A 57,671-nucleotide genomic window follows, 5' to 3' on the forward strand; every position below is an offset into this window, starting at 1 on the left:
GGTATGACAAACTCGCTGTCCGCTACCTGGCAACCGTCCGCGTCGCCGCGATCAACCTGTGGTTATCCGGCCGCAGCTTATGAAACAGACTCTAGGGGGACGGTTTGTTCGCCGTGGGCGCAGCGATGCCGACCGCCGCCCGCCTGAGAGCCGACTCGGCGAGGAGCGGCCGGCAGTAGTGCATACTGCCGAGCGACCGTGTTCCGGCATTACTTTCCGAAACCATGCAATTCGATATTGTCTCGAATTCCCTGACACATTCGACAAATCGGGCATATCGACCGAATTGCGCTCCCACCGATACCGGACGCTCCGGCTCATAATCGGTCCGGAACCTCGTCGCCGCATGCCGTCTCCGATCTCGACCCGACGGGCGGTTGGGCATTTCTGCTGGAATGCCTCACCACCGGGTCGGCAAATTCCGGCGAAGAGGGATGGTGCCCCGGCGGTGAACTGCCGAAGGGCGGTATCTGAACCCGAACCGCGGCGTGACCGGTCGCGCTGGGATCAACCGCGTACCGCAGCCATCAGCGTATCGAGCGATTCGGCCGTGGTGAGCGCGAGCGCATACCCGGCGACCACACGAGCGGCGTCCGGCGCCAACCGTTCTTCGACATTGAGATCGAACTTCAGCGTGAGTTCATCATCGGAGAGCGGGTTCGCCGGACCGCCGCGATTGTGCTCCACGCGCGCCTGGTGCCATGAACCGTCCCGGGTGCGTACTCGTAGCACTGCCGGGAACTGGTGCGGGTAGATCTCGTCGCAGCGGTCATCGCCGAAACTGGTGACCAGCCGCGCCAGTTCGAGCGTGCGCGGATCCTGCGCCGCCGCATCGGTGAAATCGGCGTGACCCACACCGAGACCCGATCCGCCGAGTAGTGCGCGAGCCACAGTGAACGGGCCCGAGAAGGCCGCATGATAACCGGATTCGGGCGCGGCCTTTGCCGCGGGCGGTTCGGCGATGGTGCGCAGTACCGGCTTCGGGACGCCGAGTTCTATTTCCACGATATCGGCGGGGTCGACATCGCGGCGCAGAATGCGGGCCGCATCGATACCGGCGTGGGTGAAATGGTTGCAGGGGTACGGCTTGAAGAAGATGCCGGGTAATTCCCAATGCTCGCCGAGCCGGTCGAGAACCTTCGCGGTATCCGCCCGGTCGCCACAGAAAGCGTGCAGGAAACCGAAACGGCCCTCGATCACGGTGGGCGGGCCGGTGAGGCCGTGCCGGGCGAATTCCGCGGCCGTTACGCCGGAATGGGCCGCCCAGCCGCAGTGCGCGCGTTTGACCGTGCCGCCGGTGCGGTTGGCTTCCAGCAGCCCGGCACCGAAACTGGCGGCGATACCCATCGCGTCCGCGATACCTTCGACGTCCAGGCCGTACAGTATGGCCGCGGCGGCGGCCGAGCCGACAGCGCCGCAGATAGAAGTCGCGTGCTGACCGCGTTCGAAGAACTCCGAGTTGCCGAGTTCCTCGTCGTAGCCGCCCATTCCGAGACGGACCGCGATTTCGATACCCACGCCCGCCGCGTCGAGTACGGCGGGGCCCGCGGCCCCGGTCGCTTCGCCGACCGCGAGCGCGGCGGGAACCACCGACGCCGACGGGTGCAGAACCGACGGCAGGTGGGTGTCGTCGGAATCCATCGAATGGGCGAGGGTGCCGTTGATCAGAGCTGCGGTGGCGGCCGGGAATTGTTCCCCGGTGCCGATACCGGTGGCGCGGGGTGCGCCGGCCCAGTCGCGGGCCACCGCAGTTACAGCACGGGCCGACGGCTGGTCCTGCGCGGCGAGAGAGTTACCGAGAACGTCGAGAACGCGGCGCGCGACATCTTTGCGCAGTTCCGCGGACAGCCCGTCGGTGCGGGTCCGGTCGGCCAACGCTGCCAAGCGGCCGACTACCGTGCCCTCGAGGTCGTGGCGAGCGGTTGTGCTCATCGGGACACCACCGCGACCGGACGTACGGGCGATCCGGTGCCGCCGGTGATCCGCAGCGGCGCCATGACAAAAGTGAACTCGGTGAGCCCGCGGGCGCTCGCGGCCTCGAGGTCGAGGTGTTCGATGATGTGGATACCGTTCTCCACCAGCAGGATCCGGTGCACCGGCAGTACGCTGTGCCCCTTACCCGGCGGAATGTGTTCGAATGCGGTGGTATCCGCGCCCGCCGCCACGATTCCCGCGTCCGCCAGCCACTGTGCGGCGCCGACCTCGGCGCCCGGCACACCGTCCTGCTGGCCGAGATAGCGCTGGGCGTCGTCGAAGTGGCGGGCCCAGCCGGTGCGGATGAGCACGACATCGCCGCGGCGCGGGGTCACGCCGGCAGCGTCGGCGGCATCGCGCAGGTCCTGTTCCGTGACGGCCTGGCCGGCTTCGAGGGCATCGACGCCGCGTACCCGCGGAATATCGAGCAGCACACCGCGGCGGAGCATGAACGGGATGTTCTCCGCGCCGTGCTTCGAGTGGCGACCGCCGCGCTGCGCTTCCTCGGCGTCGATATCGCCGTGCAGTTTGCCGCAGTGGCTGACGTGTGAGAGAGCGTCCACATGGGTGCCGACGTGGCCGCCGGTCACGATGATCTCGTTGGAGGCCGAACCGCCGTCGGGACGGACCATATCGCCGTGCCGGCGGATCAGGGTCATCCGGAAACCGGGATGGTTGGGGGAACACGGCATACCCGTTGTGTAGGGATGCCCGAGCTCGACCACGTCGAGTTCGCTGTCCACCACGGCACTCAACAGTGCGTCGGCGGTAACGGCTTGTCCGGTCATACTCTCACTCCTCGTGCTGCGGTGGCCTGTGCTCGGTCGAGGACCACGCGGGCGTTCGCGACCACGGCAGGGTCGATGAATCGGCCGTTCTCGTCGAGAACCGCGGATTCGCCCGCCGCCATGGATTCGGCCGCGCGGTCGACGATGCGGCGGGCCCGGTCCTGTTCCTCCGCGGTCGGCGTATAGGCGGTATTGACGATGTCGATCTGGTTGGGATGGATAACGGATCGGCCGAAGAATCCTTGGGCGCGACCCACCCGCGACGTTTCGGCCAGGCCTGCCGGATCATCCACAGCCGTCCACACGCTCTGGACCGGCGACGACAGTCCGGCGGCCCGCGCGGCGGTGACGATCCAGCCGCGCGCCCAGGCCAGGCCTTCGGGCTCGGCGCGCATATCGGCGGCGAGATCCGCTTCGCCCAAGGCGATTCCGGTGACCCGCGGGTGGCAGCGGGCGATCTGCGGGGCCGCGAGCAGGCCGGCGGCGGATTCGATGCTGGCGTGTACGGGGCAGCGGAGGCGTTCCGCGGTCGCGGCGACCGATTCGGGGTCGTCGGATTTCGGCAACCTGACCCCGGCGGGCTCGGGGCCATCGGCGAGTGCGGCCAGCTCGCGGTCGAGCCACTCCGATCCGATCGCGTTGAGCCGCAACCAGACCTGCCGTTCCGGCGGAACTGCCCGCAGGGCTTCGAGTGCGTTGGTGAGCGCCTGGTCCTTCGCCCCGACCGGAACCGCGTCCTCGAGGTCGATCACCACGGCATCGGCGGCGCTGTCGATGGCCTTGCCGATCCGCTCCGCGCGGTGTCCCGGCACGTAGAGCCAGCTGCGCGGGGTCATTTCGCCGTCACCGCCGGCCGGTGGCCGAGGGCGCGGGATACCCGCTGGGCCGCTTCGCGCAGCGCGTCTTCGTGCCGGTCGCAGGCTTCCTCGGTCATCCGGTAGCTCGGTCCGCAGACAGAAACGGAGCCGATCACCGCGCCGTCGGCGCCGAATACCGGTGCCGCGATCGAGCCGGCGCCTTCCTGCCGTTCACCGGTCGACCGGCACACCCCCTGTTCCCGGGCTTCGCGCAGGGCCGCACGCAGAGCGCCGGGGTCGGTGATGGTGGTGGCGGTGAGTCGCGGCAGCGGCCGGGACAGCAGGTCTTCCTGCTCCTCCTCCGAGAGATGGGCCAGGATGATCCGCCCCGACGAGCCGCTGTGCAGTTCGAAGCGGCGGCCGAGTTCCACGGTCATCTTGATTTCCTGCGTGCTCTCGACCTGGTCGAGGTATACCCGCCCGCCCGGCAGGCGTCCGGTCACGGTGGCGGTCTCGCCGGTGGCGCGCTGGAGCTCGACGAGCGCATCCCGGGCCATCCGCCGTAGCGGGGAGACGTCCAGGGCCCGCGCACCCAGGGTCGCGGCGGCCGGGCCCAGCAGGTAGCGACGGGTGTCGGGCTCGTAGAGCAGCAGGCCGCATTCTACGAATGTCGTGAGGATGCGGTGCGCGACGGCCTTGGAGATACCGGTCGAGCGGGCGATCTCCGAGACGCCGAGCGCGCTGGATCGCCGGCCGAACTCGAGCAGTACTTCCGCTGCCCGTGCGGCGGATGTGGTGCCGCCACTCGAGGGCTCCATCGTGGCTCCGTTCTCCGGGGTGGATTCGTGTTCCGCCGGCTCCGCCGCATGGGACGAGACCGACCAAGCGCTGAACAAGTTGTACCGCTTAGCGAAACGATTGTCTAGCCGCCTTCTGCAACCGCGCACCGAGTTTCCGCCGAGTAAATCCTTCCAACAGGCACTTGTGCACGGATTGCCGAACGTGCATAGTGCAGGGGACCACATTCTTGCGTTCCGCTAGCCGGAACATGATAGGAGGAAGCGTGGACGGTCCGGATTTCGATCTCGTCGTCGCCGGTGCGGGCGGCGGGCTGGTCGCTGCGCTGCGCGCCGCCGAACTCGGCGCGAATGTCCTGGTGATCGACGCCGACGAGCATTTCCAGCGCGGCAACAACACCTCGATGTGCACCGCGATGATCCCGGCCGCCGGAACCCGCTGGCAGGATGCGGCCGGAGTACAGGACAGCCCGGCCCGTTTCCTCGACGATATCGCCCGTAAGACCGAGGGCACGGCCGACCGCCGCGTGGCCCGCGCGCTCGCCGAGACCAGCGCACAACTGGTCACCTGGCTGGCCGACAACCAGGAACTCGAACTCGAACTGGTCACCGATTTCCGCTACCCCGGCCACACCGCCGACCGCTGCCACAGCATCCCCGGACGGCACGGCTCCCGGCTGCTACGGCACCTGGTGCAGCGCGCACAGGCACATCCCCGGATCGAGCTCATCGCCCCCATGAGCCTGCGTAACGTGCACACCAGCGGCGGGCGGGTCACGGGGGTCGAGATCGCCACCCCCGACGGCAACACCGAAAACCTGACCGCACGAGCCGTCCTGCTGGCGACGAACGGGTTCGGCGCCGATCGCGACCTCGTGCGCCACCACCTGCCCGAAATCGCCGGCGCCCACTACCACGGCGGCCAGTTCAGCCGCGGCGACGCGCTGCGCATCGGCGGCGAACTGGGTGCCGACAGCGCCTTCCTCGACGCCTATCAGGGCCATGCCGCGCTGTCGTCGCGCAGCCAGACGCTCATCGGCTGGGCGACCGTCGTGCACGGCGGCATCATCGTCGACTGCACCGGCCGCCGCTTCGCGCCGGAAACCACCGGCTACTCCGAGTTCGCCGCCATTCTCGCCGGTCGGCCCGGCGGTACCGGCTGGATCGTCATCGACGAGCACATCGAGGAACTGTGCTCGGCATTCGACGATTTCCGCACCGTAGCCGAGAGCGGGTCACTGATCCGATCCGCCACCGCGACCGGGCTGGCCGAGAGTATCGGAGTGCCCGCAGCGGCACTCGGCGACGAACTCGCCGCGGCCCACCGCGCCGCCGCCGGAGAAGAACCCGACCGGCAGGGTCGCACCGACACCCGCCATCCGCTGACCGCGCCCTATATCGCGATCGCCATCACCCCCGCCCTCTTCCACACCCAGGGCGGTCTCGTCGTCGACGAACACGCACGAGTACTCGCCGGCGGCGCCCCGATACCCGGCCTGTATGCCTCCGGCGGCGCCGCCATCGGTATCTCCGGCCACGGCGCCGGCGGTTACCTCGCGGGCAACGGCCTCATCACCGCACTCGGTCTGGCCTTCCTCGCCGCCGAGCACGTGAGCAGCGCCGTCGCCGTCTGACCACGCCGCCCACACAACAGAACAACTGTCCAGATATTCGCCAGGAGAAGAAATGACCACCTACCTGATCAAGAACGGCACCGTCGTACGCACCGAGGACACCGCTCCCGCCGAGGGCGAGACCGCGGATATCCTCGTCGTCGACGGCAAGATCGCGGCCATCGGCCCCGATCTTGATGCCGAAGGCGCCGAGATCGTCGACGCGACAGGCAAACTGGTCTTTCCCGGCGTTGTCGACGCACACCAGCACTGGGGTATCTACAACCCGCTGTCCGAGGACACGCAGACCGAATCGCGCGCCAGCGCGCAGGGCGGCGTGACCACCGCACTCACCTATATGCGCACCGGCCAGTACTACCTCAACAAGGGCGGCGCCTACGCCGACTTCTTCCCCGAGGTACTGGACGCCTCCGCGGGCCGCAGCTATATCGACTACGCATTCCACCTGGCGCCGATGTCGAAACAGCATATCGGCGAGATCCCCGAGCTGGCCTCGGGCCAGGGCGTCACCTCGTTCAAGATCTTCATGTTCTACGGCAGCCACGGCCTGCACGGCCGTTCCGCCTCGCAGAGCGATTTCCTGATGATTCCCGAGGACGAGCGCTACGACATCGCGCATTTCGAGTTCGTGATGCGCGGCGTGCAGAAGGCCCGCGAGCAGTTCCCCGAACTCGCCCCGCATATCTCGCTGTCGCTGCACTGTGAGACCGCCGAGATCATGAGCGCCTATACCAAGCTCGTCGAAGAAGAAGGCAAACTGACCGGGCTCGCCGCCTACAGCGCCTCCCGCCCGCAGCATTCCGAGGGCCTCGCGGTAACCATCGCGTCCTTCCTCGCCGACGAGACCGGCCTGCCGAATATCAACCTGCTGCACCTGAGTTCGGCCAAGGCGCTGAAGGCCGCCATGAAGATGGCCGAAGCCTTCCCGCACGTGAACTTCCGCCGCGAGGTCACCATCGGCCACCTGCTCACCGATATCGACAACGCGAACGGCCTGGGCGCCAAGGTGAACCCGCCGATCCGCCCGCGCGAGGACGTCGAGGCGCTGTGGGAGCATCTGCTCGCCGGGAACATCGACTGGGTCGTCTCCGATCACGCCTGCTGCAAGGACGAGGTGAAATTCGGCGAGGACCGCGACGACGTGTTCGCCGCGAAGTCCGGGTTCGGCGGTACCGAATACCTGCTGCCCGGCCTGATCACCGAGGGTCGCAAGCGCGGTCTTTCGCTGCGCCGTATCGCCCAGCTCACCGCCTCGAACCCGGCCGACCGCTACGGCCTGCCCGGTAAGGGCCGGCTCACCGAAGGCGTCGACGCCGATATCGCGATCGTCGACCCCCACCGCACCTGGACCGTGCGCGCCGCGGACTCCGAATCCACCCAGGAATACACGCCGTTCGAAGGTTTCGAGCTCGGCGCCGCCGTCACCGACACCTTCGTGCGCGGAAACCGGGTCCTGGCCGACGGTGTGGTCACCGGCGAACCCAGCGGCCGCTACATCTCGCGGCCGTACTGAGAGGTGTGCAGTTGACCTCCGAGAAACAGCCGACCGGCCCGCTGCACGGGATCAAGGTCCTGGATGCCTCCACCATCCTGGCGGGACCACTCACCGCGCAGATCCTGGGCGATTTCGGTGCCGAAGTCATCAAGATCGAACATCCGCAGAAACCCGACGGGATGCGCGGGCACGGCCTCGACAAGGACGGGATTCCGCTGTGGTGGAAGATGGTCAGCCGCAACAAGCAGACCGTCACCCTCAACCTCAGCACACCCGACGGGCAGGCGATCTTCCGGGACCTGGCCGCCGAAGCCGATGTGGTGGTCGAGAACTTCCGGCCGGGCACGTTCGAACGCTGGGGTCTTTCCTACGCGGAGCTGTCCGAACGTAATCCGGGCCTGATCATGTTGCGGGTCACCGGATTCGGCCAGCACGGCCCGTACGCGAAACGTCCCGCGTTCGGCACACTGGTGGAATCGATGAGCGGTTTCGCCCATCTCACCGGCCAGCCCGACGGACCACCCACCCTGCCCGCCTTCGGGCTCGCCGATTCCATTGCCGGCGTGGCCGGTTCGTCGGCAGTCTCGATGGCACTGTTCGAACGCGAACGCAACGGTGGCACCGGCCAGGAGGTCGACCTCGACCTGCTCAGGCCGATCATGACCGCCGTCGGGCCCGGGATCATCTACGCCGACCAGCTCGGAATCGACCAGCAGCGCACCGGTAACCGGTCGCAGAACAACGCCCCACGCAACCTGTACCGCACCGCCGACGACCACTGGCTGGCGATCTCCACCAGCGCACAGGCCATCGCCGAACGGGTGATGCGGCTGGTCGGGCATCCCGAAGTGATCGACGAGGAATGGTTCGCCACCGGCCGCACCCGCGCCGAACACGCCGACCTCCTCGACGAATACGTCGGTGGCTGGATCGCCGAACGCACCCGCGACGAGGTCACCAGCATTTTCGAAGAAGCCGGCGCCGCCGTGGCGCCGGTCTACCGGCCGAGCGATCTGCTGAAAGATCCCCAGGTCGTCGCCACCGACATGGTCACCACTGTCGACGACGACGAACTCGGCCCCATGCGCATGCAGAACGTCATGTGGCGCATGACCCGATCCCCCGGTGCGATCCGTCACACCGGCCGACCCGCCGGTGCCGATACCGACAAGGTCCTCACCCACCTCGGGCGCACCCCCGAGGACATCGACGACCTGCGGGCCCGCGGGGTCATCTGACCCCGCGACTGCTTCATCCGAGGAGTTCGCTATGAAATCGCGTTGGTGGACAATAGCCATCATTCTGGGCCTGGTGGTGGTGAATTACGTCGATCGCAGCGCCATCTCGTTCGCAGCCACCGATCTGCGTGACGAATTCGGGATCACGTCCGGCCAGTACGGCGTGATCAGTTCCGCATTCTCGATCGGCTATATGCTGTTCGCCCTGCTCTCCGGGCCGCTGGTCGACCGGTTCGGGTCCCGGAAAGTGCTCATGGTGGGCATGTTCATCTGGGCCGCGGCCACGGCACTGACCCCGTTCGCCGGTGGCTTCATCGGCCTCATCCTGCTGCGCATCCTCCTCGGTGCCGGTGAAGCCCCCTGCTTCCCGGCGGCGACCCGGCTGGCCAGCCGCTGGCTGCCCGCCCACGAACGGGGTAAAGCACTCGCCCTCATCGGCGGTGTCGCCGTCTCCGGCAGCCTGCTCATCGGCGGCCCGATCCTCACCCAACTGATCGCGCTCACCGGCTGGAAGGGCATGTTCTGGGTGCTCGCGGTCGCCGGCATCGTGTGGGTTGTCGTCGCCTACCCGTTCCTGAAGAACTCGCCCAGCGAGGCGTCGTTCGTCTCGAAGGAAGAACTGGACTACATCCGGTCCGGGCAGGCCGACGGCGAGGACAGCGGGCACGAATCCAGCACCGACTGGGGCGAGATCCTGCGCAACCGCAATCTGTGGCTGGTCGGTCTCGGCTACTTCGCCTGGGGATTCATGTTCTGGGCGTTCATGTACTGGCTTCCGCAATACCTGGAACACGAATTCGGGCTGTCCATCAAGGAAGTCGGCGCGTTCTCGGTGGCGCCGTGGGCGGCCGGTGTGGTCGGCGCACTGCTCGGCGGCATCCTCGTCGACCGCGTCTACAAACGCACCCAGAGCATCCGCTCGCGGTTCGTGATCATCGGTGTGGCGCTGCTGCTCGCCGGTATCTCGATCGTGCCGATCCTGTTCTTCGGCAGCAACCTCACCATCGCCCTGATCTGCATCTCGGCCGGTGTCGGCTTCGGATTCGTCACCGGCGGCATCTGGTGGGTCGCCTCGATCGACGCGGCACCCTCGCAGCCCGGCACGGCCGCCGGTTTCGCGGACGCCTGCTTCGCCCTCTCCGGCATCATCGCCCCCGCGGTGATGGGCTTCATCGTCGGCAGCACCGGAACCTACAACGGCGGATTCATCGTCATGACGGCTCTGTGCCTGATCGGTGCGGCGGCGATGCTCTTCTTCACCAAGGAGCCGGAGCGCACACCTCTCGACACCGACTCGGACGGTGAGCTCGCCCCCGCGAAATAACCCACATCCGGTGTGTCCATCGCATACCGGCTCGGATGGCACCGCGTGATCGATGAGGGTTCACGCGGTGCCGTCACACCGAACTCCGGCGCCGCTCTCATCTCCCTGCAGAGAGCGGCGCCGGACCCGTACCGAGCTCGGTAACGGAAACCGCATCCGCGAGAACTCACTTCATCCCGATGCCACAGCTGGTCCGGTGTGGTTCGATTGCGGCGTGGACGAACAAGGGGGACGCCCGGTGTGGCGGGCGATGCTGGTTACCGTACTGATCCGCGGAGTCATGGGGTGTGTGGGGCTCGCGCTGACACTCGGCGCGTTGTTCTTCCTCACCCACCCGATCAACGTCGTCGCCTACTACCTGGGCTACGGCAAGGAGATGCAGGTCGAGGTCATCGACGCCAGCACCGGCGACTCCTCCCTCGGCCGCGGAGCCGAACCAGGGCAGGCCCGTGTGCTCGGCGAAGACCGAACCGTCGGCGTGTTCGAGACTTCGGTCGGCGATGTGGTGACCGCCCGGCCACGGCTTCTCGACCTGGGCGCCACGGAAATGCGATACGCCTACACCGGCCATGCCTCGGTACTGCCCGGGTCGGCATCGATATTCGGCGTCCTCGTACTGGGATTTCCCGGACTACTGCTCCTGATCGGCGGTTTCGGCCCGAACTTCGTTCTCGTGAGATTCACCCCGCTGCTGAACAAATTCAATGCCTGGGCGGCGAAGAAGAACGGGGCACGAGTTCCACCGCATACTCGGCAGCCGTGAACGCGATGCTCCGATCACGGGGCGCACGTGCCGGCAACCGCTTCGACTTCCGGCATGTGCACCCACCGGACCGTCGCGCCTCGGATATCGCGAATCAGGCCCAGGCATCGAGCAGTTCGGCCGGCGTCAGTACCTGCACGCCTTCCGCCGAACCCCCAGAGCGGGCGACCGCCAGCATCGGGGTATCGATATCCGCGCCCGGCAATTGCGATCTATGGGCGATGAGGGCTGCGAGATCGCGCTGGTCGAAAGGCTTCCGCTCGAGCCACTTCACGGATCCGACACAGGCGATCCGCTTGGCTACAGGTCCCCGATCCGCGGCGACGATATCGATTTCGGGGTTGTTCGTCCGCGTCCAGTAGCCGCCGACCGCCCCGGTCCCCTCGGGAAAATACCTGTCCGCCGCGCGCCACAGCGCCTCCCGGATCACTGGCTCCACAGCCCGCCCACGCCACGATGTCCAGCCTGCCCGAATCGTTTCGAGTACCCGGTCCCCGCGTCCGCGTTCGATGGCGGGCATACCGGGTCCGAGGAAGAACAGCCAGAACCGCAGGTACGGATCTTCGATCCGATATCGGGTTTCCCGGCTCGCCCGCACCGACAGCGGTCGCTCGGCCGCGACCATGCGCCGCTCCGTCAGGAGCCCCAGTGAGCGGGTGAGCGAGGTCGGAGGTAGCTCTCCGGCCGCCCGGCCGATGAGGCTGAAGGTGCGCTCGCCGTGACCGATGGCGCCGAGAACGATCCGCGCCTGCGCCTCGGTCGGAAACTCCGCAGCCAGTGCCCGCTCGGCGCTCACCAGCAGGGCCGAGGTGGGGCGGCGTAGCGCATATTCGAGGTAGTCCCACAGTCCCGCACCGCGCGGCCATTCCTCGAGAATGAGGGGTAGGCCGCCGCTGACGAGGTATGCGTCGACCGCATCGGCCGGCGCCAGGCCCAACATTGCCGCGACATCGCGCGGATTCATCGGCGGCACAACCATTTCGGTACCGCGCTGATAGAACGGCCGACCGTAGGTGTTGAGCTTCTCCATCATCGCGATATCGGATCCGATGAGCACCAGCAGAACCGGAAGCTTCGACAGTGTCCGATCGAACACCTTCTGCAGTGTGCCCTCGAACGCGCGATCCTCCCGCACCAGATAGGGCATTTCGTCCAGGACGACAACACTCGGCCCATCCGTTGGCAACACACTCGCGAGCAGGTCGAATGCGGCCCGCCACGTCTTCGGTTCCGCGAACTCGGCGACGCGTTCGGCGCCGGGGAGATCCGAGCACGAGATTTCCGAAACAAATCCCGCGAGATCCTCGTCCCGCGAGCCACCCACCGCCGTGAAGAATATGTGCGGCACCCGCGCGCGCTCCAGGAACTCCTCCACGAGCCGCGACTTTCCCACACGCCGACGGCCCCGGATCAGTACGGCTCGACCGGGGCGGCCCGTCCGGCTACCTCTGGTCAGCGGCTCGAGTAGTTCGCCGAGCAGCGCGAGCTCGGTGCGACGACCGATAAATCCGTCCATACGCCCTCCGATGAGACTATCTTCAATGATACTATCATCAAGGATAGTATCCGGCGGCAGTTGTCGGATCACACGCAGCTGGGGATCGGGCGGTACATCCTCGGCCCGGACGCGACAGGCCGACGCGAAGCCCCACCGGTTGGCCCCAGCGCGCCCCGCACTGCCGTAACGAACTCCTGTGCAGTACTCGCCATCGCTCCGCAGCGGGCAGGACCGGCCCTATACCCGCCACGAAGTAGTACAGAGCAAATGGGAGCTTCGGTACCGTTGGCGGTTGTGTCGACCACGCAGCCGAAACTACCGTTCCCCGATAGCGTTCCCTATGCGTTCGGGCTGCTCGACGTCGGCGACGACAACCAGATGTACTGGGAAACGGGCGGGCACCCGCACGGGCGACCCGCTCTCGTTGTGCACGGCGGCCCCGGCGCCGGCGGCAGCCGCGGAGCGCGCCGGACATTCGACCCGGCCATGTTCCGGATAGTGCTGTTCGACCAGCGCGGCTGCGGTGAGAGCCGGCCGCACGCCTCGCTCCCGTCGACCGATATGGCGCACAACACCACCGGCCATCTGATCGCCGATATGGAGCGGCTGCGGGAACATCTCGGTATCGAACGCTGGCTGCTCTACGGCGGTTCGTGGGGTTCCACGCTGATCCTCGCCTACGCCCAGCGTCACCCGGAGCGGGTCAGCGGGATCGTGCTGGTCGGCGTGACGATGACCCGCCCGCAGGAAGTCGACTGGCTCTACCACGGCCTCCGATTACTGCTACCGGTCGAATGGGAGCGGTTTCGCGACGGCGTCGCCGCCGAGGACCGGGACGGAAACCTGGTCGAGGCGTACCGGCAGCTGATGGAACACCACGATCCGACAGTCCGGGAGACGGCCGCCCGCAACTGGTGCGCCTGGGAGGACGCGGTCATTGCCCACGAAACCCTTGGCGCGCCCGGCCAGTACACCGCGCAACCGGATGCCGCACTGCTGGCGTTCGTCCGGATCTGCACCCATTACTTCGCACACACAGCATGGCTCGACGACGACCAGTTACTACGCGACGCGCACCGGCTCGCCGGAATACCGGGCATCCTCATACACGGCCGCCTCGACCTCTCCGCACCACTGCGCACAGCCTGGGAACTCGCACGCGCGTGGCCGGACGCCGAACTCCAGATCATCGACGACTCCGGTCACACCGGCAGTCCGGCCATGCGCACCGCCGTCTTCGACGCGGTCGCCCGATTCGCCCACTGACCTCGATCCTTACCTGCCGAGGCAGGCTCAGACAGGGGCGGCTCGTCGCGACTCACGACCCGCCACTCCACCCGGATTCGGAGCGGAGTCGTATTGCGCGGGCACACCGCCGCTGCGGTATTCGGACAGCGGCACCCCGGATGAGATCCTGCAGCGGTATTTCGCCTCAGTTCACCAGTAGCACTGCGCATAACGGTGCACGATTATCGGACGAGCGCGGCTGCGAAATCCGGGTGAGCGCGGACAGTCATCGCCGCCGCACTCGCCAGGGGCCTGACTCGGGCGGGACGGTTGCCGCGCGCGTACAGGGTCAGTGCCAAGGCCAGTGCGCAGGGCATCCAACCGGGAAAGAACCCCAGCACCATGGGCAGCGTTACCGACCGAACCACACCGGCTTGGGCCGCCATGAACAACACTGCCAGGGCCGCGGGGCCCGCAAGCCCGAGGCAATAGGCGATGAATTCTAGAGTCCGGCGGTGCCGGATGCACGTCCGGCACATCGGCCATCGGCCGCTGACCTCCACTGTTGTCGACGGCACCACGCGGTAGCGCACCAATCCCCAGCGGAACGACGACCACCAGGTGGTCTCCACCTGTCCACGCGCACCCTGATGCAGCCGCAACTCGGAGTCGCGGTATTCCACAGCTCTCCGACCGTGCCGAGCGCAACAGTCGGGGAAATCCTCGTCGACTTCGAGAACGAGCGTGCGCTTCGCTTCCAACTCGCCAGTGCGCCAACTGTATTCACGAAACGTCATCCCGCCACGAGGCCGCCGCAACGCGATGGTTGTATCTACTTTCCGTTTCATGCCGAACCGATCGGAGAATTCCGCGACAGCTACTCCCGGCGCGCGTACCTGATCGACGCGGTGATCTCCGCCAACTCACCGGCTCGGGTCTCGTCACCGCCGAGCACTTCACGGAATTCGAGAATCGAATCCCGCACGGATCCGCGGCGGAGGTATCCGGCCAGTTCGTTGCGCACGTACTCATCCGCCGGTAGACCGGCCGCGAGGGCCCGATCGGTCAGCACATCCCGCACATCCACTGGCAACTCGTATTCCCCGACCGCCGACGGGTCTCCGGAACCTGCCCATCCCGGACGCTGCTCACGCAGGAAATCCACCACGTCATCGATCGGCGCCCGCCGCCGCGCCAGCGCGATCAACTCCCGGCGAATCTGCGTCCACATCGACACCGCGGCCGCTTCGGCCCGCCGCCGCAGCACATCGGTGGTCGCCGCGGGGAGTTCGTCGATCAGCGTCATACCGCCAACGTACACAGGACGGCATACCAGCGCCGAGACCTGTTCGACCGGGATCGGCCGCGCACCGGAGCGCCCGGCGTACGCGTCCACGCCCGCCTCGAGATTTTCCGCATCGCCGCGCGGAGCCGGCGGCTGACATAGGCTCGGCCGATGGGGACACCTGGAAGGATCCGGGTGCTCTTCGCGGCAGTCGCGGTCATGGTGGCGTCGGCTTCCGCGGGGCCGGCATCCGGTTCGCCACCGATCGGGTGCACGGGCTGGCAGGTCGAAACCCTCGCCTCGGGGCTGGAGCAGGTGGAGAACCTCGAATCCGATGGACAGGGCGGCTTCTATCTCTCGGGGGATACGAAGGTCTATCACGTCGGCAGGTCCGGGCAGGTCCGGACGATCCTGGACAACCTGGCCGCGCCGGGTGGCCTGCAGCTCGACGGGACAAATCTGTATGTACTCACCCGGCAGGATGGAAAGCTGTGGCGCCTGAACACCGCAACGGGTGAGTTCACTTGGCTGGCCGACTTCCCGGGGAATGGTTTACTGCAACTGCCCGATGGCGATTTCCTCACGACGTGGGTGGGCACCGAGGGTGGGGAGTCTCGCGGTGTCTCGCGCTACGACGTCGAAAGTGGCGTGGTCACACCGAATTGGGCGTCCGTACCGCGCAGTGAGGGCCTGGCGTCGAGCCCCGATGGCCGAACGGTCTACACCGACGATCTGTTCACCGGTCAGGTCTACCGGATCCCGTTGGACGCACCGGATCGGTGGTCCGTTGTGACCACAGTTCCGGGGCTGATTCCGGGTCTCGACGATCTGACCGTATCCGGCGACGGCCATCTCTATGCCGCTGCCCATCTCACCGGTGTCATCCACCGTGTCGATCCGGATTCGGGGGCGTCCTGCGCCGTCACCACGGCCCTGCCGGTCGGGTGGGCCGGGCCGAGTTCGGTCCGGATCGCGGCCGACGGTGATCGGTTCGCGCTGTATGTCACCGCGTTCGACGGCACCCTGCGACGTGTGCGGCCGCCCGCGAATGTGGAGCTCACTCCGGTTCAGCGGGCCTGACTGCGAAAATACCGGGTTACCATAATCCGGTGAATGGGTCCGGCGAAGTAGACGCCGCGGCGAGGATTCTCGATGCCGTCGTCGAGATCATCGAGTCCGACGGCTACGACGCGGTGCAGTTGCGGGCGGTTGCCAAACGGGCCCGGGTATCGCTGACGACCATCTACGGCCTGCACGGCAACCGGGACGAGCTCATCTTGGCGGCGGTCGAGGCGTGGATGGCGACCCACTCCTACGTCGAACTGTCGCCACCGCCGCGCGATGAGCCGCTGGCCGACGGACTGATGCGCTTGGTGCGGCGGGTATTCCAGCCATGGGAAGACAGCCCGCGGATGGCGCACGCCTTCTACCGGGCCCGCACCACACCCGGTGGCGACCGGCTCGACCGGCAGGGTTTCGAAGTTGTCCTGCCGGCCGCTGCGCATCTGCTCGAAGGACTGGATCGCGACTACGTCGCCGATATCGCGGTGGTCCTGATCAATCTCTGTTACACGATGGTGGGCCGGTTGGTCGACGGCACGGCCGACGTCCCGACCATCCTGTCCACACTCGAGCGTGTTGTATATAGGCTGACCAGCGATAATTCCAAGCTCGCGGCGCAGCAGCCGAACCCGGGAACGGGAACGACCGGCCCAGCGCTGGATTTCTCGCTGTTCTCGCTGTACGGGCCCGGTATCGAACGGCCCGGCCCGGTACCGGAAAATCAGGACCACCCCACCGCTCGCACAGATCGGTCCTGACGTGATCCCGGACGGCGGTGCGGACGCCTAGCGTGATCCGGGCTCGGACCAGAGCAGTTCGGCGGCCGATTGCCGGTCCACGGGAAGTCCGGCCGCTGCCAGAGCTTGCCGTTTGAATGCCTGACCGGCCAGGCTGACCTGATGGGGTGTGATCACCGCGAACTCCCGGCCGGATCCGGCCCCGGGCCGTTCACCCCACAGATAGGTACGGTTCGTGCCGTCGCTGCGGCGGGCGTCGACCGCCTCGCCGGCCAACTGGTCGGCCTCGTACATCGCGGCGGAAACGGCCAGCACCCCGAAGCTGTCACACCATCCCGGAACGACCGGGATATCGCCGTAGTCCGCGGTTTTCGCTCCGAGGATCGCCAATGCCCGGGTATCGCCCGGCGTCGGTGTGAAAACGATTGTTTCGCAGCCGGCGAGTGTCCGGTCGAAGATCCAGCCGCCCAGGCAATCCACGACCTCGGCCACCGAGGAGGCCAATACGACTCCGGTATGCCGCGGTATCCGCCGGGGTCTGGTAGCGGCGCCCGATCGTGCGGGGGCGCGGGTTTCGGAACTGTCGAAATCATCGGCAACGGCCAACTGCACTGCCATCTTGCTATCCCGTTCTATCGAACTACTACGCCACCTCGATGCGGCCCGCGAGCACGCTGCGGTCCGGGCGGTGAACTCCCGGCCACCGGCGCCCACGCTGCTGAGAACCTCCGATCCAGCAGCGCGAGCAGGGTGACAGTAACACGGTTATCGCCTGTTCATCGGCAGTTCGGAACAACTGAAAGCAGCTGATTCCTCCTACGATTCACAGCAAGCCGAAACACCACGAAAAGCGGCCTGGTCGCGGGCTGTACACCGTCGGGGCCCAGAGCGGATCGTCCGAGCCGGCGTACCCGAACCTCGCCGGTCTACCCGAACCACCCCCGCCGGCCTACCCGATCCACCCGCGTCGACCCTCCCGCCCCGCAGGCGCCCGCCAACCGAACTGCGCGATGCGGGCGCCCCGTCAGACCGCACGGGAGCGCGCCGAACGGGTGGACAGCGGGGGTGTTCGCTGGCACGATTTGCTCCGAAAACCTACAGACCATGCGGAGCATGAGAACGCCAGCGGTAGCCTCTGACGCCATGACCACGCACATGTTGCGAATTCGCTCCACTTCGCGTGTTCCACTCGGTGAAGGGAAGTGAACAGCCGTGGCCACGGTGACCTTTGATCGCGCCACCCGGCAGTATCCGGGTGCGAAGACGCCCGCTGTCGATCAACTGCAGCTCGAGATCGCCGACGGCGAGTTCCTGGTGCTGGTGGGCCCGTCGGGCTGCGGGAAGTCGACCTCGCTGCGGATGCTGGCCGGGCTCGAGGACGTGACCGGCGGGCGCATCCTCATCGGGGATCGCGATGTCACCGACACCGACCCCAAGGACCGCGATATCGCGATGGTCTTCCAGAACTATGCGCTGTACCCGCATATGACCGTCGCCGAGAACATGGGTTTCGCGCTCAAACTGGCGAAGGTCGACAAGGACGAGAAGAAGCGCCGGGTGCTGGAGGCGGCCCGTCTGCTCGACCTGGAACCGTTCCTGGACCGGCTGCCGAAGGCGCTGTCGGGTGGTCAGCGGCAGCGGGTCGCGATGGGGCGGGCGATCGTGCGCGATCCGCAGGTGTTCCTGATGGACGAACCGCTGTCCAACCTGGACGCGAAACTGCGGGTGCAGACCCGCACCCAGATCGCGCAACTGCAGCGCCGGCTGGCGACCACCACCGTCTACGTCACCCACGACCAGGTCGAGGCCATGACCATGGGCGACCGAGTTGCGGTCATGCGCGACGGCCTGCTGCAGCAGTGCGCGTCCCCACGCGACCTCTATCGCGACCCGGCGAATGTCTTTGTCGCCGGCTTCATGGGTTCGCCGGCCATGAACCTGTTCACGCTCCCCGTGTCCGACGGCGAGGTCCGGGTCGGCGGTTACACCTTGCAGCTGCCGAGGTCGGTGGCCGGCGAGGCGGGGGCCTCGGTGACGATCGGAATCCGTCCCGAACATCTGGACACCGGCGAATCAGGTATCGAAATCGAGGTCGATGTGGTCGAGGAACTCGGTTCCGACGCCTTCATCTACGGCCGCCCCGCCGACCACACCGCCGGTGTCGAGACGATCGTGGCGCGCACCGATTGGCGTAACCCGCCGGCCAAGGGCAGCCGCGTCCACCTCACCCCGGGCCCCGATCACATCTACTTCTTCGCTCCCGACGACGGCCGCCGCCTGAACTGATTGCGGCCCTACCTGCGCCGTCGAGCCGCTCGCCATTCCTCGTTGAGGCGCACACCCAGCTCGTCGACCCCGATTTCCCGGCCGGATTCGCTGCGGACCTGCACCCGGACCGGGTCACCGGTGGCAGCTTCGACCAGGTCCAGCGGTGGGGGACCGGGCTGGAGGTAGGTGTTGCCCCACTGCATGAGAGCGAGCACAACCGGCAGTAGGTCGCGACCCTTGCGGGTGAGGATGTACTCGTGGCGGGTGCGTTTACCTTCCTCCTGGTACGGCTGTTTGGTGAACAGCCCCGCCTCGGTGAGTTTGCGTAGCTGACCGGAGGCCGCCGCGTCGGTGATACCTACCCGGGCGGCGAATCCGTCGAAGCGAGTGGTGCCGTAGTAGGCCTCGCGCAGGATGAGGACGGCCGAGCGGGTGCCGACCACATCCATTGCCAGCGCGATCGAGCACCGGTCCGGTTTCCACGAGTTCAGATCGGCCAGGGGGCCTTCCATCACGGCTGCCATGTGCTCATTCTATCGACCCTGGCTTGCCTCGAGTAATGTCAGCACCTACCCTGGCTTTAGATAACTTTAGCCAGAGTGAAGTCTCTGGTGACGGAAGGAATCACCATGCGAGACGCAGTCATCGTCGATGCGGTCCGAACCCCGATCGGGCGGGGCAAATCCAGCGGAGCCCTGCACTCGGTCCACCCGGTGGACCTCATGGCACACAGCCTGCGCACGCTGGTCGAACGCACCGGAATCGATCCCGCACTGGTCGACGACGTGATCGGCGGGGTCGTCAGCCAAGTCGGAGAACAGGGGGTGAACATGACCCGCCGGGCCGCCCTCGCAGCCGGTTTCCCGGAATCGGTACCCGCCACCACGGTCGACCGGCAGTGCGGCAGCAGCCAGCAGGCCGTGCATTTCGCGGCACAGGGAGTGATCGCCGGCGCTTACGACATGGTGATCGCCACCGGCGTCGAATCCATGAGCCGGGTCCCGATGGGCTCGAGCGCACGGGGCGCCGACGATATATCGGGCGTGGGCTTCGCGCAGCGTTATCCGGAAGGCCTGGTCCCCCAGGGAATCAGCGCCGAACTCATCGCCGCGAAATGGAGTATCTCGCGCACCGAACTAGACGAATTCGCGCTCCGCAGCCACGAGAAAGCAGCTCACGCAACCAAAAACGGCCGATTCGCCGCCGAACTCGCGCCCATCGCCGGACTGGAAACCGACGAAGGCATCCGCACCGGATCCACCCTGGACACTCTTGCCGCCCTCCGCCCGGCCTATTACGACGAGACCATGGCCGAGCGTTTCCCACGGATCGGCTGGAATATCACCGCCGCCTCCGCCAGCCAGATCAGCGACGGGAGCGCCGCAGTCCTGATCACTACCGGCGAACGAGCGCGCGAACTCGGTTTGCGTCCCCTGGCCCGGCTGCACAGTTTCGCGGTGGCGGGCGACGATCCCCTGCTCATGCTCACCGCAGTCATTCCGGCGACCCGCAAAGTACTCGACCGCGCCGGCCTCACCATCGACGATATCGACCTGATCGAGATCAACGAGGCCTTCGCCTCCGTGGTCTCGGCGTGGACCCGCGATACCGGCGCCGATCCGGAGCGGGTGAATGTCAACGGCGGCGCGATCGCGCTCGGCCATCCCCTCGGCGCCTCCGGGGCACGGCTGCTCACAACCCTGGTCCACACCATGCAGGACCGCGGTGCCCGCTACGGGTTACAAACCATGTGCGAAGCCGGCGGTCTCGCCAACGCCACCATCCTCGAACGCCTCTGATATCCGCCCTCACCGCGCCGACAACCGCAGATCGCTTCAGCGGCGGAGGGCCCCGGCTGTCTCGAGTCGAGGCAGCCGGGGCCCTTTGCAATCACGAACTGTTCGACATATCGGCTTTCGGTCCCCGTCTTAATCGGATGCCCCGGTCAGAACGCCCGCGGCGGCAGCGGCCATCGCCGAATACCCTGCGGGGCCTGGGTGCAGGTGGTCTCCGCTGTCGAACCGCGCGGCCAGTACATCCGGGTTCGCCGGGTCGGCGAGCACGCGTTCGAAGTCGACGACGGCGTCGAACTCACCGGAACCGCGGATCCAGGCGTTGACCGCGTCCCGGACTCGTTCGCCGCGCTCGCTGTAATAGGGAGCTCCCTGATAGGGCGGTAGGGTGCCACCGACGATGCGCAAGCCGTCGGCGCGCGCCATCCGGATCAGCCGGCGGTATTCGGCGATCAACTGGCCGGCGCCGATCTCGGGATTCGGGCGCATCCATGGTTCGTGCACTTCACTTGCGCCGATATCGTTGATGCCCGAGAGCAGGATCACGGTGCCGATCCCCTCCTTGTCGAGCACATCGCGGCGGAACCGGGTTGCGGCGCGCTGGCCCACGTACGCGGAATCCGATACGACGCGGTTCCCGCCGATCCCGGTGTTGAGCACGGCGCGTGGCCGGCCGGCCACGGCGAGCCGGTCGGCCAGCACGTCCGGGTAGCGATTGTCCATATCGGGCCACGCCCCGGCGCCGTCGGTGAGGGAATCGCCGAAAACGACCACACCGTCGCGGTTCGGCCTGCCGACGACCTCGACGCCGGTCAGGTAGTACCACGACCCGCTTGATTCGTTGAATGCCCCACCGTCGATATCGGCGCTGTGATCGCCGATCGCCCGATACGTGGTGCTGTTGGCGAGGTAGTGGAAGGTGGCGGGCCCGGTAGGCCGGCCGAGATACAGGGTCACGGTGAGCGGTTGCCGCGCGTTGACCGGGTAATCGATGGCATCGCCGGTGAGTTCGGCGCCCGGCGGTATCACCGCGCCCGGTGCACCACCGAAGGAGAGCGGGCGCACCGTGCCGGAACGTACCGCTGCCCCTTCGGCTGCCTGCGCGATCGTCGCCGCCGTGATCGGCAACGGTCGATCGCCGAAGAGATTGGACAGGGTGATCCGTACGGATTCGCCGGCGAGGGTGGGGCGCACGGTCTGGCGGATGGTGTGACCGGCGAAGCCGGCGGTCGACCAATTCGGCCCGAGCACATCACCGGCGGGTATCTGCGCCGCGGACCAGCTGTCGAGCCAGGTTTCGTGTGGCCCGCTCGAGCCGGCGGCGCTGACGTACAACGCGGTACCGGAGACAGTGAGCAGCACGCCCAGCAGTGCCGAGAGCACGACAGTCGGCAGCCTCCGGACACTCATCACCGCACCGGATCCTCGATGCGCCAGGTGATTCCGTGCGGCGCCAGCGCGTCGAGGAATTCCCTCGGCGCGAACGCCTCGGCGGCCGCCAGCACCCCGGGACGCACGGATTCGGTATCGACGAGAGCTGTGGCCGCGGCCACCGCCATGAGTGCGGAGTCGCGGTAGGAGTCGACGCCGCTCAGCACCGCACGCACGGTCACGCCGTCCGCACCGATCGCGTCCACCACGAGGTCATATCGCATATCGGCGGTCGCCGACGGCCCTTCCGGCAACGTATCGACGAGGTCGGGGGTCACCCCGCCCACGGCAGCGTGGATGCTCGCGTCCAGGACTCCGCTCACGAAGCGGACCGGGGTGTGCCGGGGAATCGTCAGCACCGGCGGCTGCGGGAATTTCGTCACCGCGGTCTCCTCGGTGTCGCCGGGGAACAGCATCGTGGTGTACCTGTCGAGGCGGCCGCGCCGCAGCCCCTCGTCCTGATAGTGCCAGCCACCGCTGCGGAACCAGTCCAGGCTCGCCAGCAGGGTCCGGGCGCTTCCTCGCGACCCCTCGCCGCCGCTTCTGGTGCGGTGGCTGATCACGATATCGGCCGGCCCGTCGACCTGCCGGGCGGCGAGGTTGGCAAGCAGATCGCCGGGCAGATTGCTGTCGGTGATCCCGGGGATGGCTGCTACACCCGCTAGGCGGGCCGCCGTGCCGAATTCGTCGAATGCCCGCTTCAACCACAGTTGTTCGCCCGAAAGGTCCACATAGTGTGCTCCGGCGGCGATCGCGGCCCTCAGCACCGGTGCGCCGTGTTCGACATAGGCCGGCAGGCTGCTGATCACCGCGTCGGCTCCAGTGAACGCCGCGACAAGAGCTTCGTGATCATCGAGTGTGGCAATCCGCCTTTCGGAGCAGGTATCTCGGGCAATCGCACGAAGCCGGTCACTGTCGCGGCCTACCAGGATCCGGTCGGCACCCTGCCGTACCAGCTCTGCGGTGAGGTGGCCCCCGGTGTGGCCGGTGGCGCCGTATACAGCGATCTTCATCTCGAACTCCCGTTCCTGGGTCGATACCGTCGAGGATGAATCTACGGATCATCGCTGAGTGCGAGAATGGGTAGAAATCTCGAATACATATCCAAAACACTCAAATCTATGGCGATATAGTTCAGCTGTGGACATCCTCTCCGATGCGATCTCCGCGATTCGCACCAGCAGTCCGAGCTCCGGCTTGTTCGTCCGGCACGCCCCGTGGGGCCGCCATTACCCGGTGGTGCCCGGCGCGGGCTTCCATGTCGTGTTGCAAGGGTCGTGCTGGCTGTGCGTGCCCGGCGGCGACGCGATCGCGCTCGGTATCGGTGATGTGGTGTTCATGCCGCGCGGCGCAGACCATGTCCTGGCCGACGATCCCGCCACCCACGTCACCGAGACCGCCCGGCCCGGTGAACCGCGGGAAATCATCGGCCCCGGCCCGCGCAGCATGCTGCTGTGCGGCGCGTACGCACTCGATCGGCGCCATCCGCACCCGATGCTGGACGGACTGCCGGAATTCGTGCATCTGCCTGCCCAGCTGGGCAGGCACGCCGGATTGCGTGGCGCGGTCGACCTGCTGGCCGCCGAACTGGCCGGGCCCCGCGCCGGAACAGACGCCCTCGTACCCTCGCTGCTGGATACGCTGCTGCTGTACATCCTGCGGGCATGGCTGGAGGACAACGCCGATACTCGACCGTCCAGGTGGGCCGCGGCATTCGGCGACCCGGCCGTCGCGACGGCGTTACGTGCCGTGCACGCCGATCCGGCACGCCCGTGGACGGTGGACGACCTGGCCGCGGCGGCCGGGGTTTCCCGAGCAACGCTGGCCCGCCGGTTCGTCGCCACGATAGGCGAAGGACCGTTGTCGTACGTGGCGAGCTGGCGGATGATCCTCGCGGCGAAACGGTTACGCGAGAGCACCGACGCCCTGTCCACGGTGGCCCGCGCGGTCGGCTACAGCTCGGAGTTCGCATTCGCCAAAGCATTCAAACGCCGATTCGGCATCGCCCCAGGGCAGTATCGCAAGGAGGCGGAGGGCGCCGAGCCCATCGCAGTCTGACGCCACAGCATGGGCCAGGGCGTATCTCTCGGCAGGCCGGCGGACAGCGGGCGCCCACCCTACTAACGTGAGGACGGTGACCGAGCTGCCCGAAATCGACACCATCACCGTCTACGCGATGCCGATGCGGTCGAAGTTCCGGGGGATCACCGTGCGCGAGGGCATTGTCCTGCACGGACCGCGGGGGTGGGGCGAGTTCTGTCCGTTCCCCGAATACGACGATCACGAAGCCGCCAACTGGCTGGCGACCACCGTCGAGCAGATCGGCGCGGGCTGGCCGGAGCCCGTGCGTGATCGCATTCCGATCAACTGCACGGTCCCCGCGGTTGCGCCGGACCGGGCACATGATCTCGTCGCCGGTTCGGGTTGCCGGACTGCGAAGGTCAAGGTCGCCGATCACCCCGGCGCACTGCCCGAGGATCTGGCCCGGGTGGAAGCGGTGCGGTCGGCGCTCGGATCCGGCGGCACGATCCGGGTGGACGCGAACGCGGTATGGGATGTGGACACCGCCGTCCGAAGTATTCGCGAGCTCGACCGTGCCGCAGGTGGTTTGGAATACGTCGAACAACCCTGCCGAACGATCGCAGAACTCGCCGATGTCCGCCGCAACGTGGATGTTCCGATCGCCGCCGATGAATCCATCCGGCGCGCGGAGGATCCGTTGCGGGTAGCCGTCGCCGGCGCCGCGGATATCGCGGTGATCAAGTGCACACCGCTCGGCGGGGTCCGGCGGGCCCTGGAAGTGGCCGAGGCGGCAGGGCTGCCCTGCGTGATCTCCTCGGCACTCGAGACCAGCATCGGATTGTCGGCCCAACTGGCTCTGGCAGGCGCGCTCCCGGAGCTGGAACACGCCTGCGGGCTGGGCACGGTGACTCTTTTCGAAGGTGATCTGGTGACCGATTCGCTGCGACCGGTGGGCGGTTACCTACCCGTCCCGCGCACTGGCCCGCAACCGAACCCGGCTCTACTGGAGAAGTACCGGCATCCGGACCCGGAACGCACCGCCTGGTGGACCGATCGGCTCGTCCGCGTATGGGAGGTACTGGGGCGTAGACGCGGTGAGTGAACCCACCCGCGTCAGCATCCGAATGCGGGCCGGCGCCCGTACGCCGCGCCGCCGAGCACAGGCTCATACGAGCGAAACGCCGCTGTCGTACAAGGTGATACGCAGGAGGAATCCTGCTTCGGGGCCGAGAATGCCCTCGACCAATTCGACATATCTGCCACAGAACTCCGGGCCGTGCGCGGCGACCGCTTCCGGGCGTGGCTCCAGGTGGTGTGCGATTTCATGCAATACCACCAGCTCCCGCAATGCCCACGGGCCACCGCCGCGTCGGGGTCCATCAGTGTGGACGGGTACGGCGAGCACACCGCTACCGGGTTCGTAATGGGCCGCAACGGTTCCCGCCCGGGCACGCACCCGGATCGGCGCCGCGGCCCGCTCCCATTTCGCCACAACCCAATTCAGGGCGAGAACGCGGACGCAATACTCCTGCACCGATTCCACCGAGGCGAATTTCCGTTCCACCGGCAGCGTCAGGCGCGAACCGTGTACCTCGACGGTGCGGCGCCCGAATTCGCCGGCCCGGTCGAATACCGCGCGCACCAGCTGTTCGGCGTCATACACCTTGGCGCGCTGCGAATCCCGCCTGCCGGTCATATCTCGCGCCGGATGAATTCGGCAGCGGCCCCGGCGATTGCAGTGCGCTCCCGGATGCCGGTGGCGGGTACTCGATTTACTCGGCCCCGCGGCGGGCGGGCCATACTCACCGGAACCCAGTTCCGCAACACCACTACCCGCCCGAGCCTTCGAGCCGCCCACGCGCCGCGTCCAGTTCCGGCGAAAATCCCAGCCGCGCCACTCGGCCCGCACGGTCTCCGGCCTGCCGGGCATCCGGCGCGTAGCCGGTGGAGGTCTGCGGACCGCGCCAGGTGCCGCGGGCTTCGGAGTTGCGACTGTAGAAATCGGCCAGTTCGAGTTCCTTGCCGCGCAGCGCGAGCGCGGTCCCGGCGGCCTGTTCTTCGGATATCGGTTCGGCGGCGCGGGTATCGCGCGTGGTGGCGGCCCGTTCGACCTCTTTCTTGGTGTCGGCCAGCCGCGCCCCGACCCGCGCCGCGAACGCCATCTGGAAGTTGAGCCGCGCGGTGACCCCGGCCACCGGAACCCGGACCACCCGCCGCACCCGGCGCCCGCGGCGCCGTTCGACCACCACCTTCTCCATCGTCGCCGACCGGTGGGCCCCGGATTTGATGTACCGGTCCGATGCCTGCACCATCTGCACCAGCAGGCTGGAGTACAAGGCCTCACAGACGTCGATATCGGCGGCGTACCCGTAGGCGTACACCTGGGTGGAGGTGCGGGCGACATCGCAGCGCACATCGTTGGCGTCGGCGATGGCCACGAACAACTGGACGTAGGTGCGCAGACCTTTGCGACCGGGTTCGCCGATCGGGATCATCCGCTGGATGAGCGTCGCGCCGCGTTCCCGGTCCCGGGTGTGGGTCCGCGCCACGGCCAGGTCGATCGAGGAGCGGGTGGCCAGGCGCTGGGCGGCGGCGAGGAACGCCTCGGCCTCGTGTTCGTTGTCGGTGGACTCGGCTTGGCGCAGCAATCCGCCGATCCTGGTGAGCAGGCGTTCGGAAACTGCGTTCGCGGCGGACATCGCGCCCCAGCCTAATCACGCCGCCGGCTGTGACGACCAAGGGGCGCGACGTGGAGACGAAGCCCACCGGCTCCGGCGCGACCCCTCCTACCTGTGGTTTATGCGAATTCCGGGATCGCCGGCCGCCGACCGGGCCGTGAGCGGGAGCTCCTTCGCCACAGGAGTACCCCACACGCGACGTTCACACCATGTATGTTGCCTTGTGCTGCCGCTCACGTGTCGACCCTGGAGTTCCGCGATGGCTTTCAAGAAGGTGCCGTCTCTACGTGCCGCGCTCGTGCTTTGGCCGATCGCGTTGCTGACTGTGACCTTTGCCGCCGCCTGCAACACCAGCGATACCGATGAGCAGCTCAGCAGGAACCAGGACGGTCGCGGCCCGATCACCTACGTCGAGGGTAAGGACACCACCGAAACCGGCGCGGTGAAACAGCTGATCGATCGCTGGAACGCCACCCACCCCGACGAGCAGGTCACCTACAAGGAGCAGTCCAACGACGCCTCCGCCCAGTACGACGATCTGGTCGAACATATGCGGGCGAAATCGCCGGACTACGATGTGGTGGCCCTGGATGTCCCGTGGACCGCGGAGTTCGCCGCCAAGGGCTGGATCCAGCCGCTGGAGGGGCAGTTCGCGATCGATACCGCGCCACTGCTGTCCCCGCCGGTCGCCAGCGCCACCTACAACGGCACTCTCTACGCCGCACCCCGCAATACCAACGGTGGTCTGCTGTTCTACCGTAAAGACCTGGTTCCCACCCCGCCTCGCACCTGGTCGGAGATGCTGGCCAGCTGCCCGATCGCGCGGGAGCAGCAGATCGGCTGCTATGCGGGCCAGTTCGCGCCGTACGAGGGTTTGACGGTGAATACCGCCGAGGTGATCAACGCATTCGGCGGCACCTTCGTCGGTACCGACGGCCGCACCCCGACGGTGAACAGTGCCGAATCACGGGCCGGACTCCAGCAGTTGGTGGACGCCTACAAGGCCGGCGATATCCCCCGCGAAGCGATCACCTTCCAGGAGCCGGAGAGCGGCGCCGCCTTCAACCAGGGCAAACTCATGTTCCTGCGCAGCTGGCCGTCCACCTACGGTGACGCCGCCTCCGAATCGTCGGCGGTCAAGGACAAATTCGGTGTGGCGCCGCTGCCCGGCGACACCGGGATCGGCGCCTCCACACTCGGCGGCTACAACGCCGCGATCAGCGCGTACTCCGAGAACAAGGCCACCGCACTGGATTTCCTGAAGTACCTGATCAGTGAGGAGGCGCAGCACATCATCGCCTCCGGCGCATTGCCCTCGGTGCGGGCCTCGATCTACGACGACCCGGCGCTCATCGCCAAGATGCCGTACCTGCCCGCCCTCAAGGAAGCCATCGCCAATGCGGTGCCCAGACCGGTCACCCCGTTCTATCCGGCGGTGTCCAAAGCCATTCAGGACAACGCATATGCTGCCCTGACCGGAACCAAGTCCGTGAACGACGCGATCATCGGCATGCAGAAGGGTATCGAGACGGCCGGATCGTAGTTACTGTTCAACCGGACCCGGCGAGCCAGGAGAGAGAACGGTGTCGGATCCTTCCGGAACGGACGCGCAGGCGTCGGTCCGTACAGATGAGCCCGCGAACGCAGCGCGTACCGGCGGGACGGCCCTGAAGTTGCGCGACGAAGTGCGGATGACAGGCAGGGCGTGGCTGTTCGTCGCGCCGGTACTGATAGCCCTCGCCGTGGTGATCGGGTACCCGGTGTTGCGGGCGCTGTGGATGTCGTTCCACTACGACGACCAGCTCGACGCTGTAACCGGCCGCTTCGTCGACAACGGGGAAAGCACCTTCTACAACTACCTGCATTGGCTGGTCGGCCAATGCCAGGTGATCACCGGCGGTGTCACCGAATGCCCCACCGGCAATCTGGGCTCCGAATTCTGGGGCGCGGTCGGGGTGACCCTGTTCTTCGCGGTGGTGACGGTGACGCTCGAGGTTGTCATCGGGCTCGGGATGGCGATCGTCATGGGCAAAACGTTCCGGGGCCGGGCACTGCTACGCGCGGCGGTACTGATCCCGTGGGCCATCCCCACCGCGGTGACGGCGCGGCTCTGGGAGTTCATGTTCCAGTACGACGGCCTGGTCAACACCATTTTCGGCACCGAGATCCTGTGGACCTCCGATACCTGGCCCGCACGTTTCGCGGTGATCGCCGCCGACGTGTGGAAAACGGCGCCGTTCGTGGCGCTGCTGCTGCTGGCAGGGCTGCAGATCATCCCGAAGGATGTGTACGAGGCGGCCCGTGTCGACGGCGCCTCGGCCTGGCAGCGGTTCACCCAGGTGACGATGCCGTTGCTGAAGCCGGCGCTGCTGGTCGCGGTGCTGTTCCGCGCCATGGACGCGCTGCGCATGTACGACCTGCCCGCCATCATGACCGATAACCTGCCGGCCACCCGGACCTTGTCGGTGCTGGTGGTCGAACAGACCCGGCAGGGTCCCAACAGCGCGGCGGCACTCTCGACGATCACCTTCCTGTTGATCTTCGCGGTGGCCTTCGTCCTGGTGAAGGTACTGGGCGCGAACGCGGTGCGGACGCAGGAAGAGCAGCGGAAGGCATGACCGCGGTGACTACACAGCAAACCGGTACCCCCGCCCGGCCCCGCCAGTCCTGGCGGCGCCGGCTCGGCTCGGCTCGTATCTACGTGGGCGCGCTCATCGTGTTGCTCTGGGGGCTGGGTCCGTTCTATTGGATGGCGGTGACCGCGTTCCGCGACCCCGCCTACACGTTCGACCCCACCCCGTGGCCCACCCACATCACCCTCGACAATTTCCGCGATGTCTTCGACACCAGCCGGGGTAACGATTTCGGCAAGGCGCTGCTCAACAGTGTGATCATCGGCGCGGCCAGTACCGTGATCGCGCTGGTCATCGGGGTGATGGCGGCCTACGCGCTGGCTCGGCTCACCTTCAAGGGCCGCTATCTGGTGTCCGGGGTGATCCTGAGCGCTTCGATGTTCCCGGTGGTCGTCCTGGTGACCCCGCTGTTCCAGCTGTTCACCGATATCGGCTGGATCGGCAAATACCAGGCGCTGATCCTGCCCAATATCTCCTTTGTACTGCCGCTGACGGTGTACATCCTGGCGTCGTTCTTCGCCGATCTCCCGTGGGAGCTCGAGGAGGCCGCCCGAATCGACGGGGCCACCAAATTGCAGGCTTTCCGGCTCGTGATGCTGCCGCTGGCGGCGCCCGCGGTGTTCACCACCGCGATCCTGGCGTTCATCGCCGCGGTCAACGAGTATCTGCTCGCCCGGGTGCTCTCCGGTAGCGACACGGAACCGGTGACAGTGGCCATCGCCCGCTTCTCCGGGAACAATCCCCAGGTAGAGCCCTATGCGTCGATTATGGCGGCGGGCACGCTGGTGACCGTACCGCTGGTAATTCTGGTACTGGTGTTCCAGCGACGCATCATCTCCGGACTGACCGCAGGCGGGGTCAAAAGCTGATCACTGGGTATCCTGGGGTCGGGCGGTGGTGCGCCTGAGTTTTTCCGACGCTCCGGGAGGAGATGATCGTGAGCTCGTTCCAACCCCCGCGTGGCCACAACACTCCCAGATCGCCGCAATACCCTTCGCTCGCCGGTTGGAACCAGCTCGACACCGGTGGGCGACCTCGGCCGCCGCGACCCCCGCAGTACCGCCGCCCGCCCCGTTCCCGGGGCCAGCGCATCCGCCACCTGATCCTGTGGCTGTTCATCATCCTGGTCGCCGTCCCCGCGTTGCTGGTGGCGCTGGTGTACTGGAGCGCGGAGATCCCGGCGGCCGGTACCGTGCCGGTGAACCAGACCGCCACCATCACCGCCTCCGACGGCACCACGGAACTGGCCAAGGTGGTACCGCCCGAGGGCAACCGCACCCCGGTACCGCTGGAACAGGTGCCGGTGCACGTACGCGACGCCGTACTCTCCGCGGAGGACCGCAACTTCTACGACAACCCCGGTTTCTCCCCAACCGGCCTGCTACGTGCCCTGCGCGACAACGCCCTGGGCCGGGCCGATGCGGGCGGCGGCTCCACCATCACCCAGCAGTACGTCAAGAACGCCTTCCTCGGCCCCGAGCGAACGGTGAGCCGCAAGGCGCACGAGCTGATCATCTCCGCCAAGATGGCGCGGGAGTGGAGTAAAGACGAGATCCTGCACGCCTACCTCAACACCATCTATTTCGGGCGCGGCGCCTACGGGATCGAGGCGGGTGCGCGGGCCTACTTCGGTAAGCCGGTCGCCGAACTGTCCGTTGCCGAGGGCGCGGTACTGGCCGCACTCATCCGCTCTCCGTCCGGGCTGGACCCCGAGACCAAACTTCCGCAACTGCTGCAACGCTGGAACTATGTCGTCGACGGCATGGTCGCCATGGGGTCCCTGGCGCCCGGTGAACGCCCCACCGTGGTTTTCCCGCCCACGATCCCGCCGCCGGTATTCGACGAGAACATCGTCGAACGCGGCCCGGAGGGGCATATCAAGGCCCAGGTTCTGCGCGAACTCGCGGCCGCCGGGATATCGCAGGAAGAGGTGAACACCGGCGCCCTGCGCATCGTCACCACGATCGACGCCAAGGCGCAGCAGGCCGCCCAGGCGGCCGCCGATGACAGTCTCGCCGGGCAGCCGCCGGAACTGCGGAGCGCGGTGGTCTCCATCGACCCGCGGTCCGGGGCGGTACGCGCCTACTACGGCGGCGCCGACGGTATCGGCTTCGATTTCGCCCAGGCCCCGGTGCAGACCGGTTCGGCGTTCAAGACCTTCGCGGTGCTGGCCGCGCTGCAGCAGGGAATCCCGCTGTCCCGCGCGTTCGACAGTGCACCGGTGGACGTCAACGGCGTCGATGTGCGCAATGTCGAGAACGAATCCTGCGGGACCTGCCCGCTGTCCGAAGCGTTCAAACGCTCGCTCAACACCAGCTTCTACCGGCTCACCCTGGCCATGAACAACGGTCCCCAGGCCATCGCCGACGCCGCGCACCAGGCCGGGATACCGCACGATATTCCCGGCGTGCCGGGTAAGTCGCTGACCGAGATGGGTGAGGAGCCCATGCCGTCGATCGTGCTGGGCACCTACCTGGTGCGCCCGCTCGATATGGCCTCGGCCTATGCGACCATCGCCGGTGAAGGCCGCTATCACCCCCCGTATTTCGTACAGCGAGTGGTTCGCGGCGACGGCCGGGTCCTGCTGGACCGCAGCAGCGACCCGGAGCAGCAGACCGGGGACCAACCGCCGCCCTCCGAACAGCGGATTCCCCCGGATATCGCGGCAAAGACGGCCACGGCCATGCGCCCGATCGCCGACTACTCCAACGGTCACGGGCTGAGCGGGCGCCCTTCGGCCGCTAAAACCGGCACCACCCAGTTGGGTGATACCGGGCAGAACAAGGACGCCTGGATGGTCGGTTTCACGCCCTCGCTGTCGACGGCGGTATGGGTCGGCACCGAACGCAATCTGCCGATCATGACTGCCGGTGGCGGCCGCATCTACGGCTCCGGGCTGCCCGCCGATATCTGGAAACAGACCATGGACGGTGCGCTCGCCGATACCCCCGTGGAGCAGATCGGCAACCCGGCCCCCGCCCCGCCGCCGGCAGCGGCGCCCGGCACGAACCAGCAGCCGTCGGGCAACCCGTACGACATCCTCAACCCGCCCCAGCAGCCGGAACCGGAACCGCAGCAGCCGTTCATCGTTATTCCGCCGGCCTCCGAACCGTATGTGCCCGAACCGGAGTACGCACCCGAACCCGCGCCCCAACCCGAACCGCCCGCGCCCGCACCGCCGATCATCGCGCCGCCACCTCCGCCACCGCCTCCGCCACCGCCACCGCCGCGGGTGGTGGAAATACTGCCCGGCGTTACCGTTCCGGTGCCGTGATCCACGGATTTCCGCTCGGGATACCGACGAAGGAACGGCCGGCATGGCAGCATCGTTGGCCAGAGTGAGATGTCGCCCATCCGACCGACCGGCACCGGGCCCACGCTCGTGCCGGGGCGGGCGTGCGGGAGGATATGCGCTGGAGCGACGACGGATGACGAGACATAGGGGCTACGCCGGTGGAATTCAATGTCGTTGACCGCCCGGAAACGCTGGTGGCGGGAATGGTGCTTCGCAGCCCAGCCCTCGCCGTGGAAGGGCCGCGCCGTAAGAAAGTGGAGGAGGCCTGGAAGCTGAATCTGTCCCGTGCCTTACCCGGACCGCCGGCCAGCGCGTTCGTCGATCATGCCCCCGAGATCAATTCGTACCTGACCCATATCATCGGCTACCGCTGCCGCAGTCTCGACGATCTACTACCCGGGGATGTGCTCGCCCGGATCCCGGCCGGACAGTACGCCCGGTTCAGCCTGAGCGGTGAGAATCTGGGCGAAACCATCGTGACCCTGTGGCGCGCCATCTGGGATGCCGAAGCCGCCGGCCGTCTGGTGCGTTCCTACACCGGGGACCACGAACGGTATCCGGACGAGCACACGGTGGAGGTTTTCGTGGCACTGGCAGAAGACGATTCGGCGGGCAGGTAGGAAGCTGTGGATTTCGAAATTGTCACCCTCGACGAGAGTATGGTCGCCGGGCTCACCGTTCCGCTGGCCGGCCGTGAGGTATCGGCCCGCGATCTGGACCTGGTCAACTTCACCTGGGATCGCTATCTGAGCCGGGAGAAGGAGGTGCCCCGGGTCGCCGCCTATATCGGCCAGGACGATCACGCCGTGGCCGTCCTCGGCTACGAGATCACCGGCCTCGCCGGCCTCGACCCGGGCGATGTGCTCACCCGGGTCCCGGCCGGTCGCTACGCGAAATTCGTGGTCACCGAAAAACCGTACGACCTGCTGCGCACGGCCTGGGCCCGCGTCCGCGAAGCGGAAAAAGCGGGCACGATAACCCGCTCCCACACCGCCGAACTCGAACGCTACACAGGCCCCACCTCAGTAGAGGTCTACGTATCCCTGGACTGAGCGCCGATCAGTAGCTCCGCGCCTCCCTGCAAACACCCGGCGGCGGCCCTGAGCTCGGCAAGCACTCGAGCCGCGACCCTCGACGCAACCACGGTGGAACCGGGCCCAGTAAGCCACTCCGGCCCCTGCGCAACCACGGCGGCCGCCCCGCAAGCACTCGAGCCCCCTAACCCCAGGGCACCACCTTGGCACCGAGTTCAACAAGCACTCGAGCCGCCGAGCCCAACGCAACCACGGTGGCGCCGAGTCCAGCGAGGCCCTCAAAGGGTTCGGCCCGTCCATGCTTTCCGCCCGCGAGACAATGCGGCGCAGCCGCGAGTCTCGCGGGCGGAAAGCATGGACCTAAAGGGCCGAACCCCGCGCGCGCCAGCGCGCCAAAAACACAGAACCTTTGCGAGTAGCCCCACCCACCCGTAACCTTTGCGGCGGCTACCCATGATGCCCGGGCACGTAGCTCAGCCGAAACCCCGAGTGTGTCCGAGACTCCCGGATTCCCGGCCTGCAGCTCTCTCTGATCAGCCGATTATGAAAGTTTCCAGCTCTGCACGCGCCACATCATCGGCCATTTGTTCCGGCGGGGACTTCATCAGGTACGCCGACGCCGGTAGCACCGGGCCGCCGATTCCGCGGTCCTTGGCGATCTTGGCGGCACGCACCGCGTCGATGATGATGCCCGCGGAGTTCGGGGAGTCCCACACCTCGAGCTTGTACTCCAGGTTCAGCGGCACGTCACCGAACGCGCGGCCTTCCAGCCGGACATAGGCCCATTTGCGGTCGTCGAGCCAGCCGACGTGATCGGATGGGCCGATATGCACATCGTTGGCACCCATCTCCTTCTGCAGGTTGCTGGTGACAGCCTGCGTTTTGGAGATTTTCTTGGACTCCAGGCGGTCACGCTCGAGCATGTTCTTGAAGTCCATATTGCCGCCGACATTCAGCTGCATGGTGCGGTCGAGCTGCACGCCGCGATCCTCGAACAGTTTCGCCATGACCCGGTGGGTGATGGTGGCACCGACCTGGCTCTTGATGTCGTCGCCGACGATCGGCACGCCCGCGGCGCGGAACTTCTCGGCCCATTCCGGGTCCGAGGCGATGAACACGGGCAGCGCGTTGACGAAGGCCACACCGGCGTCGATAGCGCACTGGGCGTAGAACTTGTCCGCTTCCTCGGAACCGACGGGCAGGTAGGAGACCAGCACGTCGACCTCGGCGTCTTTCAGCACCTGGACGACGTCGACCGGGTCGGTTTCGGCGAGTTCGATGGTTTCGGCGTAGTACTTGCCGATGCCGTCGAGGGTGGGGCCGCGCTGGACGGTGACACCGAGCGGCGCCACATCGGAGATCTTGATGGTGTTGTTCTCGCTGGCGAAGATCGCCTCGGACAGGTCGAAGCCGACTTTTTTGGCGTCCACGTCGAAGGCGGCCACGAACTGCACGTCACGAACGTGGTACTGGCCGAACCGCACGTGCATCAGGCCGGGCACCGTCGCCGTATCGTCGGCGTCCCGGTAGTACTGCACGCCCTGCACGAGCGAGGAGGCGCAGTTGCCCACACCTACGATGGCGACGCGAACACTGGACTTTATGGTGTCTCCACTACTCATGGCCGGTATTTCCCTCTTTCTGTGGTGCCGCCTTCGTCGATTGCTCCGCCGCAATCAACTCGTTGAGCCAGCGCACTTCGCGCTCGCTTGATTCGAGTCCGAGTTGATGGAGTTGCCGGGTGTAGCGATCCAGCGAGCCACTCGCCTTCTTGATCGCCTCCCGCAGCCCCTCTCGGCGCTCCTCGACCTGGCGCCGCCTGCCCTCCAGAATCCGCATCCGCGCTTCTGCGGGAGTGCGGCTGAAGAAGGCCAAGTGCACGCCGAAGCCGTCATCGGTGTAGTTCTGCGGACCGGTATCGGCCAGTAGCTCGCCGAACCGCTCCCGGCCCGCCGGTGTCAGCTGGTACACCCGCCGGGCCCGGCGGGTCGTCACCATGCCGTCGGGCGCCTCCTCCGCGATCAGCCCCTCCGCCTGCATACGTTTCAAGGTCGGATACAGCGATCCGTAGGAGAAAGCCCGAAATGCCCCGAGCAGGCCGGTGAGCCGTTTCTTCAGCTCGTAGCCGTGCATGGGCGCTTCCAGGAGCAGCCCGAGGATTGCCAGTTCGAGCACCGGGCTTCACCCCCTGACTTCCGTACAGACCTAACCAATGGATGCGATTACCAACTATATCGGAGCGATATAACCGTGCATAGTTCAGTCCGCTACATCACAGGTGGCGACCCGGGCGCATCACCCGCCATCGACGCTGATGTCCCCCCTATCGGCGTGTGAATCCGAGCTTCCGGGACGGCCGCGCGGGAAAGGGGACCGGTGGCGACGAAGTAGACCGACACCGGGCGGACGAGTAGGTCGCGGTCGAGAGCCCGCGCACAACCGGGCCTTTTGTGGGCCGGCCGGTGAGGTTCGCCACCCGGGGCTCAGCGGGCGGGAAACACTTCCAGGGGCACGCCGGCGAACGAAACGGACAGATGCCCGGTGCTCTCCGCGGGATCCTCGACGTAGATATCGATCACGGGGCCGGCATCGGCGGGCGCGATCAGCTCGAATCCGATTCCGAGATGTTCTACCTCGCCCTGCTCCAGGCGCACCGAGGCCGGCGCTCCCGCCAGTACTGCACCCAGCGTCGTCAGCTCGATATCGGCCAGGTCGATGGGCCGCCCGTTCGCGTAGCTGGGTACCGCGCCACCCATCTCATCGAACCCGTCCGCATCGAAGCGGAAGTTGCGGGGGCTGCCTGTGCTCAACCGCTGGACCAGCAGAAAATCCGGAAAAATGGTCGCCGTATCGATCACCGTATCGCCGAACTCCCGGCGGTAGGCGTCGATGAAGAACTCCAGCCCCTCGACGGTGGCCAGGTTCGGTAGCGACGCGGGCTCCGATTCTGCCTCCACGGCGACGGCGATACCCGGCGCAGGTTCGTCACGCACCACGAACCCGACCCCACCGCCCAGCACGGCGGCGGATACCAAAACCGCGACCGGTAGCCACCACGGCGGCCGGGCGGGGCGGTCGCCAGTCAGGATCGCGGCGCCCGCCAGTTCGCCGGGCACCTGCAGGTCGCGGATGAGCCCGTCCAGATCGGTGGTGAATTTCGCCCGCATCGCCGAGCGCGTGCGGGTGGCGTGTTCGCCGGTGCTCAACTGCCCGTCCGCCAAAGCGGCGTCCAGGACCGCGCATACCTCGACGCGATCGCGGTCGCGCGCCCTGACCTGTTCCTTTTTCGCCATCAACCGTCCCTTATCCCTCGAACGGCCGGACCCGCAGGACATCGCCGGCCACACCGACCAGCAGCCATCCGCTCTCGTCGAACGTGTTGGAGACGTAGACACTGACCGCGGGTACACCGTTGTACGGCGAGTGGGTCTGGATCTCGAAGCTCATATGGGTGACCGCACCGTCAGGGACGCGGGCGATCGCCGGGGCATCGGCCAGCACCCGGCCGATGGCGCCGGTATCGAGCGTGCCCAGGTCCACGGTCGAGGTATCGACCGGGCGGGTGGTCAGATCGTCGGACTGGTTGAACCCACCCCGGTAGTCGTAACTCACCAGGCGGTTCGGCTGCCCGGGTACGGCGCGTTCGACATCCCCGTGGTCGGGGTACAGCCAGATCTGGTCGGCCACCGTATCGCCGAAACGCTCGCGATACTCACCGATGAACTGCGCGAGCCCCGCGCCGGTCACGAGGTTCGGCGGGGCGAAAACCAGCGGGTCGGGCTGCTCGGGCGCGGGCCCGGGTTCTCCGGGTTCCGCCGGCGCCACGGCCGCCGGGGGCGGTGCGCTCGCCGCGGAATCCGTATCGCGGCTGGTGAGCGTGAACGCGCCGATTGTCACGGCCAGGGCGGCAGCGGTGAGAACGGCGAAGTAACGACCCGAACGGCCGGAACCGGGCGGGCGGGGCGCGACCGGAGTGTTCCGCGGGCCCTGGAGGTCGGCGGTGATATCGGCGAGGTCGCCGAGGGTGGTGGCCTCGGCGAGCAGTTCCGTCGCCGCACGATGTTCGTCCTCGGTCAACTGACCCTCGCCGTAGGCGCGGTCCAGCAGTTCACCGGCGGCCCGGCGATCGGCGGTCCGTGCCCGCGTGCCCGGCGGGTACCCCGACGGCGGTGGGACCACGACAGGTTGCCCGGCGGCAGCCTGTTGCAGATCGGCTACCAGATCGGATAGTTCGCCGAGCGTTTTCGCGACCCGGGCGCGGGCGATGCGGTCGTGGTATTCGGCAGCGCCCAGCTGGCCTTCGGCATAGGCCGCATCCAACTTTCCGGCGGTATGGGCGCGATCGATATCGCGCGATCGCATCCTGCCCGGCGCTGCTGTCGACACCAGCGAATCGTACTTTGCGCAGGGCTTCTCGCCGGCAGCCTCGGTTCCCGCCTGTGACGGGGACCACTCATCCGAACCACCCCGGGAGGTGTTGACGCAAACGCGCCAATCCCGCTTTTCGCGACCGAACCACACCCGGGTGGGCGCCCCGAACCCGGTTTCGACTCCAGCCACGGACGTTTCCGGGGAGGTCGATCCGGTCCGGGAAGCCGGTGCCGGACAGACCACGTCCGGGAGCCGGATCCAATCCGGTCGCGGGCGGCAGCAATACAACACAGCTACTCTGGGGGCGTGCGAATTCAGCGGCAAGTGGTGGACTATGCGCTCCGGCGCAAGTCGCTACTGGCTGACGTCTATGCGGGCCGTGTCGATGTCGCCGAGGTATGTGACGCCAATCCCTACTTGCTGCGTGCGGCCAAATTTCACGGCCGGGGGAGCGAGGTCACATGCCCTATCTGCCGGAAGGAACAACTCACTCTCGTATCCTGGGTCTACGGCGACGGCCTCGGGCCGATCGCGGGTTCTGCGCGCAGCCCGGAAGAGCTGGTGCGCCTGGCCGAGTCCAGAGAAGAGTTCTCGGTTCATGTCGTCGAGGTGTGCCGGACCTGCAGCTGGAATCATCTGGTGCAGTCCTATGTACTCGGGAAGACGCCGCAACGGCGGTCGCGTTCCCGGGTGAATCGGCGCACCGCCGCGGAATGAACCCGCCCGGCCCGATGATGGTGTCCTTGCCGCGTGCCACAGTGCAGTGCACGGGCCCATCAGACCGATACGAGCTTTGGAGACCTTGTCAGTGACCGAAATACGTAGCTCACAAGCCCGGCCGTTCAGGGCAGGGTTAGCGCATTCCAGGACAAGGCTGTATGGTTTGCAGCACTCTCGCCGCCGGGCGGGCGGAGAGGCTAAACGCCTGTGGAGGCCATGTAAGACCAGGACGTGTTCTGGCGGTGGGCGGTGAAGCAGGAACCCAACGGTCACCGCCGGGGGGACGCCAATTCGCCCTACGAGACCCAAACGGGTGGTAATCCGGGCGGGGGTGGCGGCCCGCGAGGGCCGCTGCCCGGCCGGCAACCCCAGCAGCGTCCAGGGGCACCGAATCGCGGTCCCGCGCCGAATCCCAACGCTCCCCGCCCTGGCCCCGGTGGACGGCCACTCGGCCCCCGCCCTGGCCCCGCGACCGGTCCGCGCCCGGCCGCCAACGGCCCGCGCCCGGGCCCGGGCGGTCCACGGCCGCCCGCCAACAGCGGGCCCCGGCCGTCGGTCGCTCCTCCGCGCCCCGGTCCCGACGGCCGGCGTCCGGGACCCAACACGGGCGGTATGCCGCAGGGGCCACGAGGTCCGCAGCCGCCGCAGCGTCCCGGTCCCCCGGGCGGCCCACCGCCCGGCCGCCCGCCGCAGGGTCGCCCGCAGCCGCCCAATCAGCCGACACAGCGGATGGGCCACCCGGGTGAACCGGCACCGCAGCGCGGTGAACAGGGCACCGTGAAAATGCAGAATCCTGCCGGGTCGGCAGAGGCCACCCGGCGCGAACGAACCCCGACCGGCCCGAGCGCGGCCACCCGTCCCGGTCCGAACACCGGGGAGCGCCGGGCCGCCGGCGCCGACAGCCGGGCGCGTAACCGCTCCGGTCCCGGTGGCGGCCCACCGCCGCGGCGGCCCGGCGGGAACCGTTCGGGTGGTCCCGGCGGGCCCGAGGGCCGTGGCCCCGGTCAGAAACGCAAGAACCGGTGGAAGATCGCGCGCCGGATCGCCTACGTCCTGGTGGCGCTGGCCATCGTGGTGCCGAGCACGGTATTCCTGATCGCCTATTCCACGGTGTCGGTCCCCGAACCGGGCGATCTCAAGACCAACCAGGTCGCGACGATCCTCGCCAACGACGGCGAAACCGAGATCACGCGCGTCGTTCCACCGCAGGGCAACCGCACCGATGTGACGATCGATCAGATCCCGCCGCATGTGCGCAACGCCGTGATCGCCGCGGAGGACCGCGATTTCTACAGCAACCCCGGTTTCTCCATCTCCGGTTTCGCCCGCGCCGCGCGCGATAACCTGCTCGGCCGGGAAAGCGCCGGTGGTGGTTCGACGATCACCCAGCAGTATGTGAAGAACGCGCTGGTCGGCGACGAACGCAGCTACACCCGTAAACTTCACGAGCTGGTCATCTCGGCGAAGATGGCCCGGCAGTGGAGCAAAGACGAAATCCTCACCGCCTACCTGAACACCATCTATTTCGGGCGCGGCGCCTACGGTATCGACGCGGCCGCCAAGGCGTATTTCGGTAAGCCGGTGCAGGAGTTGAACGTCGCCGAAGGCGCCGTTCTCGCCGCGACAATCCAGTTGCCGTCGCTGCTGGATCCGGAATCGAATCCGGAAGGCGCCGAGGCCCGCTGGAACTATGTGCTCGACGGTATGGTCGCCGGCGGAAATCTCGACCGCAACGAACGCACGGGCATGGCCTACCCCGAGGTGCTGTCGTCGTCCGCGGCGGCCGGGCAGAAGACCGATTCCTCGGGGCCGGAGGGCCATATCAAGGCGCAGGTGCTGCGGGAACTCTCCGATGCCGGGATCAGCGAACAGCAGCTGAACACCGCCGGCCTGCAGATCACCACCACGATCGACCACCAGGCACAACAGGCCGCGGTGAACGCCGCGCGGACGAATATGGAAGGCGAACCGGACAAACTGCGTACCGCAGTGGCATCGATCGACCCGAAATCCGGTGCGGTACGTGCCTACTACGGCGGTGAAGACGGCTACGGCTACGACTTCGCCAACGCCGCACTGCAAACCGGTTCCTCGTTCAAGGTGGTCGGCCTGGCACAGAACCTGGAGATGGGTATTCCACTGTCGCAGATGTACGACAGCTCGCCCGTCACGGTCAACGGTATCGAGATCACCAACGTCGAGGGCGAAGAGTGCGGAGTCTGCACCATCGCCGAAGCGTTGAAACGGTCCCTGAACACCAGCTTCTACCGAATGCAGCTGGAGATGCAGAACGGCCCCCAGAAGATCGCCGATATGGGCCACAAACTGGGCATTCCGGAAGAACTTCCAGGTCTGGGCCCCACGCTCACCGAACCCGGTGGCGCCGGCCCGAACAACGGTATCGTGCTCGGCCAGTACCAGGCCCGGCCGCTGGATATGGCCTCCGTCTACGCGACCCTGGCCGCATCCGGGACGTACCACAAACCGCATTTCGTGTCCAAGGTCGTCACGGCCGACGGGCAGGTCCTGCTGGACCGCGGCGATGTGGCCGGCGAACGCCGGGTTTCGGAGGCCGTCGCCGACAACGTGACCGCGGCCATGGAGCCGATCGCGGGGTACTCGCGCAACCACGGGCTCGCCGGTGGCCGTCCCTCGGCCGCCAAGACCGGTACCGCGCAGCTGGGTGACACCGGCGAGAACAAGGACGCGTGGATGGTGGGCTACACACCGTCGCTGTCCACCGCGGTCTGGGTGGGCACCACCGACAACTCGCCACTGCGCAACTACGGCGGCGCGATGATCTACGGTTCGAGCCTGCCTTCGGATATCTGGAAGGACACGATGGACGGGGCCCTCGAGGGCACGCCCAACGAGAAATTCCCGAAACCCGCGCCGATCAAGGGTCAGGCGGGCGTCCCGAAGTGGACGGCCCCGTATACCGCGCCGTCCACGACGATGCCCAGTTTCGAACCCCCGGTGGTGATCGAGCCGAGCCAGGTCGAGATCCTGCCCGGTATCACCATCCCGGTGCCCGGTCTGCAACCCAATCCGCGTAGCCAGACGCAACCGCAGGGTCAGCCGCAGGGCAACAACGGCGCCGGTCCGATGCCGGGCCAGCCGACCGCCGGAGCCGAGGGGACCGCGCCGACGGTCACCCAGGCGCCGAGTGCGGGCACCGAGAGCGATACCGGTGGCGATACCGATTCCGGTGGCGACAGCGGCACCGATCCGGGTGGCACCGACAGCGGCGATACCGGCGGCTGACGGCCGGCTCGCCACGCTCCGGGGTCCGGCTCCGTCCGGGCCGGACCCCGTCAACAGGTAACCTCGGGTGCCGTGAGCGAGCAGCGACTGGTGGGTGGGCCGGACGACGGGCACGAGCCCGGAAACGGACCGACCCACCGGGATACCGGCCGCGGGTACGATTCGCCCGCACCGCTCGCCCCTGACCTGCGGTCGGCCGACGCGCGCGATAAACCGAGCCGCAACGATTCGATGGCCGCCCAACTGTGCACGGTGGTGGGCGGTCCGGTCGGCGATCACGCACTCATCGGGCGTGCCCGTTTCTGGACTCCCGTGCGGGTGCTGCTGGCGTTCACGGTGATCTTCCTGGCCTTCGGCTGGTTCGCCAAAGCCGGCTGTATCCAGCAAACCGGAACTCCCGGCGGCGGGCTTTCACTCGACTGGAACGACGGCCGCCAGTACACCGCCATGTGCTACTCCGATACCGTCCCGCTGTACGGCGCCGAACGGCTCAACGAGGGCGCCTTCCCGTACAAGAAGTACTGGGTGGAGGAGGCCCCGGGCGGCGGTACCGAGATCCGGCATATGGAGTATCCGGTGCTTTCCGGGCTGTACCAGTACGTCTCGATGCTGGTGGCCAAAACCTGGGACGCAAGCCCACTGCCGGGCGCCCTGCAGGTGGTGCTGTACTTCAACGTGGTCGCGCTGGGTTTGTCGATGGCCTGGCTGGCGACCATCTGGGCGACCGGGCTGCTCGCCGGGCGCCGGATCTGGGATGTCGCGCTGATGGCGTGTTCGCCCCTGGTGATCGTGCACGCCTTCACCAATTTCGATTTCCTTGCGACAGCCTTCGCCGCCGGCGGTCTGCTGGCGTGGGCCCGGCGCCGGCCCCTGCTGGCGGGTGTCCTACTGGGTTTGGGCGGGGCGGCGAAACTGTACCCGCTGCTGCTGCTGGGCCCGATCCTGGTGCTGTGCCTGCGCGCCGACCCCATGCAGCGCACGCCCCGCGGTCAGCTGTCGATGCGGTTGCGCGATGTGCGCGACGCGGATTCCCTGGGCACCTGGCTGGCCGAAATTCCGGCGCGGACCCGGCTGCTCGGTACCCGCCCGCTGGGTGCCGCCGGTTTGACCACCGGTGGCGCGCTGGCGACCTGGGGTCTGGTGAACCTGCCGATCGCGGTGTTGTACCCGGACGGCTGGCGGGAGTTCTTCCGGCTCAACACCACCCGCCACGCCGACCCGGATTCGCTCTACAACGTGGTGATGTCGTTCACCGACTGGAACGGTTTCGACGGTGTGCTGCGCCACGGTGAAGCACCGGCCATCCTGAACATGGTGTCGTTGCTGCTGTTCGCGACCGCCTGCCTGGGTATCGCCTATATCGGTCTCACCGCACCCCGCCGCCCCCGTCTGGCGCAGTTGTGTTTCCTGGTGATCGCGGCCTTCCTGCTGACCAACAAGGTGTGGAGCCCGCAGTACTCGTTGTGGCTCGTGCCGATCGCCGTGCTGGCGTTCCCGCATCGCCGCCTGCTGCTGACCTGGATGACGATCGACGCCCTGGTCTGGGTGCCGCGCATGTTCTACTACCTCGGTGTCGACCGGAAGGGTCTGCCCGAGCAGTGGTTCACCGGCACCGTCCTGCTGCGCGACCTCGCGGTGATCGGATTGTGCGTGCTGATCATCCGCCAGATCTACCGCCCGGACGAGGACCTGGTACGCCGCGACTACCTGGACGACCCCGTCGGCGGTGTGGTCGACCGCGCCCCCGACCCCCTGCTGCCCTGGCTCCCGCAGTTCCTGCGCCCCAGAATCTCCCTGGACACCCATTGGACCGGCGCCGTCGCAGCGACCCGGCGAACGCGCCGAGGAACGCCGGCCGAACCGCAGCCGGTATCCCCCGCACGCCCGCTCGAGACCCGGCCACCCGCGCGCCTGGGCTGATCCGAAACCGCGCACCTCGATCAGGCGCGGCGGGAACTCGACGTTCTCGATCCGCACACCGATCGACCCCGGCGAAACCAGTAGTGGTGCCGGGCCGGCGAGGCCTGGAACGGTCTCGGCCCGCCGGACCTCGCGCACGCCGGCGTGCCGAAAACTCAGCTCGCGCGCAGAATCCTCGCCTGTTGTTCCGGTTCGTGCGGGAGCATGTCCAGGTCCAACTGCCAGGCGTTGTTGGTCCACGGATCGAACAGCGGGGTTCCGGCAGCGGTGGGCAGATGCCGGCAGGCCCGCGACAGTGTGGCCACCATGTTGTCGTGGGAGACGGTTTCGTCGGCGCCGACGATCACGGTGGACAGTCCGATGAGATCGCCGCGCGCCAGGAGTGCGCCCAGGCGTTGCGCGTCCGCGGGCTGATAGCCGTGCGGGAAGTCCGCCGCCAACAGGATGCGATGTTCGGCCGGCGGTACACCCTGTCCCGAGTTGTAGGCCATTTCGGCGAGTTCGGCGGCGTCCGCGAGTTGTTGCAGCCGTGGCGAGATATCGGCGTGGTCGTTGATCGGGGGTCCCGCCAGTACCGGCGCCAGCATTCCCGTGAAACCGGTGAACGCTCCGGTGAGGTCGATGATGTCGACAATCGTGCGGCGTCCCGGCGCGGCCCGCAGCAGACGGGCCAGCAGCGCGCCGATCACCGGAGCCACCGCGGCCGACGATTCGGTATCCACCCACAGCGGCCGGTTCAGCGGGACCGGAACACAGTACGGAATCCGTAGCGCGCCGCGGTCCAGTGCGTAGAGTTCGCCGAGCCGGATACCGTCGGCGGGGGCCGCCGGGCGATCCCAGGCCGGCGAATTCCACGATGCCAGCGCGGCGGGTAGTACCGCGTCCGCCTCGGCGAGTTCCCGTTGCAGTTGGGCACTGTCGCGCTGATGGCTGTTCTCGGCGGTAGCGGTGAGTTCGTCGTAGCGGCCCTGTGCGGCCGTGCGTTCGGCATCGGCGGCGGGGGTGTTGCGGGTGGCCGGGTCCGAAACCGCCGCGGACAGTTCCTGGTCGAGCCGTTGCGCCGCGTAGTCACGGGCCGATGCGAGGGCAGCGGCCGACCGGGCGGCGTCTTCGAAGATCATCCACAACCGCTCGAGCCCGTGCCCCACCTCCAACGGGGAGCCCTCGGCGGCCGGTGGCGGTGCGGCACCGGAGACGGCCGCGCCGTCGGCAACGGTGGTAGTGGCAGCCGCGGCCGGTACCGCTGTCACATAGTTCTGGGCGCCGTGGGCGTGCAGGAGTTCGGCGATACCACCCGCATAACCCTGCCCCAGCGCACGCAGTTTCCAGCCCGTACCGCGCCGATACAGCTCGAAGCAGATCAGCGCGGTTTCCCCGGCCTGCGGGGTGATCACGAATTCGGCGACCGGCGCATCGTTTTCGGAGAGACTCGCGGTGACCACGCCCGGCGCACCGGGTGCCGAAGCGGTCAACAACACCGCCTGGGCATCGGCGCGCACCTCCGCGGGGGTGACCACCACCGCGGCGGCGGCCTCCTCGATCCGCACACCCGGCGCCGTGGGGCGTTCGGAAACCAGCACATCCGCGGCTGTTTCCACTCGCAGGTCCGCGGCCACCACCAGCGCCGAAACCGTCAGCGGCACCGCCGCGTGCACCTGGAAGCGGGATACACCGCCGTCGAGAGCGATGTTCTGACCCGCCTGCAAGACCTTCATATCCTGTCCCCCGCTACCACTCATACCTGCAGGAACCGGCCCAGCTGCGGAATCGCCTCGCCCGGATGTTTCGCGTTGAAGCCTTCACCGATGGCCTGCATCTTCCAGTCCGCGCCGGCCCGGAACAGTTTGGCCATGGCCATTGCCGTGGTCGGGGTGCCGCCGGTGAGCGAATACCGTGCCAGTTCGGCGTTGTTCGCGCCGTCGATCAACCGGCAGAAGGCATTCTGCACCTGGCCGAAAGTGTGGCCTTTGTAGGAGGTCACGATGAACACCAGGCTGTTGACATGGGCCGGTATGCGCACGAGGTCGACCAGGATCACCTCGTCGTCGCCGGCGCCCTCACCGGTGAGGTTGTCGCCCTGATGACGGATCGAACCGTCCTTCGAGGTGAGCTGACCGTAGTAGGCCACGTCGACGGGGTTCATATCGGCGAACATCACCACCGAGGCATCCAGGTCGATATCCACGGTGCGGCTACCGAACAATCCGCGCTGCTGCACCGGATCCCAGCCCAGGCCCATCTTCACGAAGGTGAGGGCGGCGCCGTCCTCCTTGCGGAGACTGACTCGCTGCCCCTTCTGCAGGCTCACCGGACCGGTTTTGCTCAGGCTGATCTCACCGGCCGGTGGCTGCTGCGGCGGCGCCGGCGGTTGCTGGTGGCCCGGGCCGGGCGGCGGCGGATATCCCCCGCCCTGCGGCGGATAGGACGCGGTGGGCGGCGGCTGCTGGGCCGGATAGGTAGGTGGAGCCTGCGGCGGCGGCGCCGGGGCCTGCGGCGGAGGCATCGGCGCCTGCGGGGGCGCCGGTGCCGCCTGCGGCGGGGGAGCAGGCGCGGCCTGCGGGGGCGCGGCCTGTGTCTGCGCGGCCGAATCGTCCACCGTGACACCGTGGTCGGTGACCAGCGCCGCGAAACCACCGGCGTAGCCCTGGCCGACCGCACGCACCTTCCACGCACCCTGCCGGCGATACAGTTCGAGCGCGATCACGATCGACTCGCTGGCCAGACCGTCGATCCGGTACTCGAACAGCTGGGCGCCGGACTGATCGGAGACATAGGCGACCGGCGGCGCGAACTGTCCGAAATTCGTATTCGGATCGTCGAGGGTGATCACCGCGCGCACCTGCGCGATATCGGCGGGTACCGCGGCGAGGTTCACCACCAGCGCGGCCGGCTGCCCGGCCGGGCCCGGACGCAGGTCCACACCGGGGCCGCTGGGCTGGTTGTAGAACACGAAATCTGCGTCGGACCGGACTTTGCCCTGCTCGGTGACCAATAGTGCGGACAGATCGGCCGGGGCGGCCAATTGAATCGAAATCACCACGTCATTAGTGGCCAGTGGACCGTTCTGGCCTTTGGCGAGTGTTGCGGACAAGTCAGACCCTTCGCTTGTCGGTGCGTGTACGTGCCACTCTACGAGATACGCGCCCACCGCAAATATCGTTAACAACGGCGCGGGCCACTCGAGGCCACCGGCGGACATATCCGGCTCGGCCCGCCGGACCACACGGATGGACGCGATCGAACTGCGGCGATTAGGGTAGCGGCGATGGACGGGCGCCATACGGGAACGGCGCTCGGGGTGGCGACGACGACGGGCGATTCTTTCTATGGCACAACTCTTCGAACAGTCGAAGAAGGTGGTGGAGGCGCGCCTCGCGAACTCCGGCATCCGCGCGATCTCCGGTTCGATGGTCGCCTACGAGGGCGCCGTCCAGTTCAAATCCGCCGGATTCGGCGGCGGTGACGGCGTTCTCGCCGGTATGAAACGCCGCGCCACGGGCGAGAAGCTATCGCTGATGGAATGCGGCGGTAACGGCCGGGTATTCCTGGCGGTCAACGGCCAGTACGTCTCGGTGGTGAACCTGAACAACGAAACCCTGCAGGTCGAATCGCAGCAGTTGCTGGCCTTCGCCGGGAATCTGCGCACCGATGTACGTTTCGCGGGGGTCCGCGGGGCGTCCAGCGGGCAGGGACTGTTCACCACCACGGTGAGCGGCCAGGGACAGGTCGCCCTGCTCTCGGCAGGCGGGCCCCTCATCCACCTCGAGGTTTCCCCGCAGTTCCCGCTGGTGGTGGACCCGGATGCGTTCGTCGCCGCCCGCGGCAACCTCAACCAATCGTTCGTCACCGATGTGTCCTGGCGCTCGATGATGGGGCAGGACGGCGGCGAGGCGTTCTCACTGCGGTGGGACGGGCAGGGCGTGGTCTCGATCCAACCGGCGGAACGGTAGGGCATGTTCGAGCAAATCAATTCCAAGGTCGTCAAGGTCGATATCGGCGCGGCGGGCGGTGTGGTCGCCCGGACCGGCGGGATGCTGTTCTACACCGGCGATGTGTCCTTCGCGCCGCACGAGATTCCGGGTGGCGCCGGTATGGGCGGGGGCGGTGGCCTGGTGCGGATGGCCGGCCGGATGATGGCCGGGGAACATCAGCGCACCATGCTCGCCCAGGGCACGGGGCAGGTGCATTACGGATTCGCCGGGCTCGAGGTTCATATCGTGCCGATCCAGCCGGGTGCGATGCTGCAGGTCGAAGCGTCGCGGCTGCTGGCCTATACAGCGGGATTGCAGACCTCGGTGGTTTCGGTCGGGAGCTCCGGTGGCGGCGGTGGCGGCGGCGGCATCATGGGCGCGCTGCGCGGCGCGGCTTCCGGCGCCCTCACGGGCCAGGGCATGTTCACCACCCAGCTCTCCGGGCACGGCAGCGCGGTGTTGCTGGCCCACGGTGGCTATCTCGAAATGCCGATCGGCGGACCCAATCCGGTGGTGGTCGACCCGCAGGCGTTCATCGCCTCCTACGGGAACGTGCAAACCGAGCTGAAAGCCGCGGTGAGCTGGCGGGATGCCGTGGGGCGCGGGTCCGGTGAGGCCATGCAGCTGCAGTGCGCCGGACAAGGCGTCGTCTACGTCCAGGCGTCGGAGGAGAAACTGTGAGAGAGCTTGCGAGCGAACAATCAGCACAGCGCGCATCGCGCACGACGGAGCCGAGCGCCGGCGAGGTGCAGTCGTGAGCGAGATCCTCAACCCGATGACTCTCGGGGAAAGCGACAATATCCCCGGCAACAGCTACGCCTACTGCATCGACCTGAACAAACCCTGGTTCATGCGCAAGGGCGCGATGATCGCCTACTACGGCCAGATGCGGTTCCAGGCACTCACCCATGGGCTGCAGGGCCAGCTGATGCATATGGTGGCGCATCAGTTCTCGGCCCCGCTGTTCACCGGGGACTATGTGGTCGCCGAAGGACAGGGCAAACTGCTGATCGGCGACCGCGGTTACGACATCAACTCCTACGATCTCGACGACGGCAACCTCACCATCCGGGCCGCGAATCTGCTCGCCTTCGAACCGGGGTTATCGCTGAACCAGTCGATCGTCCCCGGTTTCCTGACCCTCATCGGCACCGGCAAGTTCCTGGCCTCATCGAACGGCCCGGTGATCTTCGCCGAACCGCCGCTGCGGGTGGATCCGGAATCGCTGGTGGGCTGGGCCGACTGCCCGTCGCCGAGCCATCACTACGACCAGCGGTGGGTTTCCGGTTTCTTGTCGGCGGGCGCGGCCGCCTTCGGCGTGAACTCCGGGGAGGAACGCCAGTTCGATTTCACCGGCGCCGGAACGGTGCTGATCCAGTCGAGCGAGAAGGTGCTCAGCGACTCCGCCCTGATCCGCACCATCGAAGGACAGTTGCAGAGTGGGATCACGGTGCCCGGCCTGCAACGGTTGCAGGGTGTTATCGCGCAGCAACTGGCGGGTCAGCAGGGGCACTGACCCGGGGCTCGAACGGCAACACACCCCTGGTGTCCGGTTCGTCCGCGTAGGCAAAGCCGGTCCGACCGGGCAGACTTGGCCCCATGCTGCATCTGCGGGTGATGTCACCGGCCGGCCTGACCGACGAGGTGCTGGCCGTTCTCGAATCCGACGACGCCGTAAGCGGTTTGGCGGTGCTGCGCGGTAGTGCGATTCGCCCGGCCGGCGATGTGATCCTGGCGGATCTGGCCCGGGAAGCCGCCAACGATATCGTCGAACGGCTGCGCGCCACCGGCCTGCACCATCACGGCAGTATCGAATTGGAGCCGGTGCGCACCTGGATGTCGCTGTCGGGATATCTGGCCGAGCTCCGCACCCCGGGCTACAGCGCGGACTCGGTGGTGTGGGCCGATGTGACACAGCGGTCCTACGAGGAAACCGAACTCAACTGGACCTACCTGAGTTTCATGACCCTGGCGACCATCCTCGCCAGTATCGCGATCGTCGTGGATTCGCAGATCCTGGTGATCGGCGCCATGGTGCTGGGCCCGGAGTTCGGTGCGATCGCCGCGCTGGGCGTGGCGCTGGTCCGGCGCCGCCCGGCCCTGCTCGGCCGCGCGGTCGCCACGCTGCTGGCCGGATTCGTCGCGGCCATCTTCCTCGCCTTCACCGCCGCCGTGGGCGCGCGGCTGCTGGGCTGGATCACCGTCGATGTGGTCACCGGGGAGCGACCGGAGACGGCGTTCATCTACACCCCCGACAAGTGGTCGTTCGTGGTCGCGCTCATTGCGGCGGCGGCCGGGGTGCTCTCGCTGACCTCGGCCAAATCCGGTGCCCTCGTCGGCGTTTTCATCTCGGTGACGACAGTGCCCGCCGCCGGGAATATCGCGCTCGGCCTCGCCTTCGGAGCCGGAACCGCGATCTGGGGCAGCGCATTGCAGCTGGTGGTGAACCTGGCGGGGATGGCGCTGGCCGGCTGGGCGACACTGGCGCTACAGGACGTGGTCTGGTCGCGGGTCGCGTTGCGCCGGGCCCGTACCGAAGCGCGGGCGCGGCGCCGGATGCTCTGACGGGTTGGTAACACCCGAGACCCCAGCAGTCCGTACGCCCGCCGTGGACGCCTCCGACGGGCCGATGTGCGTCCGATGTGCGTCCGAGGGGGCTGTAAGGTCGGCGCCCGTTCGGCCTCCCAACGCGCGGCCCTCCTTGGTCGCCGCCCGGTCCTCGCCCGGCCGCACCTGGTGCACGTCGCTGGGGATCTAAGCAGTGGGTTCGGCGACCCGGCCGGGCAGCGCGGCGGTGAACCAGTCGACGATCTCCTCGCCGGCCAGGATTCCGGTGGCGGAGGTGACACTGATACCTGGGTGGGCCCAGCCGAGTTCTTCGAGTTCACCGTGCCGCGGCCGGATCCCCCGATCGGCGGCCATCAGCATTTCCGCATCCAGGGCGCCGTCGCCGGCGGCAAGTGTCGGCGCCACCGGGTCGAGGCGGCCGGTCGCGATGAGCCGGTCGCGGACCTCGGCCACCGCCCGGCTCTTGCACACCGCCATCGGCATGGTGTAGATCTTGCGACCCTGCCGCGACGCCGACCAGCCGCGCGGCCGGCACCAGCTGTCCCATTCGGCCAGGAAATCGGGCGGGGTGACGGCGAGATCGACCACCAGATAGCAGAACAGGTCGTCGGCCTCGCGGTATTTGAGCACCCACGAATCGTCGATCCGAGCGCGCAGGGCGGCACCGATCTCGGCGAGACCGGCACCCCCCGCCCGGACCGCGGTATCGACCGACCGACGCCACCGGATGTCGGGCGACCCGTCCACCAGTATGTTTCCGCCGTTGGTGGTGACGGCGAACGGCCACGGGGCCCCCGGGAACCGGATCCGGTCGAACTGCGCGATGGTGCGGGTGGTCGTGGGTAACACGGCCGCCGTGGCCGCCAGCTCGGTCATCGCGCCGGCGGCGGTGACAGTCATATAGGAGAGTGGGTCGCCGTCGAGATGTTCCACACAGACCGTTTCGGGTTCGGTCGCGCCGAAGGCATTACGCGAGTAGATCATCGTGCGATCCAGATCGGTCGCCACCAGCACCGGTTTCGGAGACATCATCTACCGCCGCACATCCTTGATCAGTCCCATACACGAATAGGCCAGCTCCGGTACGACCTCCACCGGTACCTCACGCGCCTGCGCGAGCAGCCGGATATGCGCGTGTTCGGTGGCGTCGGGCTCGCGCACCAGAACCCGCCACGGCACCCGGCGCAGCAGCACCCGGGTCGTCTCCCCGACACCGGGTTTCACGAAGTTCACGCTGTCGATGCCGTATTCGGCGCGGACCCGCTCCACCGATGCCCAGCCCGCCCAGGTCGGCGTCCGGTCGGCGGTCCGCAGGCGACCGACCTGCTCGGTTACCCGGTCGCGAACCGTATCGAAGGCGGCGGTGACAGTATCGACGAGGCGGCCGGAGACATCGTCGGCGGCGAGATCGGCATAGAACTTCGCCCCGTGGAAATCCTCCGGGCCGATGAGGTCGCGGTTGAGTACCGTGCGCGAAACCAGGCCGGAGACCGTGGAATTGAGGCAGGCCGAGGCGATGAGGAAATCGTCGCGGGTGCCGTAGGTGCGCACACAGTGGCCGGGGTCGGCCAGTACCGCGAGGTCGGCGTCGAACCGTGCCCCACCGGCGGCGTGATAGGCCGCCGATGCCTCGGCGAGTTCCTTGGCGATCGCGCCCTTGCCGGTCCAGCCGTCGACGAACACCACATCGGCCGGGTTGTGCCGACCGGCCAGGTAATCCAGTGCGACAGTATCGATTCCGCGATCACGCACGATCGAGACCGCGTAATGCGGGATATCCAGACCGGGCCGTGAGCCGTGCCGCGCGGCGAGCCAGCGGCGGATCAGGATGCCGACCGGTGTGCCCGCCCGTGCCAAGGAGGCCAGCACGATCTCGGTACCGCGTTCGGCGACCACGAGTTCGGCGACCGTCCCCACCGCCAACGCCAGCCGCTGCGCACTGTCGGCCAGGACCTGATCGAACAACTCGCGGTAGGCGGCGTCGGGCTGGTACTCGATCGGCAGAGATTCGGCATAGTGCGCGACACCGGCCTGGATCCGCTGTTCGCGATAGGCGAGATCGGCCTCCAGTTCGGCGTCGGACAGATCCTTCAGCAGCCACGCCACATCACCACGGGCATAAGAACCGAACTCAGGACCGTAGAGCGGCCGTGAGCCACCAGCCGGCACGGAACGTGCAGATATCTCTGCCGCCGAACGCGAAGACACGGCCGCGGCCGACCGCGAGTACACCTCCGAATCCGGTCGTGCGATCACCTCCGAACCCGGCCGCGCGGACACCGGCGCTTCCGGCCGCGAGGGCATCTGCGCTTCCGGCTGCGCGGACACATCCGATTCCGGCCGCACAGACGCCCACACCTCCGCCCGCGCGGGCACACCCGGATCCGGCCGCGCAGACGCCGCCTGCTCTGCGCGAGAAGGTACCGACAGTTGCGGGCGAGCCGACGCAGCCGAACCCTGCACCCCGGTGTCCCTGAACCGGGCCGCTTCGAGGGCTACCGGATCGGCTCCCGGCACCACCGCAACCAACACATCCGACCCCGCCGCGGTGAGTACGTCCACGAGCCCACCGGGCGCATAGAGCTGCGCGCTGTCGCCCGGAGTATCGACCACGAACACCAGTACCGGATCGGCTCCGGCCGCCGGAGTGTCCGGCCAGCAGGCGTTGTACAGGAACCGCGGCTGCTCCTCGCCGGGTTCCGGTGCCTGGAACCGGAACCCGCGGCGCAGCGGGTAACCCGGTTCGTCCAGAACGTAGGCGGGTGAACGCGTCGTCGTCTGATACCGCACCGGAATCCCGGAATCGGCCAGCGTCACCGCCAGGCACAGCGGCAGATACATCAGCTCTTCGTGCGCGAGCACGACCACCCGCCGGCCCGGGTATTCGGTGACCAGCTGATCCCGCAGCATTTTCGCCGCGGCGGCGCCGGCCTGTTCGAACGCCGGCCGGTCGGTGCGCAGGAAACCGTGCCGGCCACCGTCGGGCACATCCTGTGGCCAGGGCAGGTCCAGCCGGGTGGAATCGCCCCGCGCGGCGGCGACCGGGTTGAGTTCGGCCTCCGGCAGATCCAGTACCGCACCGACCAGCCCGTCCGGCAGCACCGCACTACCGGTGGCGAGGCAGACCGTATCGATACGTGCCCCCAGTTCCGCCGCGACCCGGGCGAACCTGGCCCGATCGGCCTCGGTACGCATATCGACCAGCGCCGCCAGCACATAGTGGGTCCGCGGCGCGAATTCGTGCAGTGCCGCAATCGCGTCCAGTGCGGTGTTGCCGGTGGAGATCTCGTCGTCCACCAGCACCAGCGGCAGACCGGCGGTGAAAATATCGCCGGGCATCGGTTGCAGCAGATGTGAGGTGGCATGCGAATGCCCCTCCTCGAAACCCGTCAGGGTCCGCGCTCCCGGTACCGCCCGGCGGGTCGAATGCAGGTAGCAGGCGGCATCGATCCGGGTCGCCACACAGTGCCCCAGACCGGTCGCGGTCTCGGCGAACCCCAGTGCGACCGCGTCCTGTTCGCCGAGTACGCCGCGCACCAGATCCCCGAGCCGGTCGCCCGCATCCCGCACGACCAGCGGATCGGTAGGCAGGTGTTTACCCAGCACCGTGGAAACCAGCAGATGCGCCCGCCGCGGATTCTTGCGCAGCCCCGGCTGCAGCAGATCGGTGATCACCGGCCGCGCGGGTAGGGCGTCCGGCCGGTCGCTGTGGCGGAAACATTCGCGATGGAGCAGTTCGATTCCGAGTGTGCGGGTGGCCCAATAGCTTTCCAGCCCTGACTCGCTCATGCTGTGACCAGCGCGGATAGCAGGTCCACGAAGGACACCCCTTTCTTCGCGACCCCGAATACGCGGGCCCGGGCGAGTGTGTGCCGGGCCCAGCTGCGGTGTGGCCGCATCTCGTTCATCTTGTTCCGGTACCCGGACGCGGCGACCCCGCCTACCTCCACCTGAAGGATGTCCAGGGCATCGGTGTACTCCTCGTGCGTCACCACCGACAGGGCGTGCACGGCCGCCACATGCGAGGGATGGATAACCGTTTTGCCCTGGATTCCGTTGGCGCGGTCCAGCGTTATCTCGCGCAGCAGGCCGTCGAGGTCGCGGCTCACCAGGTAGCTGCGGAACGGCACCGCATCGGATTCCTCGAACGGTGCGGTACGCAGCAGCGGCCGGAACATCCGCTCGTGATCGGCGAAGTACTCCCATACCGGCCCGGTGATCACGAAACCCGTACCGTCCGTCCGGCCCAGGTAGTTGACGATATCGGCGATGACATCGGCGATCACCCGCACGTCGTAGATGGTGAGGTCGCGGTCGCGGCGGATACCGAAGGTCGCGCACATATCGGTGGCCCCGATCCGGACCGCCAGAATCCGTTCGCGGTGCTCGGCCAGCAACGCGGCGATCTGGGTCAGTTCGGAATCCCGGGTCTGCCGGTGCACCAGCGCCGCGGACTCCAGGACGGGCATACCGTACAGCGGCCGCTCGGGGCGCACGGCAGCAGCGGTCCTCAGCGCCGCCAGGTATTTCGGCGCCGAAGCGCTGTCGAACTTGGGGAAGACGAACCCGGTGAGCACATCGGCCCCGGGCCCCAGCCGTTCGAGGATTTCGGGCACCGTATCGGCGTCGCGTACCCGGACGAACAGCAACGGGCTCGGATCCCGGTGGCCGGCGAGCTCGTCCAGGGTCCGCACGGTCTGCTCTTTGGCGGCGGCGAGCTCGTGATCGGCGACCGCGTCCTCGAGGTCGATCACCATCGAACACACCCCGCGTTCGGCCCGTCGCACGATCGTCGCGGTCAGGTCATCGCGGGTTGCCGGAACGTACAGGGTGGCGCCCAGTGCCAGCGCCAGCATCTCCCGGTCGGCATGGTCGTCGAACGGTTCGGGTTGCCGATGGAACAGGGCCCGCGCATCGGGGCCCTGCAACTGCCGGAAATGCCGGCGCGGTACCCGTTTGTGCAGGGACACTTCCTGCCGAACGGCCATGGCTGCGGTCATCGATCCCCCGTCTCATCCATTCTGTCCTGGTTGTTTGCGCATTCGATCCACCACACCGGCAATGAATTCGGTGATGGTGTCGAGTTCGTTCACATACGCCCAATAATCGGGGTGCCGCCCGGTCAGCGATCCGGTGACCCGGTCGATCCGCTCGACCTGGGCGTCCAGTACCGAACCCCATTCGGCGACCAATCCCCGTGAAACTGCCAGCATCTGCGCGTCCCGGAGCCGGAACCGCACAGCCTCCGCGCGTTGGCGCGGATCGTCGCGGACCGTGCGCAACTCGGTCAGCCGTTTGGTGACGGCATCGACGAGTTGTTCGGCGTCGGCGAGATGACCGCGCGCAGTTGTGGTCAGGTCAAGGGCCAGCTCCGGGTTGTGCTCGGCCGCGGCGGTGCGGGCGCCGGCGAGGGCACTGTCCGCCGCGGTGATATGACGCTCACTTGCGCGCTCATTGTCGGCCAGATCAGCCGAACTCGCAGCATTGAACTCGCGCAACAGGGCAGAGTACGCGGGCCCGAGACGTTCCGCACGGGTGCGCACCGCGGCGATCCGGGTGGTGACCGAGGCGATCGCGTTGCGCGCGGCGCCGGCCCGAGATGGCGCCTGGGCCAAAGCTTCCGACAACTCCGCCGTCGCGGCGTCCAACTGGTTCGCCGTCGCCCGCACCCGGCCTCGTTCGCCCGCCGGCACGGCCTCCAATGTGACCATTGCCTCATCGATGCGCGCGGCCGCGGACCGCACCGACGGATAGCCGGCGTATTCCGATTCCGCCGCCTGTCCGCGCACCCGCGCCGCCTCGGTGGTGACGTGCGCGACCAGTTCCGGTACCGCACCACGCACCGCGACCGCTTCGTCGAGCCGGGCGCGTTCACCGTGATAGAACCGGTCCACCTCGCGGGCCGCCGCGTGCAGCTGCCGGACCACGGTATCCAGCCGCTGCTGCCGGTCCGGAATCCCGGCGCCGGACTGTTCGGCCCGGCCGATCTCGTCGGTCAGCGCGAGATAGGCCTCACCGGCGGCGTAGCACTGCTGCCGCACCGGCGCCCAGCGCCGGCCGAGTTCCCGTTCCGGGAAGATCTCCTCGGAGGCGATGGTGGCGGTATCCGCGGCCGATTGGCGGCGGTCCATATCCAGGAACGCCGCCGTCAGCGCGGATCGCGCCTGTTCGAACCACGGATCCTCCCCCGACCGGAACCATCCACGCCTACGGCCTGCCACAGACCCGATGGTATGAGATTGCCGGCCCGGGCGTAGCGACGGCCGATAACGCAGGTGCAAGAGGGCTTCCGAGCTCGGATGGGCGCATGACGCTACGCAAGTTCGCCGAAAACCACTACTGTCGTTTTCGTACCCGGCGATTTCGGACATGCTGGGAATCGCAGACAACTACGAAAGGGAATCCCGCATGGGTGTCAGTTTGTCCAAGGGCGGCAACGTCTCGCTGAGCAAGGCAGCTCCGGGGCTCACCGCGGTAGCCGTCGGCCTGGGCTGGGATGTGCGCACCACCACGGGCACGGACTTCGACCTCGACGCCAGCGCGATCGCCACCGGAGCCGACAAGAAGGTCGTGTCCGATAAGCACTTCGTGTTCTTCAACAACCTGAAGTCGCCCGAGGGCAGCATCGAGCACATCGGCGACAACACCACCGGTGAGGGCGAGGGCGACGACGAGGTCATCAACGTCGACCTGGCGAATACCCCGCCGTCCATCGAAAGCATCTTCTTCCCGGTCTCGATCTACGAAGCCGACGGCCGCCAGCAGTCCTTCGGCCAGGTCCGCAACGCCTACATCCGCGTCGTGAACCAGGCCAACAACGAAGAGCTGGCCCGCTACGACCTGTCCGAGGACGCCTCCACCGAAACCGCCATGGTGTTCGGTGAGCTGTACCGCAACGGTGCCGAATGGAAGTTCCGCGCCATCGGCCAGGGTTACGCCTCCGGCCTGGCCGGGATCGCCCGCGACTACGGTGTCAACGTCTGACGATCCACACCTCCGGGTAGCGTGAGGGGGTCCGGTAACGGGCCCCCTCGTTTTCGGCCTCCCCACCGGAGCGGAGGGGACAAATTGGACAAATAGGCGG

49 protein-coding genes are annotated in these 57,671 nt (G+C 67.4%); 26 read left to right on the forward strand and 23 right to left on the reverse strand.

Features of this window, described 5'->3' with window-relative positions; genetic code table 11:
• Positions 1 to 507: 507 nt before the first annotated feature.
• The 4 genes from ACFWPH_RS28760 to ACFWPH_RS28775 are packed head-to-tail and all read right to left on the reverse strand — an operon-like array spanning position 508 to position 4,377.
• Complete coding sequence (locus ACFWPH_RS28760) at positions 508 to 1,932, reverse strand: MmgE/PrpD family protein (protein ID WP_378755305.1); 1,425 nt, start codon at positions 1,930 to 1,932, stop codon at positions 508 to 510.
• Entirely contained in the window at positions 1,929 to 2,762 is an 834-nt protein-coding gene (locus ACFWPH_RS28765) for a cyclase family protein (RefSeq protein WP_378755306.1), read from the reverse strand. The genes ACFWPH_RS28760 and ACFWPH_RS28765 overlap by 4 nt, the downstream gene beginning before the upstream one ends.
• Positions 2,759 to 3,598, reverse strand: coding sequence for an HpcH/HpaI aldolase/citrate lyase family protein (locus ACFWPH_RS28770; protein WP_378755307.1), 840 nt, complete (start codon positions 3,596 to 3,598; stop codon positions 2,759 to 2,761). Before ACFWPH_RS28770 ends, ACFWPH_RS28765 begins: the two co-directional genes overlap by 4 nt.
• Positions 3,595 to 4,377, reverse strand: a complete 783-nt coding sequence (locus tag ACFWPH_RS28775) for an IclR family transcriptional regulator (protein ID WP_378755308.1) — start codon at positions 4,375 to 4,377, stop codon at positions 3,595 to 3,597. The genes ACFWPH_RS28770 and ACFWPH_RS28775 overlap by 4 nt, the downstream gene beginning before the upstream one ends.
• 245 nt (positions 4,378 to 4,622) lie before the next feature.
• Here ACFWPH_RS28775 and ACFWPH_RS28780 point away from each other — a divergent pair, with 245 nt between their 5' ends.
• From ACFWPH_RS28780 to ACFWPH_RS28800, 5 genes are all read left to right on the forward strand, one after another.
• A complete protein-coding gene (locus ACFWPH_RS28780; RefSeq protein ID WP_378755309.1) occupies positions 4,623 to 5,990 on the forward strand; it encodes an FAD-binding protein in 1,368 nt (455 codons plus the stop codon).
• Positions 5,991 to 6,042: 52 nt separating this feature from the next.
• On the forward strand, positions 6,043 to 7,503 hold the full coding sequence (locus tag ACFWPH_RS28785) for a dihydroorotase family protein (RefSeq protein WP_378755310.1): 1,461 nt from the start codon (positions 6,043 to 6,045) through the stop codon (positions 7,501 to 7,503).
• Positions 7,504 to 7,514: 11 nt separating this feature from the next.
• Positions 7,515 to 8,723 carry a CaiB/BaiF CoA transferase family protein gene (locus ACFWPH_RS28790; protein WP_378755311.1) on the forward strand — a complete coding sequence of 403 codons (1,209 nt, stop codon included), beginning with the start codon at positions 7,515 to 7,517 and terminating at the stop codon, positions 8,721 to 8,723.
• A gap of 31 nt (positions 8,724 to 8,754) precedes the next feature.
• The gene (locus ACFWPH_RS28795) at positions 8,755 to 10,047 is read left to right on the forward strand and encodes an MFS transporter (RefSeq protein ID WP_378755312.1); all 1,293 of its coding nucleotides are present in this window, start codon (positions 8,755 to 8,757) and stop codon (positions 10,045 to 10,047) included.
• A 214-nt stretch (positions 10,048 to 10,261) separates the two neighbouring features.
• A complete protein-coding gene (locus tag ACFWPH_RS28800; RefSeq protein ID WP_378755313.1) occupies positions 10,262 to 10,810 on the forward strand; it encodes a hypothetical protein in 549 nt (182 codons plus the stop codon).
• Positions 10,811 to 10,904: 94 nt separating this feature from the next.
• Here the strand turns inward: ACFWPH_RS28800 and ACFWPH_RS28805 are convergent, their stop codons facing one another.
• Entirely contained in the window at positions 10,905 to 12,326 is a 1,422-nt protein-coding gene (locus ACFWPH_RS28805) for an ATP-binding protein (protein WP_378755314.1), read from the reverse strand.
• 276 nt (positions 12,327 to 12,602) lie between these two features.
• Between ACFWPH_RS28805 and pip the strand changes: the two genes are divergently transcribed.
• Positions 12,603 to 13,574: a prolyl aminopeptidase gene (pip, locus tag ACFWPH_RS28810; protein WP_378755315.1), complete on the forward strand. Its 972-nt coding sequence runs from the start codon at positions 12,603 to 12,605 to the stop codon at positions 13,572 to 13,574.
• Between the two features lie 203 nt (positions 13,575 to 13,777).
• Here pip and ACFWPH_RS28815 read toward each other — a convergent pair whose 3' ends face one another.
• Positions 13,778 to 14,218, reverse strand: a complete 441-nt coding sequence (locus ACFWPH_RS28815) for a hypothetical protein (RefSeq protein ID WP_378755316.1) — start codon at positions 14,216 to 14,218, stop codon at positions 13,778 to 13,780.
• Between the two features lie 194 nt (positions 14,219 to 14,412).
• A complete protein-coding gene (locus ACFWPH_RS28820) occupies positions 14,413 to 14,841 on the reverse strand; it encodes a hypothetical protein (protein ID WP_378755317.1) in 429 nt (142 codons plus the stop codon).
• Between the two features lie 150 nt (positions 14,842 to 14,991).
• On the opposite strand from ACFWPH_RS28820, the gene ACFWPH_RS28825 reads away from it, so the two are divergent.
• Both ACFWPH_RS28825 and ACFWPH_RS28830 read left to right on the forward strand, forming a co-directional pair.
• Positions 14,992 to 15,900, forward strand: a complete 909-nt coding sequence (locus ACFWPH_RS28825) for an SMP-30/gluconolactonase/LRE family protein (RefSeq protein ID WP_378755318.1) — start codon at positions 14,992 to 14,994, stop codon at positions 15,898 to 15,900.
• 29 nt (positions 15,901 to 15,929) lie between these two features.
• Positions 15,930 to 16,640: a TetR family transcriptional regulator gene (locus ACFWPH_RS28830; protein ID WP_378755320.1), complete on the forward strand. Its 711-nt coding sequence runs from the start codon at positions 15,930 to 15,932 to the stop codon at positions 16,638 to 16,640.
• Between the two features lie 27 nt (positions 16,641 to 16,667).
• Here the strand turns inward: ACFWPH_RS28830 and ACFWPH_RS28835 are convergent, their stop codons facing one another.
• Positions 16,668 to 17,237, reverse strand: coding sequence for a hypothetical protein (locus tag ACFWPH_RS28835; protein WP_378755321.1), 570 nt, complete (start codon positions 17,235 to 17,237; stop codon positions 16,668 to 16,670).
• 594 nt (positions 17,238 to 17,831) lie between these two features.
• On the opposite strand from ACFWPH_RS28835, the gene ACFWPH_RS28840 reads away from it, so the two are divergent.
• A complete protein-coding gene (locus tag ACFWPH_RS28840; protein ID WP_378755322.1) occupies positions 17,832 to 18,905 on the forward strand; it encodes an ABC transporter ATP-binding protein in 1,074 nt (357 codons plus the stop codon).
• Between the two features lie 8 nt (positions 18,906 to 18,913).
• Here the strand turns inward: ACFWPH_RS28840 and ACFWPH_RS28845 are convergent, their stop codons facing one another.
• Complete coding sequence (locus tag ACFWPH_RS28845; protein ID WP_378755323.1) at positions 18,914 to 19,411, reverse strand: winged helix-turn-helix transcriptional regulator; 498 nt, start codon at positions 19,409 to 19,411, stop codon at positions 18,914 to 18,916.
• Positions 19,412 to 19,516: 105 nt separating this feature from the next.
• Between ACFWPH_RS28845 and ACFWPH_RS28850 the strand changes: the two genes are divergently transcribed.
• Positions 19,517 to 20,686 (forward strand): thiolase family protein, encoded by a 1,170-nt coding sequence (locus ACFWPH_RS28850; protein WP_378755324.1) that lies wholly within the window; start codon positions 19,517 to 19,519, stop codon positions 20,684 to 20,686.
• Between the two features lie 129 nt (positions 20,687 to 20,815).
• Here ACFWPH_RS28850 and ACFWPH_RS28855 read toward each other — a convergent pair whose 3' ends face one another.
• Entirely contained in the window at positions 20,816 to 22,090 is a 1,275-nt protein-coding gene (locus ACFWPH_RS28855) for an SGNH/GDSL hydrolase family protein (RefSeq protein ID WP_378755325.1), read from the reverse strand.
• The gene (locus tag ACFWPH_RS28860; protein ID WP_378755326.1) at positions 22,090 to 23,124 is read right to left on the reverse strand and encodes a saccharopine dehydrogenase NADP-binding domain-containing protein; all 1,035 of its coding nucleotides are present in this window, start codon (positions 23,122 to 23,124) and stop codon (positions 22,090 to 22,092) included. The genes ACFWPH_RS28855 and ACFWPH_RS28860 overlap by 1 nt, the downstream gene beginning before the upstream one ends.
• Positions 23,125 to 23,251: 127 nt before the next feature.
• Here ACFWPH_RS28860 and ACFWPH_RS28865 point away from each other — a divergent pair, with 127 nt between their 5' ends.
• Both ACFWPH_RS28865 and ACFWPH_RS28870 read left to right on the forward strand, forming a co-directional pair.
• On the forward strand, positions 23,252 to 24,169 hold the full coding sequence (locus ACFWPH_RS28865) for an AraC family transcriptional regulator (protein ID WP_378755327.1): 918 nt from the start codon (positions 23,252 to 23,254) through the stop codon (positions 24,167 to 24,169).
• 85 nt (positions 24,170 to 24,254) lie between these two features.
• On the forward strand, positions 24,255 to 25,235 hold the full coding sequence (locus ACFWPH_RS28870; protein ID WP_378755435.1) for an o-succinylbenzoate synthase: 981 nt from the start codon (positions 24,255 to 24,257) through the stop codon (positions 25,233 to 25,235).
• Between the two features lie 63 nt (positions 25,236 to 25,298).
• Here ACFWPH_RS28870 and ACFWPH_RS28875 read toward each other — a convergent pair whose 3' ends face one another.
• On the reverse strand, positions 25,299 to 25,829 hold the full coding sequence (locus tag ACFWPH_RS28875; RefSeq protein ID WP_378755328.1) for a TIGR04338 family metallohydrolase: 531 nt from the start codon (positions 25,827 to 25,829) through the stop codon (positions 25,299 to 25,301).
• 133 nt (positions 25,830 to 25,962) lie between these two features.
• Positions 25,963 to 26,832 (reverse strand): DUF2786 domain-containing protein, encoded by an 870-nt coding sequence (locus ACFWPH_RS28880; RefSeq protein ID WP_378755329.1) that lies wholly within the window; start codon positions 26,830 to 26,832, stop codon positions 25,963 to 25,965.
• Between the two features lie 238 nt (positions 26,833 to 27,070).
• Between ACFWPH_RS28880 and ACFWPH_RS28885 the strand changes: the two genes are divergently transcribed.
• The 6 genes from ACFWPH_RS28885 to ACFWPH_RS28910 all read left to right on the forward strand — a co-directional run bounded on the left by ACFWPH_RS28885 (position 27,071) and on the right by ACFWPH_RS28910 (position 33,791).
• Entirely contained in the window at positions 27,071 to 28,354 is a 1,284-nt protein-coding gene (locus tag ACFWPH_RS28885) for an ABC transporter substrate-binding protein (protein WP_378755330.1), read from the forward strand.
• A 148-nt stretch (positions 28,355 to 28,502) separates the two neighbouring features.
• Positions 28,503 to 29,429 carry a sugar ABC transporter permease gene (locus tag ACFWPH_RS28890; RefSeq protein ID WP_280418302.1) on the forward strand — a complete coding sequence of 309 codons (927 nt, stop codon included), beginning with the start codon at positions 28,503 to 28,505 and terminating at the stop codon, positions 29,427 to 29,429.
• A complete protein-coding gene (locus ACFWPH_RS28895) occupies positions 29,426 to 30,313 on the forward strand; it encodes a carbohydrate ABC transporter permease (protein ID WP_378755331.1) in 888 nt (295 codons plus the stop codon). The genes ACFWPH_RS28890 and ACFWPH_RS28895 overlap by 4 nt, the downstream gene beginning before the upstream one ends.
• A 62-nt stretch (positions 30,314 to 30,375) precedes the next feature.
• The gene (locus tag ACFWPH_RS28900; RefSeq protein WP_378755332.1) at positions 30,376 to 32,718 is read left to right on the forward strand and encodes a transglycosylase domain-containing protein; all 2,343 of its coding nucleotides are present in this window, start codon (positions 30,376 to 30,378) and stop codon (positions 32,716 to 32,718) included.
• Between the two features lie 179 nt (positions 32,719 to 32,897).
• Positions 32,898 to 33,359, forward strand: a complete 462-nt coding sequence (locus ACFWPH_RS28905) for a GyrI-like domain-containing protein (protein WP_378755333.1) — start codon at positions 32,898 to 32,900, stop codon at positions 33,357 to 33,359.
• Between the two features lie 6 nt (positions 33,360 to 33,365).
• Entirely contained in the window at positions 33,366 to 33,791 is a 426-nt protein-coding gene (locus tag ACFWPH_RS28910; RefSeq protein WP_378755334.1) for a GyrI-like domain-containing protein, read from the forward strand.
• Positions 33,792 to 34,306: 515 nt separating this feature from the next.
• On the opposite strand, the gene ACFWPH_RS28915 is transcribed toward ACFWPH_RS28910, so the two are convergent.
• The 4 genes from ACFWPH_RS28915 to ACFWPH_RS28930 form a co-directional block, all read right to left on the reverse strand.
• Positions 34,307 to 35,395, reverse strand: a complete 1,089-nt coding sequence (locus ACFWPH_RS28915; RefSeq protein WP_378755335.1) for an inositol-3-phosphate synthase — start codon at positions 35,393 to 35,395, stop codon at positions 34,307 to 34,309.
• Complete coding sequence (locus ACFWPH_RS28920) at positions 35,388 to 35,948, reverse strand: PadR family transcriptional regulator (protein ID WP_378755336.1); 561 nt, start codon at positions 35,946 to 35,948, stop codon at positions 35,388 to 35,390. The genes ACFWPH_RS28915 and ACFWPH_RS28920 overlap by 8 nt, the downstream gene beginning before the upstream one ends.
• A gap of 308 nt (positions 35,949 to 36,256) precedes the next feature.
• Positions 36,257 to 37,066 (reverse strand): DUF1707 domain-containing protein, encoded by an 810-nt coding sequence (locus tag ACFWPH_RS28925; RefSeq protein ID WP_378755337.1) that lies wholly within the window; start codon positions 37,064 to 37,066, stop codon positions 36,257 to 36,259.
• Positions 37,067 to 37,076: 10 nt separating this feature from the next.
• A complete protein-coding gene (locus ACFWPH_RS28930; protein ID WP_378755338.1) occupies positions 37,077 to 38,159 on the reverse strand; it encodes a DUF1707 domain-containing protein in 1,083 nt (360 codons plus the stop codon).
• A 291-nt stretch (positions 38,160 to 38,450) separates the two neighbouring features.
• Here ACFWPH_RS28930 and ACFWPH_RS28935 point away from each other — a divergent pair, with 291 nt between their 5' ends.
• The 3 genes from ACFWPH_RS28935 (at position 38,451) to ACFWPH_RS28945 (ending at position 44,048) form a co-directional block, all read left to right on the forward strand.
• Complete coding sequence (locus ACFWPH_RS28935) at positions 38,451 to 38,861, forward strand: DUF5318 domain-containing protein (protein WP_168433960.1); 411 nt, start codon at positions 38,451 to 38,453, stop codon at positions 38,859 to 38,861.
• 615 nt (positions 38,862 to 39,476) lie between these two features.
• Positions 39,477 to 42,128 (forward strand): transglycosylase domain-containing protein, encoded by a 2,652-nt coding sequence (locus tag ACFWPH_RS28940; protein ID WP_378755339.1) that lies wholly within the window; start codon positions 39,477 to 39,479, stop codon positions 42,126 to 42,128.
• Positions 42,129 to 42,314: 186 nt separating this feature from the next.
• A complete protein-coding gene (locus tag ACFWPH_RS28945; protein WP_378755436.1) occupies positions 42,315 to 44,048 on the forward strand; it encodes a glycosyltransferase family 87 protein in 1,734 nt (577 codons plus the stop codon).
• Between the two features lie 155 nt (positions 44,049 to 44,203).
• Here the strand turns inward: ACFWPH_RS28945 and ACFWPH_RS28950 are convergent, their stop codons facing one another.
• Both ACFWPH_RS28950 and ACFWPH_RS28955 read right to left on the reverse strand, forming a co-directional pair.
• On the reverse strand, positions 44,204 to 45,763 hold the full coding sequence (locus tag ACFWPH_RS28950; RefSeq protein WP_378755340.1) for a TerD family protein: 1,560 nt from the start codon (positions 45,761 to 45,763) through the stop codon (positions 44,204 to 44,206).
• Between the two features lie 20 nt (positions 45,764 to 45,783).
• Entirely contained in the window at positions 45,784 to 47,139 is a 1,356-nt protein-coding gene (locus tag ACFWPH_RS28955) for a TerD family protein (protein WP_378755341.1), read from the reverse strand.
• 235 nt (positions 47,140 to 47,374) lie between these two features.
• Between ACFWPH_RS28955 and ACFWPH_RS28960 the strand changes: the two genes are divergently transcribed.
• The 4 genes from ACFWPH_RS28960 to ACFWPH_RS28975 all read left to right on the forward strand — a co-directional run bounded on the left by ACFWPH_RS28960 (position 47,375) and on the right by ACFWPH_RS28975 (position 50,584).
• Positions 47,375 to 47,998 carry an AIM24 family protein gene (locus ACFWPH_RS28960; protein ID WP_280414738.1) on the forward strand — a complete coding sequence of 208 codons (624 nt, stop codon included), beginning with the start codon at positions 47,375 to 47,377 and terminating at the stop codon, positions 47,996 to 47,998.
• A 3-nt stretch (positions 47,999 to 48,001) separates the two neighbouring features.
• Entirely contained in the window at positions 48,002 to 48,700 is a 699-nt protein-coding gene (locus tag ACFWPH_RS28965; protein WP_378755342.1) for an AIM24 family protein, read from the forward strand.
• 73 nt (positions 48,701 to 48,773) lie between these two features.
• Positions 48,774 to 49,535 (forward strand): AIM24 family protein, encoded by a 762-nt coding sequence (locus ACFWPH_RS28970; RefSeq protein WP_280460025.1) that lies wholly within the window; start codon positions 48,774 to 48,776, stop codon positions 49,533 to 49,535.
• 83 nt (positions 49,536 to 49,618) lie between these two features.
• Positions 49,619 to 50,584 carry a DUF389 domain-containing protein gene (locus ACFWPH_RS28975; protein ID WP_378755343.1) on the forward strand — a complete coding sequence of 322 codons (966 nt, stop codon included), beginning with the start codon at positions 49,619 to 49,621 and terminating at the stop codon, positions 50,582 to 50,584.
• Between the two features lie 189 nt (positions 50,585 to 50,773).
• On the opposite strand, the gene ACFWPH_RS28980 is transcribed toward ACFWPH_RS28975, so the two are convergent.
• Genes ACFWPH_RS28980 through ACFWPH_RS28995 form a run of 4 tightly spaced genes read right to left on the reverse strand, consistent with a single transcriptional unit; the run spans position 50,774 to position 56,808 of the window.
• Positions 50,774 to 51,619: an HAD family hydrolase gene (locus ACFWPH_RS28980; RefSeq protein ID WP_378755344.1), complete on the reverse strand. Its 846-nt coding sequence runs from the start codon at positions 51,617 to 51,619 to the stop codon at positions 50,774 to 50,776.
• Positions 51,620 to 54,376, reverse strand: a complete 2,757-nt coding sequence (locus ACFWPH_RS28985) for a phosphoribosyltransferase (protein WP_378755345.1) — start codon at positions 54,374 to 54,376, stop codon at positions 51,620 to 51,622.
• On the reverse strand, positions 54,373 to 55,587 hold the full coding sequence (locus ACFWPH_RS28990) for an HpcH/HpaI aldolase/citrate lyase family protein (protein ID WP_378755346.1): 1,215 nt from the start codon (positions 55,585 to 55,587) through the stop codon (positions 54,373 to 54,375). Before ACFWPH_RS28990 ends, ACFWPH_RS28985 begins: the two co-directional genes overlap by 4 nt.
• Positions 55,588 to 55,599: 12 nt before the next feature.
• A complete protein-coding gene (locus tag ACFWPH_RS28995; protein WP_378755347.1) occupies positions 55,600 to 56,808 on the reverse strand; it encodes a hypothetical protein in 1,209 nt (402 codons plus the stop codon).
• A 187-nt stretch (positions 56,809 to 56,995) separates the two neighbouring features.
• Between ACFWPH_RS28995 and ACFWPH_RS29000 the strand changes: the two genes are divergently transcribed.
• Positions 56,996 to 57,571: a TerD family protein gene (locus ACFWPH_RS29000; protein WP_378755348.1), complete on the forward strand. Its 576-nt coding sequence runs from the start codon at positions 56,996 to 56,998 to the stop codon at positions 57,569 to 57,571.
• The last annotated feature ends 100 nt before the right edge of the window (positions 57,572 to 57,671 follow it).

Origin of the sequence: Nocardia sp. NPDC058499 (genome assembly GCF_042719915.1) — a bacterium.
Classification (GTDB): Bacteria; Actinomycetota; Actinomycetes; order Mycobacteriales; family Mycobacteriaceae; genus Nocardia.

Coding starts and splice junctions, on each gene's coding strand:
- ACFWPH_RS28760 (WP_378755305.1), bottom strand. CDS start 1,932: ATGAGCACAACCGCTCGCCACGACCTCGAGGGCACGGTAGTCGGCCGC.
- ACFWPH_RS28795 (WP_378755312.1), top strand. CDS start 8,755: ATGAAATCGCGTTGGTGGACAATAGCCATCATTCTGGGCCTGGTGGTG.
- ACFWPH_RS28915 (WP_378755335.1), bottom strand. CDS start 35,395: ATGAGTAGTGGAGACACCATAAAGTCCAGTGTTCGCGTCGCCATCGTA.
- ACFWPH_RS28940 (WP_378755339.1), top strand. CDS start 39,477: ATGCCGCAGGGGCCACGAGGTCCGCAGCCGCCGCAGCGTCCCGGTCCC.
- ACFWPH_RS29000 (WP_378755348.1), top strand. CDS start 56,996: ATGGGTGTCAGTTTGTCCAAGGGCGGCAACGTCTCGCTGAGCAAGGCA.
- ACFWPH_RS28925 (WP_378755337.1), bottom strand. CDS start 37,066: ATGGCGAAAAAGGAACAGGTCAGGGCGCGCGACCGCGATCGCGTCGAG.
- ACFWPH_RS28960 (WP_280414738.1), top strand. CDS start 47,375: ATGGCACAACTCTTCGAACAGTCGAAGAAGGTGGTGGAGGCGCGCCTC.
- ACFWPH_RS28770 (WP_378755307.1), bottom strand. CDS start 3,598: ATGACCCCGCGCAGCTGGCTCTACGTGCCGGGACACCGCGCGGAGCGG.
- ACFWPH_RS28900 (WP_378755332.1), top strand. CDS start 30,376: ATGATCGTGAGCTCGTTCCAACCCCCGCGTGGCCACAACACTCCCAGA.
- ACFWPH_RS28835 (WP_378755321.1), bottom strand. CDS start 17,237: ATGGCAGTGCAGTTGGCCGTTGCCGATGATTTCGACAGTTCCGAAACC.
- ACFWPH_RS28845 (WP_378755323.1), bottom strand. CDS start 19,411: ATGGCAGCCGTGATGGAAGGCCCCCTGGCCGATCTGAACTCGTGGAAA.
- ACFWPH_RS28860 (WP_378755326.1), bottom strand. CDS start 23,124: ATGAAGATCGCTGTATACGGCGCCACCGGCCACACCGGGGGCCACCTC.
- ACFWPH_RS28855 (WP_378755325.1), bottom strand. CDS start 22,090: ATGAGTGTCCGGAGGCTGCCGACTGTCGTGCTCTCGGCACTGCTGGGC.
- ACFWPH_RS28950 (WP_378755340.1), bottom strand. CDS start 45,763: ATGAAGGTCTTGCAGGCGGGTCAGAACATCGCTCTCGACGGCGGTGTA.
- ACFWPH_RS28990 (WP_378755346.1), bottom strand. CDS start 55,587: ATGACCGCAGCCATGGCCGTTCGGCAGGAAGTGTCCCTGCACAAACGG.
- ACFWPH_RS28820 (WP_378755317.1), bottom strand. CDS start 14,841: ATGACGCTGATCGACGAACTCCCCGCGGCGACCACCGATGTGCTGCGG.
- ACFWPH_RS28880 (WP_378755329.1), bottom strand. CDS start 26,832: ATGTCCGCCGCGAACGCAGTTTCCGAACGCCTGCTCACCAGGATCGGC.
- ACFWPH_RS28805 (WP_378755314.1), bottom strand. CDS start 12,326: ATGGACGGATTTATCGGTCGTCGCACCGAGCTCGCGCTGCTCGGCGAA.
- ACFWPH_RS28785 (WP_378755310.1), top strand. CDS start 6,043: ATGACCACCTACCTGATCAAGAACGGCACCGTCGTACGCACCGAGGAC.
- ACFWPH_RS28885 (WP_378755330.1), top strand. CDS start 27,071: ATGGCTTTCAAGAAGGTGCCGTCTCTACGTGCCGCGCTCGTGCTTTGG.
- ACFWPH_RS28850 (WP_378755324.1), top strand. CDS start 19,517: ATGCGAGACGCAGTCATCGTCGATGCGGTCCGAACCCCGATCGGGCGG.
- ACFWPH_RS28895 (WP_378755331.1), top strand. CDS start 29,426: ATGACCGCGGTGACTACACAGCAAACCGGTACCCCCGCCCGGCCCCGC.
- ACFWPH_RS28965 (WP_378755342.1), top strand. CDS start 48,002: ATGTTCGAGCAAATCAATTCCAAGGTCGTCAAGGTCGATATCGGCGCG.
- ACFWPH_RS28980 (WP_378755344.1), bottom strand. CDS start 51,619: ATGATGTCTCCGAAACCGGTGCTGGTGGCGACCGATCTGGATCGCACG.
- ACFWPH_RS28890 (WP_280418302.1), top strand. CDS start 28,503: ATGACAGGCAGGGCGTGGCTGTTCGTCGCGCCGGTACTGATAGCCCTC.
- ACFWPH_RS28875 (WP_378755328.1), bottom strand. CDS start 25,829: ATGACCGGCAGGCGGGATTCGCAGCGCGCCAAGGTGTATGACGCCGAA.
- ACFWPH_RS28985 (WP_378755345.1), bottom strand. CDS start 54,376: ATGAGCGAGTCAGGGCTGGAAAGCTATTGGGCCACCCGCACACTCGGA.
- ACFWPH_RS28775 (WP_378755308.1), bottom strand. CDS start 4,377: ATGGAGCCCTCGAGTGGCGGCACCACATCCGCCGCACGGGCAGCGGAA.
- ACFWPH_RS28975 (WP_378755343.1), top strand. CDS start 49,619: ATGCTGCATCTGCGGGTGATGTCACCGGCCGGCCTGACCGACGAGGTG.
- ACFWPH_RS28765 (WP_378755306.1), bottom strand. CDS start 2,762: ATGACCGGACAAGCCGTTACCGCCGACGCACTGTTGAGTGCCGTGGTG.
- ACFWPH_RS28825 (WP_378755318.1), top strand. CDS start 14,992: ATGGGGACACCTGGAAGGATCCGGGTGCTCTTCGCGGCAGTCGCGGTC.